39 protein-coding genes and 4 pseudogenes (2 of these 43 running past the window's edge) are annotated in these 57671 nt (G+C 64.5%); 28 read left to right on the top strand and 15 right to left on the bottom strand.

Annotated elements, in window-relative coordinates:
- From ACLBXP_RS06005 to ACLBXP_RS05995, 3 genes are all read right to left on the bottom strand, one after another.
- Positions 1-3533, bottom strand: partial view of a Calx-beta domain-containing protein gene (locus tag ACLBXP_RS06005; RefSeq protein ID WP_447666657.1) — the 5' portion only. Its footprint begins 2308 nt before the window's first position; only the first 3533 of its 5841 coding nucleotides appear in the window; its start codon is at positions 3531-3533; its stop codon lies beyond the left edge, outside the window.
- A 348-nt stretch (positions 3534-3881) separates the two neighbouring features.
- Positions 3882-4283 carry an HNH endonuclease gene (locus tag ACLBXP_RS06000; protein ID WP_447666656.1) on the bottom strand — a complete coding sequence of 134 codons (402 nt, stop codon included), beginning with the start codon at positions 4281-4283 and terminating at the stop codon, positions 3882-3884.
- A gap of 112 nt (positions 4284-4395) precedes the next feature.
- A complete protein-coding gene (locus ACLBXP_RS05995) occupies positions 4396-4908 on the bottom strand; it encodes a hypothetical protein (RefSeq protein WP_447666655.1) in 513 nt (170 codons plus the stop codon).
- Between the two features lie 232 nt (positions 4909-5140).
- Between ACLBXP_RS05995 and ACLBXP_RS05990 the strand changes: the two genes are divergently transcribed.
- The 4 genes from ACLBXP_RS05990 (at position 5141) to ACLBXP_RS05975 (ending at position 8891) form a co-directional block, all read left to right on the top strand.
- The gene (locus ACLBXP_RS05990; protein ID WP_447666654.1) at positions 5141-5851 is read left to right on the top strand and encodes a hypothetical protein; all 711 of its coding nucleotides are present in this window, start codon (positions 5141-5143) and stop codon (positions 5849-5851) included.
- Positions 5852-5919: 68 nt separating this feature from the next.
- A complete protein-coding gene (locus ACLBXP_RS05985) occupies positions 5920-6300 on the top strand; it encodes a DUF5681 domain-containing protein (protein ID WP_447666653.1) in 381 nt (126 codons plus the stop codon).
- Positions 6290-7390 carry a hypothetical protein gene (locus ACLBXP_RS05980; RefSeq protein ID WP_447666652.1) on the top strand — a complete coding sequence of 367 codons (1101 nt, stop codon included), beginning with the start codon at positions 6290-6292 and terminating at the stop codon, positions 7388-7390. The genes ACLBXP_RS05985 and ACLBXP_RS05980 overlap by 11 nt, the downstream gene beginning before the upstream one ends.
- Positions 7391-7469: 79 nt before the next feature.
- Complete coding sequence (locus ACLBXP_RS05975) at positions 7470-8891, top strand: site-specific DNA-methyltransferase (protein WP_447666651.1); 1422 nt, start codon at positions 7470-7472, stop codon at positions 8889-8891.
- Positions 8892-8940: 49 nt separating this feature from the next.
- Here ACLBXP_RS05975 and ACLBXP_RS05970 read toward each other — a convergent pair whose 3' ends face one another.
- The 3 genes from ACLBXP_RS05970 to ACLBXP_RS05960 form a co-directional block, all read right to left on the bottom strand.
- Entirely contained in the window at positions 8941-10188 is a 1248-nt protein-coding gene (locus ACLBXP_RS05970; RefSeq protein ID WP_447666650.1) for a glycosyltransferase family 4 protein, read from the bottom strand.
- A gap of 88 nt (positions 10189-10276) precedes the next feature.
- Positions 10277-11824 carry an HlyD family type I secretion periplasmic adaptor subunit gene (locus ACLBXP_RS05965; protein ID WP_447666649.1) on the bottom strand — a complete coding sequence of 516 codons (1548 nt, stop codon included), beginning with the start codon at positions 11822-11824 and terminating at the stop codon, positions 10277-10279.
- Positions 11821-14040 carry a type I secretion system permease/ATPase gene (locus tag ACLBXP_RS05960; protein ID WP_447666648.1) on the bottom strand — a complete coding sequence of 740 codons (2220 nt, stop codon included), beginning with the start codon at positions 14038-14040 and terminating at the stop codon, positions 11821-11823. The genes ACLBXP_RS05965 and ACLBXP_RS05960 overlap by 4 nt, the downstream gene beginning before the upstream one ends.
- Before the next feature lie 777 nt (positions 14041-14817).
- Between ACLBXP_RS05960 and ACLBXP_RS05955 the strand changes: the two genes are divergently transcribed.
- Positions 14818-16023, top strand: coding sequence for a beta strand repeat-containing protein (locus tag ACLBXP_RS05955; protein ID WP_447666647.1), 1206 nt, complete (start codon positions 14818-14820; stop codon positions 16021-16023).
- Positions 16024-16348: 325 nt separating this feature from the next.
- Here the strand turns inward: ACLBXP_RS05955 and ACLBXP_RS05950 are convergent.
- A pseudogene (locus ACLBXP_RS05950) lies at positions 16349-16639 on the bottom strand (integrase core domain-containing protein); the annotation flags it as partial.
- Positions 16640-16785: 146 nt separating this feature from the next.
- On the opposite strand from ACLBXP_RS05950, the pseudogene ACLBXP_RS05945 reads away from it, so the two are divergent.
- Positions 16786-17853: pseudogene (locus ACLBXP_RS05945) on the top strand (IS110 family transposase); the annotation flags it as partial.
- Between the two features lie 408 nt (positions 17854-18261).
- Here ACLBXP_RS05945 and ACLBXP_RS05940 read toward each other — a convergent pair.
- A complete protein-coding gene (locus ACLBXP_RS05940; RefSeq protein ID WP_447666646.1) occupies positions 18262-19125 on the bottom strand; it encodes a hypothetical protein in 864 nt (287 codons plus the stop codon).
- A gap of 205 nt (positions 19126-19330) precedes the next feature.
- On the opposite strand from ACLBXP_RS05940, the pseudogene ACLBXP_RS05935 reads away from it, so the two are divergent.
- Together ACLBXP_RS05935 and ACLBXP_RS05930 are read left to right on the top strand one after the other, a co-directional pair.
- Positions 19331-19645 (top strand): annotated as a pseudogene (locus tag ACLBXP_RS05935) (IS5/IS1182 family transposase); the annotation flags it as partial.
- A 352-nt stretch (positions 19646-19997) separates the two neighbouring features.
- The gene (locus ACLBXP_RS05930) at positions 19998-21155 is read left to right on the top strand and encodes a calcium-binding protein (RefSeq protein WP_447666645.1); all 1158 of its coding nucleotides are present in this window, start codon (positions 19998-20000) and stop codon (positions 21153-21155) included.
- 219 nt (positions 21156-21374) lie between these two features.
- On the opposite strand, the gene ACLBXP_RS05925 is transcribed toward ACLBXP_RS05930, so the two are convergent.
- On the bottom strand, positions 21375-22340 hold the full coding sequence (locus ACLBXP_RS05925) for a glycosyltransferase (protein WP_447666644.1): 966 nt from the start codon (positions 22338-22340) through the stop codon (positions 21375-21377).
- 159 nt (positions 22341-22499) lie between these two features.
- Positions 22500-24872: an Ig-like domain-containing protein gene (locus tag ACLBXP_RS05920; protein WP_447666643.1), complete on the bottom strand. Its 2373-nt coding sequence runs from the start codon at positions 24870-24872 to the stop codon at positions 22500-22502.
- A gap of 292 nt (positions 24873-25164) precedes the next feature.
- Between ACLBXP_RS05920 and ACLBXP_RS05915 the strand changes: the two genes are divergently transcribed.
- Positions 25165-26034, top strand: coding sequence for a hypothetical protein (locus tag ACLBXP_RS05915; RefSeq protein WP_447666642.1), 870 nt, complete (start codon positions 25165-25167; stop codon positions 26032-26034).
- Positions 26035-26100: 66 nt separating this feature from the next.
- Positions 26101-31557, top strand: coding sequence for a glycosyltransferase (locus ACLBXP_RS05910; RefSeq protein WP_447666641.1), 5457 nt, complete (start codon positions 26101-26103; stop codon positions 31555-31557).
- Between the two features lie 37 nt (positions 31558-31594).
- Here ACLBXP_RS05910 and ACLBXP_RS05905 read toward each other — a convergent pair whose 3' ends face one another.
- The 3 genes and pseudogenes from ACLBXP_RS05905 to ACLBXP_RS05895 form a co-directional block, all read right to left on the bottom strand.
- Positions 31595-33427: a hypothetical protein gene (locus tag ACLBXP_RS05905; protein WP_447666640.1), complete on the bottom strand. Its 1833-nt coding sequence runs from the start codon at positions 33425-33427 to the stop codon at positions 31595-31597.
- A 31-nt stretch (positions 33428-33458) separates the two neighbouring features.
- Positions 33459-34553 carry an aminoglycoside phosphotransferase family protein gene (locus tag ACLBXP_RS05900; protein WP_447666733.1) on the bottom strand — a complete coding sequence of 365 codons (1095 nt, stop codon included), beginning with the start codon at positions 34551-34553 and terminating at the stop codon, positions 33459-33461.
- 111 nt (positions 34554-34664) lie between these two features.
- Positions 34665-35018, bottom strand: a pseudogene (locus ACLBXP_RS05895) (NTP transferase domain-containing protein); the annotation flags it as partial.
- 520 nt (positions 35019-35538) lie between these two features.
- On the opposite strand from ACLBXP_RS05895, the gene ACLBXP_RS05890 reads away from it, so the two are divergent.
- Positions 35539-36984 (top strand): sensor histidine kinase, encoded by a 1446-nt coding sequence (locus tag ACLBXP_RS05890; protein ID WP_447666639.1) that lies wholly within the window; start codon positions 35539-35541, stop codon positions 36982-36984.
- Between the two features lie 286 nt (positions 36985-37270).
- Here the strand turns inward: ACLBXP_RS05890 and rfbH are convergent, their stop codons facing one another.
- Positions 37271-38578, bottom strand: coding sequence for a lipopolysaccharide biosynthesis protein RfbH (gene rfbH / locus ACLBXP_RS05885; RefSeq protein ID WP_447666638.1), 1308 nt, complete (start codon positions 38576-38578; stop codon positions 37271-37273).
- Positions 38579-38797: 219 nt separating this feature from the next.
- On the opposite strand from rfbH, the gene rfbF reads away from it, so the two are divergent.
- From rfbF to ACLBXP_RS05805, 16 genes are all read left to right on the top strand, one after another.
- Entirely contained in the window at positions 38798-39565 is a 768-nt protein-coding gene (rfbF, locus tag ACLBXP_RS05880; protein WP_447666637.1) for a glucose-1-phosphate cytidylyltransferase, read from the top strand.
- On the top strand, positions 39562-40695 hold the full coding sequence (gene rfbG, locus ACLBXP_RS05875) for a CDP-glucose 4,6-dehydratase (RefSeq protein ID WP_447666636.1): 1134 nt from the start codon (positions 39562-39564) through the stop codon (positions 40693-40695). The genes rfbF and rfbG overlap by 4 nt, the downstream gene beginning before the upstream one ends.
- A gap of 185 nt (positions 40696-40880) precedes the next feature.
- Positions 40881-42275 (top strand): GHMP family kinase ATP-binding protein, encoded by a 1395-nt coding sequence (locus tag ACLBXP_RS05870; RefSeq protein WP_447666635.1) that lies wholly within the window; start codon positions 40881-40883, stop codon positions 42273-42275.
- Positions 42272-44182, top strand: a complete 1911-nt coding sequence (locus tag ACLBXP_RS05865) for an N-acetylneuraminate synthase family protein (protein WP_447666634.1) — start codon at positions 42272-42274, stop codon at positions 44180-44182. Before ACLBXP_RS05870 ends, ACLBXP_RS05865 begins: the two co-directional genes overlap by 4 nt.
- Positions 44179-44928: an SDR family oxidoreductase gene (locus ACLBXP_RS05860; RefSeq protein WP_447666633.1), complete on the top strand. Its 750-nt coding sequence runs from the start codon at positions 44179-44181 to the stop codon at positions 44926-44928. Before ACLBXP_RS05865 ends, ACLBXP_RS05860 begins: the two co-directional genes overlap by 4 nt.
- Before the next feature lies 1 nt (position 44929).
- The gene (locus ACLBXP_RS05855) at positions 44930-45766 is read left to right on the top strand and encodes a sugar phosphate isomerase/epimerase family protein (RefSeq protein ID WP_447666632.1); all 837 of its coding nucleotides are present in this window, start codon (positions 44930-44932) and stop codon (positions 45764-45766) included.
- On the top strand, positions 45753-46517 hold the full coding sequence (locus tag ACLBXP_RS05850; protein WP_447666631.1) for an SDR family NAD(P)-dependent oxidoreductase: 765 nt from the start codon (positions 45753-45755) through the stop codon (positions 46515-46517). The genes ACLBXP_RS05855 and ACLBXP_RS05850 overlap by 14 nt, the downstream gene beginning before the upstream one ends.
- Before the next feature lie 3 nt (positions 46518-46520).
- Positions 46521-47345 carry an SDR family oxidoreductase gene (locus tag ACLBXP_RS05845; RefSeq protein WP_447666630.1) on the top strand — a complete coding sequence of 275 codons (825 nt, stop codon included), beginning with the start codon at positions 46521-46523 and terminating at the stop codon, positions 47343-47345.
- A gap of 10 nt (positions 47346-47355) precedes the next feature.
- Entirely contained in the window at positions 47356-49164 is a 1809-nt protein-coding gene (locus ACLBXP_RS05840) for a thiamine pyrophosphate-binding protein (protein WP_447666629.1), read from the top strand.
- Positions 49165-50232, top strand: coding sequence for an NAD-dependent epimerase/dehydratase family protein (locus tag ACLBXP_RS05835; RefSeq protein ID WP_447666628.1), 1068 nt, complete (start codon positions 49165-49167; stop codon positions 50230-50232).
- The gene (locus ACLBXP_RS05830; RefSeq protein ID WP_447666627.1) at positions 50233-50811 is read left to right on the top strand and encodes a D-sedoheptulose-7-phosphate isomerase; all 579 of its coding nucleotides are present in this window, start codon (positions 50233-50235) and stop codon (positions 50809-50811) included.
- Between the two features lie 17 nt (positions 50812-50828).
- Positions 50829-51500, top strand: a complete 672-nt coding sequence (locus tag ACLBXP_RS05825) for a sugar phosphate nucleotidyltransferase (protein WP_447666626.1) — start codon at positions 50829-50831, stop codon at positions 51498-51500.
- Positions 51501-51502: 2 nt separating this feature from the next.
- Complete coding sequence (locus tag ACLBXP_RS05820) at positions 51503-52030, top strand: D-glycero-alpha-D-manno-heptose-1,7-bisphosphate 7-phosphatase (RefSeq protein WP_447666625.1); 528 nt, start codon at positions 51503-51505, stop codon at positions 52028-52030.
- A 91-nt stretch (positions 52031-52121) separates the two neighbouring features.
- Positions 52122-53189, top strand: coding sequence for an FkbM family methyltransferase (locus ACLBXP_RS05815; protein WP_447666624.1), 1068 nt, complete (start codon positions 52122-52124; stop codon positions 53187-53189).
- Between the two features lie 133 nt (positions 53190-53322).
- A complete protein-coding gene (locus ACLBXP_RS05810; RefSeq protein ID WP_447666623.1) occupies positions 53323-54168 on the top strand; it encodes a class I SAM-dependent methyltransferase in 846 nt (281 codons plus the stop codon).
- Positions 54169-54292: 124 nt separating this feature from the next.
- Positions 54293-56041, top strand: coding sequence for an outer membrane protein assembly factor BamB family protein (locus ACLBXP_RS05805; protein WP_447666732.1), 1749 nt, complete (start codon positions 54293-54295; stop codon positions 56039-56041).
- A 5-nt stretch (positions 56042-56046) separates the two neighbouring features.
- Here ACLBXP_RS05805 and ACLBXP_RS05800 read toward each other — a convergent pair whose 3' ends face one another.
- The gene (locus ACLBXP_RS05800; RefSeq protein WP_447666622.1) at positions 56047-57360 is read right to left on the bottom strand and encodes an O-antigen ligase family protein; all 1314 of its coding nucleotides are present in this window, start codon (positions 57358-57360) and stop codon (positions 56047-56049) included.
- 128 nt (positions 57361-57488) lie between these two features.
- Between ACLBXP_RS05800 and ACLBXP_RS05795 the strand changes: the two genes are divergently transcribed.
- A protein-coding gene (locus ACLBXP_RS05795) for an endo-1,4-beta-xylanase (RefSeq protein ID WP_447666621.1) crosses the window boundary here: on the top strand, positions 57489-57671 show its 5' end (the start). It continues 957 nt past the right edge of the window; the window shows 183 of its 1140 coding nt (coding positions 1-183); the start codon lies at positions 57489-57491; its stop codon lies off the right edge, out of view.

Here is a 57671-nt window from a genome sequence, read left to right as displayed (position 1 = left end):
GCGACCACTGTTTCGTCAGCCTCAGCAACGATGTCAGGTTTGGTCGTAACCTTGAAGGTCGCGCTTGTGGCACCACCAGCAAAACTGATTGCGCCGTCCGTTAGGCCGGCCACCGCGTAGTCGTCGCTGTCCGCCGTGCCGGTGAAGCCAACTGCTACGCTGCCGGCCTCTGATACATCGCCGGTGCGGGTCACGGTATAGGTGATCGTGTTGCCGGAGCCTGTATCACCCTCGTAGACCGAGGCCGGAGCGACGGTGATAGAGTAGGTCGGCGCCTTATCATCATTGGTGATAATGGCGGTGGCCGTGCCGTTGCTGCCGACCTGGCCGCCGCCCGTGACATCCCCCAGCGTGGCGGTCACTGTTTCGTCGCCCTCCAGCACCGTGTCCGGTGTGGTCGTGACCGTGAAGCTCGCGCGCACAGCACCGGCCGTAAAGGCTACTATCCCGTTCTGCAGGCTGGTTGTGTAGTCGCTGTTCAGCGTGGCATTGCCCGATAAAGCTACAGCTACGGTACCTGCACCTGACACGTCGCCGGTTCGAGTCACCGTATAGGTGATGGTGTTGCCAGATCCCGCATCCCCCTCGGCCACGGACGTTGGTGCGACGGCGATGGTGTAGGACGGAGCGCTGTCGTCGTTGGTGATCGTGGCTGTCGTCGAAGCCGCAGTCGCAGCAAGGGTGCCGCCGCCGGTGATCGTGCCGAGCGTGGCGATTACCGTCTCGTCAGCCTCGACCACCGTGTCGGACTTGGTCGTCACCGTGAAGGTGGCGTTCGTGGCACCTGCCACGAAGCTGGCGATGCCGTCCGCCAGGCCGGCCACGGTGTAGTCGTCGCTGTCGGCCGTACCGCCGAGCGTGACCGCGACGCTACCGGCTTTCGACACGTCGCCGGCGCGCTCCACGGTGTATGTGATGGTGCTACCCGAGCCGATGTCGCCTTCCTGCACCGCGGCAGGTGCCACTACAATGGTGTAGGTCGGTGCGCTATCGTCGTTGGTGATTATGGCCGAGGCCACCGCGGTCGCACCGAGGGTTCCGCCGCCGGTGATCGTCCCGAGGGTGGCGATGACGGTTTCGTCGGCCTCGACGATCGTGTCAGGCTTCGTCGTGACCGTGAAGGTCGCGCTCGATGCACCCACCGCGAAGCTGACTGCGCCGTCTGTTAGGCCCGCCACGGCATAGTCGCTGCTATCCGCCGTGCCCGTGAAGCCAACCGCCACCGTGCCAGCCTTCGATACGTCCCCAGTGCGGCTCACCGTGTAGGTAATGGCGGTCCCCGCACCGGCATCGCCCTCCGCTACGGCACTCGGGTCGACGCTGATCTGGTAGGTGGGCGCCATATCATCATTGGTGATCGTCACAGTCGCCGCCTTGGCGCTGCCGACCTGGCCGCCACCCGTGACGGCGCCGAGCGTGGCGATGACCGTTTCGTCCGCCTCGAGCACGCTATCGGGTGTGGTTCTGATCGTGAAAGTGGCGGTCGTGGCGTTTGCCGCGAAGGTGACGGCTCCGTCCGTCAGACCCGTTACGGCGTAGTCGCTGCCGTTCGTTGCGCTGCCCGTAAAGGCGATTGCCACGGTTCCAGCTTGGCTGACGTCTCCGGTGCGCGACACCGTGTAAGTGATGGCATTACCCGCGCCGGTGCTTCCTTCGGCGACGAAGGCGGAATCAGCCGCAATGGTGTAGGTCGGCGGTGTCGGGGCCGCATCGTCGCTGATGATGGTGGCCGTGGCAGCCTTGCTGGCACCCAGGATACCACCGCCGGTGATCGCTCCCAGGGTAGCAACCACCGTCTCATCGGGCTCGACAACTACGTCCGGCTTGGTTGTGACCGTGAAGGTTGCGGACAACGCGCCAGCCGCGAAGCGAACAATACCGCCGTCCGCGAGGCCCGCCACGGCATAGTCGGTGCCATTCGTGGCCGTGCCCGTGAAGCCGATCGCCACGGTGCCGACCTTCGACACGTCCCCGGTGCGGCTCACCGTGTAGGTGATGGCGTTGCCCGCACCCGTGTTGCCCTCAACGACCGCAGCTGGGGACACGGCGATGGTATAGGTCGGCGGTGTTGGGGCCGCATCATCGTTGGTGATGGTAGCGGTGGCTGCCTTGTTGCTGCCGAGACCACCACCACCGGTGATCGCGCCGAGTGTGGCGATGACGGTTTCGTCAGCCTCGACCGTCGTGTCGGGCTTCGTGGTCACCGTGAAGGTAGCGCTTGACGCGCCCGCTGCGAAGCGCACCACCCCGCCATCGGCCAGACCCGTCACGCCGTAGTCGTTGCCGTTCGTCGCGGTACCGGTGAAACCAACCGCCACGGTGCCGACCTTCGATATGTCTCCGGTGCGACTCACCGTGTAGGTGATCGCGTTGCCCGCGCCCGTGTTGCCCTCGGCCATTGTGGCAGGGGCTACCGCGATGGTGTAGCTCGGCGGCGGCAGGGCAATGTCATCGTTGGCGATCGTTGCGGTCGCAGCTTTGGCTGCCCCGAGCGTGCCGCCGCCAGTGATCTGCCCAAGTGTAGCGATGATGGTCTCGTCGGCCTCGACCGTCGTGTCGGGCTTGGTGGTGACTGTGAACGTGGCGCTTGACGCCCCCGCTGCGAAGCGCACCACCCCGCCGTCGCCGAGCCCCGTCACGCCGTAGTCGCTGCCGTTCGTCGCGGTACCAGAAAAGCCAACCGCCACGGTGCCGGCCTTTGACACGTCGCCGGTGCGGCTCACCGTGTAGGTAATCGCGTTGCCCGCGCCCGTGTTGCCCTCAGCGACTGAGGCGGACCCCACCGTGATCGAGTAGGTCGGGGCCGCGGCGGGAGGGGTGAGTAACTCGGCGCTCGTCAGCGTCCCGTCGCTGAAGACGAAGCGCTCTGTGCTGCGCACCAGGCTCGAGCCTTGTGGTGAACCGGACCGGAGGTCAACGATCCGGATGTCGCCATTCGCTGCCTGAGCCACCGAGTAGTCGCGCCGGGTACCGGTTAGGACTAGGGTGTCCGCGCCCTCCCCACCGATGAAGGTATCGTTCCCGGAGCTCGCGATCAGCGTATCGTTGCCCTGGTCGCCTGAGAGCCAATCGTTACCCACGCCTCCGTCGAGAAGGTCACCATCGTCGCCACCATTCAGTGTGTCGGCGCCTTCGTCGCCTGAGAGAACGTCGTTGCCGTCGCCACCCGACAACAGGTCGCTGCCCGCTCCGCCAACGAGCGTGTCGCGTCCGACGTCGCCGCTCAGAACATCATCCCCCGCATCTCCGTTCAGCCGGTCGGCGCCGTCGCCTCCGAACAGGAGATCACCGGCATCACCGCCATTGAGCAGATCGTCGTCGATGCCTCCCATGAGGAGGTCAATGCCGTCATCACCCGACAGAGTATCGTTGCCAGCTTCGCCGTAGAGGAAGTCGCTCCCGTCACCCCCGAGCAACAGGTCGTTGCCTGCACCACCGTTGAGTATGTCATCGCCACCGAGCCCGCTGATGGTATCAGCGGCTCCCGTGCCCGCGAAAACATTGCTTCGACCATTGCCAGTGACGATCGCCATGAAAACGCCTCCCCAGCGACCGGTCAGTGCTTATGGGCACCGAAACCCTTGCATCCCTGTGACCAACTTCCACGAGTATAGTGGGTCAGAGATCATTCGCTTTATAAGACGGTTAACATGCAGAAATGATGTGTCAATCGACGGTTAAGGTCAGAGATTGATTAGAGATGTATCCAAAAGGAGTAGCCGCGGAGTTACGGTCGGACCCCTGTGATTGCTTATGCAACGAGCTGCCGAGTTTTGTCAGCAAAGCTGTTGGCTAGTCCTCGCTTAGCGGCTCACGCGAAGCATGGCTCTCGGTGCGGCCGAGAAAGTAGATCGCTGTTTCAGCACTTCGTGGAGGTACTTCTAACCTTCTACGGGCGGATCGAAAACCCCAGTTTCGAACCACCGCCGAAGCGGGCGTGTCGCAAGCCTCTGCGGTGCAGCTTTCGGAAAGCCGCGACCTCGGATCTTGCGCCGATGCGGATCGAGAATGCCGTGGTGACGATCCCAAGCGCGTTTGGCTTTACTGATTCGTGCAACATCGGCTCGGGTCTTCTCGGCATGGCACACCATGCAGAGGACCTGGCAGTTCGTAAGGGTTGGTTCGCCCCCGAGGGCATCGGGGACGATGTGGTCGTAGGCGAACTTCGCTGGGGTAAGGGGGCAGGGACAGCGGGTGCCGTTTGGGAGCTGACCCTCGCAGTGCCCTTCCGCCCGGTGGAAGGCCGCACGCTGTACGGCTTTGGAGAACTCGCGACGAGGCATCAGGGTGATGGCCTCGCGGTCTTCGGCCCAGGAAGCGAGCGTAGCCTCAGCGGGTATGCTCCTCCCTGATCGGGGATCTGAGGGAGTGCAGTATCGCCCTGGACAAGGAGGTTCACGGCGCTGCCTCCAAATCCGGCTGAATGAGATCGATGAGGATCGCTTGGCGCGCTGTATTGGTTGGAGCCAAGCGATGAATGTGGAACTCGTCGACGCCGAGGCGGGTAAGGCTCGTGACCCAGTTGATGGCGGCATTGCCAACCAAGCCCTCGCTAGCAGCGATAATCGAAGCAGCACCTCCTCGAGAGTGGTAGCGAACCGCAAGGATCACGGAACTGCTTAGGAGGTCCGGGGTAAGGTGAAGCTCGGCTCCGACCCGACCGGGCGCATAGATGATCACGACGTAGCGGCGTCCAGACCGCCCACGCCATGCACAAAGCGGATCCATAAGGTCGCCCGCTAGCATCGAGCGGAAACGTAAGGGTTCCTGGCGGACAGTTGCACGAATTTGCCGATCAGCCTTCAAACTACGAAGTGCTGTATGCCAAAATGGATGTGTCATCTGCTTGCTCCACCACACCATGCGGTGGTTGCACTGTGCTCCTTTCACCGCGCGCATCCAGAACAATCTGCCAACTGCTATGGAATACCAACCTCATGCAGGGGATATTTGGTCTTGCCTACGCTGCTGTGAGGCGGAGCTACATTCTCGGTAGTTTGACACCCTTGTCTCAGAGGTGATCCGTCGTAATTTCTCGACTTACTCAACGACAAGGGAACCCAACCGGGTGAGCCGTCTTGCCCGACACCATTTGCTCACAAATTGAAACCCTTATTGGGGTCAGATGAGGTTAGCGTGGATGTACAAGCGGCATCAAGTAATACAGGTCCTCAATGCGCTCTCGACTGGCGCAACGAGCACCGCTCGTCAACGCATCGAGCAGCCCGTACGATCCGAGTTGTTTACGGTCGTGAAGCGCCTCCTTGAGTTGGACCTTGGTTGGGCACGCTCCAACCCTGACTTACTTCCTCGTTTTGGAATGGCATTCTACGACGCATTGCCCTCTGGGACTGGTGCCGACGTCAGCTACTCATCCTTCAGGGTGTTCTGCCTCGCTGTAGCTCGCGAGCTTGTTAGTTTTGGAGGAAAGCAAAGCGAGATTGTCGACCTTATAGCTCAAATTCAAGGCCCCTTAAGAGCAGTGTTTGAGAATGAGAACCGAGTTCGGGAAACCTATGGGCGCACTCGTTTTACGCATAGCAATATTTCCACAGTATCCTCGGACAATCGTGAGAAATTTGAAGACGTTAAGGTGTTCCTCGCCCTAAGACGCTTCGAAGCTACGGTGCGGGAAGAAATGGAGTCCGGGTCTGCAATCCGTGTCGGTGAGATCCTCCATGAACACGAAATATTGCTCGGATCTGCTGCTGTGAACAATTATATTGTCAATATGGTCAGGAATGGTAAGTTTGCCGTGTTCCTAATTGAACTCTCGGAGATAGCTAATCGCGTTGTAGAGCTTCTTGAGTGTGCTCCAACGCGAAGGCGAGGGGCGGCTACCAAGCTTTAAATCATCCGTTGAACAACAGTCAGGTACGTAAGGTCTCCTAGGCCGGCTTAATCTGAGGGGAAAACAGGATGGCAGACGATGAGGAGTATAAGGTCGGTTACTGCAAACCGCCGCTCCATTCTCGCTTTAAGTCTGGCGTCTCTGGCAACCCGCGAGGACGTCCGACGGTCGCGAACGACTTCGACTCATTGATCGAGCGGGAGTTAAACCAAAAAGTTTCTATTCCTCGTGGAGCTCGCCAAATCCAGGGCAGTAAGCGCCAAGCTATCGCCTTTACCCTTGTCAATGATGCAGCTAAGGGAAAATCATGGGCTAGAGATTATGTTCTTAAGTACATCCGCGGGCGGGAGAATACGAATGAATTGCGGTTGAGCCCGATAGACGAGGATATTCTGACAGAGCTGGCTGAAATGTTGGTTATAAATACCGAGCGCTCTGATGAGTCATGATTCTATGGCCAAGATTTTAAGACGTCTATACTCCGCAGACTTGCCCTCTTTCTGCAAATTCGCTCTCGCCGAGACAACGGCAACGGGCGACGTTGCGGGCAACTTGCATATAGATGTGATGGCGAATGCCTTGCAAGAATGTCTTGATAGGGGGAAGACTCGGCTGATTCTCAATTTGCCACCGCGCAGCCACAAAACCCATTGTGCTTCCATTGCTATGCCTGTTTTTGCGCTCGGTCGTGACCCTACTCGTAGGCTCATGATCGTCGCTGGATCTCGTGCGCTTGCAAGTGATCTCAAACGCAGAGCTTTAGCCTTGATGCGCACCCCACGATGCCGCGCTCTGTTTCCCTATTTGAACCCTAAAGACCTTTCGCGTGAGATCGTCCTGCCCCATGGCGGCGGCATATTCTACGCCAGCGTCGGACAAAGCCTCATTGGGCGAGGTGCCGACATCATCGTCGTCGATGATCCAATCTCGCCAAGTCAAGCGACGGATGATGCCAGGCGTCGAGGGGTAAACGAATGGTATGACGCTGAGATCGTACCGCGTCTGAACAACAAAGCGGAAGGTATTACCATCATTGCTATGCAACGCCTTCATCAGGATGACCTGACGGGTCATGTTAGGCAACGCCAGACGTGGCATGAGATCGTTCTGCCAGCTGTCGCTTTACGAGACGAAACGTGGCCGCTGTGTCATCGGCGACCCGTGACCCGAAAGTTGGGCGAGGCGCTGCGTCCGCGTCACGAATCTCACGAACAATTAATAGAAATCTTGAAGGATATCGGCGCGTTTAATTTCTCTGCTCAATATTTGCAGAGCCCTTCGAGCAATTCTGCGGAAGTGAGAACGGTATTTTTGTGGTCTCCTCGGCCAACAAACTGGTCCCCAGAAATGGGACTAGGAGATGGTGGATTTTATACGCTTTCAGAGGTCGAAAATATCTTGCACTCTGTATTTGGCATAGGAGATCCGCCGTACAGAACTTCAGAAGAGCCATATTACACTGAGGAGGAGTGGTCACAATCAACAATGATTCAGCAAGCTCAACTCATCAAAGAAACGCGCTCAAGTTCTATCGAGTAGGTTGCGGCGTTCAAAGGCTCATTCGAACGCGCCTTCAGACCTGTGCACAATCCGCTGTCACCCGGGCAAGGAGTGGGACATGCCCCGACGCAACGAATTTCCTGTGACTGCCCGGTCGCTCAACGAGGGATTGCGGGAGAAATCACGTCAGCGTCGGTCCCATGTAAGTCAGCCGAACCTCGCGGCCGGACGCTTGCGCAATGACCTGGTTCCCAATCTCGTGCTCGTGGATCGCGCGCTCGCCACGCTCACAACGCCAACTCGCAACGTGCGTCGCCGGGAAGCCGCGCAGACTCAGCGGGTCGCTGCTTCCATTCGAGAGCTTGGATTCTGCCATCTTGTGCTGATCGATCAAGAGGGGCAGATTCTTGATGGCCTTACTCGCGTCGAAGCCGCCAAATTGTTGGGCTTGGCTGCTGTTCCCTGCATCGTCGTCGATCATCTCACACCCGACGAACTGCGCGTTTTGCGCCTTGCTCTCAACCGGCTTCAGGAGCACGGGACCTGGGATTTGGTTGAGCTGAAGCTCGAACTCGAGGATCTCGCGCTCGACGACGACATGCTCGAAATCACGGGGTTCACCGCGTGCGAAATCGATCAGATCCTATTGGACGCGGAACCTCGTAGCGTTGAGATTGGCCCCTTAGCACCAGCGTCGAGCACTCGCTCGGACGTTCGCCTCGGTGATGTTTTCACCTTGGGCCGGCATCGCCTTGTCTGCGGTGATGCTCGTGATCCCCAAACGCTCGTTTCCCTCATGGAGTCAGAACAGGCGCGGCTTATCCTCACGGATGAGCCCTACAACGTACCGATCCAAGGACACGTGACGCGCGGTCAGCACCGTGAGTTCGCGATGGCAAGTGGCGAGATGAGCGAGGCGGGTTTCCTCGATTTCAACACCGCTTGGATGAAGGGGGCGCTACGCTACCTCGTCGATGGCGGGGTGTTCGGAACGTTCATCGACTGGCGCGGATTGGGGATCGTCCAGGAAGCCGCGCGGCGACTCGCGCTCACGCAGATCAATTTGATCGTATGGGCCAAGACGAACCCAGGCATGGGCAGTTTGTATCGCTCCCAGCACGAGCTGCTGCCCTTGTTCAAGAAGGGGCAGGCTCCGCACACGAACAACGTACGTCTCGGACGGAACGGGCGATCCCGGTCGAATCTTTGGACCTATCCCGGGGCGTCATCCTTAGGCTCCAGCGCGCGAAGGGGATTGCAGGATCACCCAACGGTGAAGCCTGCCGCCATGCTTGCTGATGCGATCCTCGATCTCACCGCCCGCGACGAGGTTGTTCTCGACCCGTTCCTAGGGTCCGGTTCGACCTTGATCGCAGCAGACCAGGTTGGACGACGATGTTTCGGCGTGGAGATCGACCCAGCCTATGTCGCTGTCATACTGCAGCGCTATGTGGCGGCTGGAGGCAGCGCGCCCGTTAGGGAAGGCAATTTCCTCGACGATGCCGCGGATGTGCCGCAGCCGGCGTTAAACGCGATCTGAGGGGCACTCCCCGGCGCCCTTTCCGTCCACGAAGATGGCCGAACCCGCGTCACATCCGGGCGACGGTGGGAACCTCGCCTGCTGCTACCTGTTCGATCAGCTTCACGTGCTGGGGCAGGCAGACCTTGTTGAGATCGTAGGCCTCGGCCGAGCGGCGTGCGGCCGTGCGCAGGTCCTTGTGGGCATGAGGACGCGCCAGCGCGTCGACCGTCGCCTCGGCAATCGCTGCGGCATCGAAGAAGTCCACCAGCACCCCGTTCTCGCGATCGCGAATCACCTCCTGCACCGGCTGCGTCTTCGAGCCGATCACGACGCAGCCCGCGGCCATTGATTCGATGAGCGACCAGGAGAGCACGAACGGGTACGTAAGGTAGACGTGCGCGGCCGAGACCTGCAGCAGGTTGAGGTAGATCGGGTAGGGTATCTGACCAACGAAGTGGACCCGCGAGGCGTCGATTTGGTTTTTGACCTCATCGAAGTAGATTTCGCGATAGCTGCGCCCGTCCTTCGGGGCGCCGCCGTAGCTGACGCCATTGCCGCCGACGAGGACGATGCGCGCGCGAGGGCGCCGCCGCAGGATCTCAGGCAATGCCCGCATGAAGCTGTGGTAGCCGCGATAGGGCTCGAGGTTTCGGTTGACGAAGGTGACCACCTCGTCGCCGGGCTTCAAGCTGACGCCGTCGCGGTTGAGCGTGATGGAGGCTCGCGGGTTCGGCTTGACCACGCTGGTGTCGATGCCGTCGTGGATGACACTGAGCTTGTGGCGGTAGGTTTCGGGAACCTGCACTGCCTGCCAATGGGTCGGCGAGATCAGCCAGTCCGAGTGTTCGTAGGTCATGTAGTTGTGCGCGTTCTTCACGCGGATTTTGAAGTGCGCGTCCTCACCGACGAGCGGGAACTCGGGGTCGAACCCGACATCCGCTCCCGTGGCGCTGTAATTGAACTCGACGAAGCTGAGCTGTTTGGCAGATGGCCAGACATCTTTCAGCAGCAGCGTTTCACCCCAGCCTGGATGGCCAACGATGATGTCGGGCGTAAAGCCATCCGCCTTGAGTGACAGCGATGCGCGAGCGCATGCTTCGGCTCGGATGACTTTAGCCTCGAAGTCTTGTGCGAGTGGATGGACATCCTTGCCTGACAGACGCTTGAGCCCATAGCGGACATAGCGCACCCCGGGTATCGAAGGCAGTTCGGCCATGCCGAGAGCCACCACCTCGTTGCAAGGACGCTGGCCGAGCGCTGGCGCGATGTGTCGGTACTGGCCAGGAAAGTTCTGATGAACGAACAGGATGCGCATGGATTGGTGTCGGGTCCAGCCTGGCTAGGGGACACTGGCGCCAGCGTCCCCTAGTCGCGTCCTTAATGGGTATGTGTACGCAGGGCGCTCAGCGCTCGTGCCCGGCCGTGGAAGTGGTCTCGGTGATTGGCGAGAGCACGTAGTCGATCACCCGGCGGTTGCCGGTGTGAATCTCCACGGTCGCGGTCATCCCGGAGGTTAGCGCCACGGGCATCCCGTTGGCTACGATGTTATTTTTCTGCACCTCGATCGTCACCGGGAAGACGAGGTTCTGGGTCCGCGGGGTGCCCAACACCGTGTTGATGCCCTGGCCCTTAGCGAGCGAGACTGCATCGGTCTGGCCGCTCGCGTCCTTGTCGTCGATGGCGTCGCGGGAGACGCGGATCACGCGGCCTTCCACGGTGCCGTAGCGGGTGAATGGGAACGAATCGATCTTCACGATCACGTCCTGTCCCGGCACCACGAAGCCGATGTCCTTGTTGAGCACCAGCGCCTCGATCTCGATCGGCCCCTCGGCCGGCACGATCACGAGGAGCGGCTGGCCCGGGGTCACCACCTGGCCGATCGTCGTCACGGCGACCTGCTGCACGGTGCCGTCGAGGGGGGCCTTGAGCTGCAGGCGGTCTCGGCGCAGGCGCGCCTTCACGACGTCCTGGCGGGCGGTGTCGGCTTTCTGCGAGGCCTCCGCAAGCCCTTGAGCCTGCTTGGCGACAGTCTCGCTGGAGAGCTGCTCGATGCGCCGCTGGAGCGATTCAGCGCCCGCCCTGGCCTCGACCAGCTGGCCCTGGTCGTAGGCGAGGTCGGCGGCCACCTGCTCGACCTGCTGCAGGGCATCGATCACCGCGGCGCGAGTGCCGGCGGATTTCGCCACCAGCGTCTCGCGCATGTCAGCGCGCTCGCGCAACACAGCCTTCAGGCGCTCGCGGGCCGCGATGCTCTGCGTGTACCGGGCTTGCGTTGCAGCTTTCTCGGCGAGCTGCGCCTCAAGGGAGGCGCGAGTGGCGAAGTACTGGTTCAGCTCCGCCGCCATGGCGCCGGTCTCACGGGCCCGGATCGCCGGCGTGATGGTCTTCGGGAACTCGGGCGTCGCGATCTTCTCGCCCTTGTCGATGGCGACGATGGTCGCCTGGCGCCGGGCGATCTGCGCCTCAAGCGACTCGAGCTCGCCCTCGCGGGCCTGCAGCTCGGCCTTCGCTTCGGTGGGCTCGAGGTCGATCAGCGGGGCGCCCGCCTTCACTTGGTCGCCGTTGCGCACGTAGATGTTCTCGACCTTCGCGGTCTCGAAGGGCTGGATCACCTTGGAGCGGCCGGAGGGCTGGATGCGCGCGGAGGCCACCGCGTAGATGTCGAGGCTCGCCAGCACACTCCACAGGAGTGCCGAGCCGAACATCAGGCAGATCACCCAGGTGAACACCATTGCGTAGGGCGAGGGCGGCGTATCTAGGATCTCCAAGTGGGCCGGCAGGAACTCCTGGTTCTCGCGGCTCGTGGCGATGCTGCGCACGCGCTCGGTGAGCGCGCGGGCCGAGAGCGCCCGGGGCCGGGCCGCCGGCAGGTTGCCGGAGGGCGCAGCGGGTGCCGGGAGGTTCTGGGGCTGCAGGTTCTGGGGCTGGCCCGGCTGGGGAGTCGCGCTCATGCGGCGGCGTCCTGATCCGAATCGTGCTGGGATTGCAGGCGCCACAGGCGCCCGTACAGGCTGGTCGGCTTGGCGAGCAGCTCGCGGTGGTTGCCGTCCTCGATGATGCGCCCGTCCTGCATGGCGATGATGCGGTCGCAGGTGCGCACGGCCGCGAGGCGGTGGGCGATGATCACCACCGTGCGGCCCTGCACGATGTGCTTCATGTTGTCCTGGATGATGCGCTCGCTCTCGTAGTCGAGGGCCGAGGTCGCCTCGTCGAGGATAAGGATGCGGGGGTTCACGGCGAGCGCGCGGGCGATGGCGAGCCGCTGGCGCTGGCCGCCCGAGAGGTTAGAGCCGCGCTCCTCGATGGGGGTGTCGTAGCCCCGCGGCATCCGGTTGATGAACTCGTCGGCGCCGGCCAGGCGGGCCACCTGGATCACCTGGGCGCGGGACAGGCCCGGATTACCGAGCGCGATGTTCTCGTGGACCGTCTTGTTGAACAGCAGGTTCTCCTGCAGCACCACGCCGATCTGCCGGCGCAGCCAGGTCGGGTCCACCTGCGCGATGTCGATACCGTCCACGAGCACCTGGCCCTTCTCGGGCACGTAGAGGCGCTGCAGCAGCTTCGTGAAGGTCGACTTGCCCGAGCCCGAGGGCCCGACGATGCCGATGACCTGGCCGGCCGGGATCTCGATCGAGACGTCCTTCAGCACCTCCGGCGCGCCGGGTTGATAGCGGAACACCACGTTGCGCACCGCAAGGTTGCCCTTGGCGGGGGGCAGGTGGGCCTGCCCGAGCGCGCGCGATTCGGCCGGGTGGTTCAGCACGTCGCCGAGGCGCTCGATCGAGACCTTCACCTGCTGGAAGCTCTGCCAGAGCTGGCTAAGGCGCAAGATCGGCTGCGTCACCTGCCCCATGATCATGTTGAAGGCCACCAGCGCGCCGACCGTCATGTCGCCGTTCATCACCGCGTAAGCGCCGAAGAACAGCACCATCGCGGTCGTAAAGGTGTTGATGTATTGGATCAGGTTCTGAGCGAGCGTGCCGAGCATGCCGGTGGTGAAGGAGGTCTTCACGTAGGCCGCGAGCCGATCCTCCCACTGCGTGCGCAGCACCGGCTCCACCGCCATCGCCTTGATGGTGTGCACCCCCACGATCGACTCGATCAGGAACTGGCTCGACAGCGCGTTCCGGTTGAACATCTCCAGAACCTGCTCGCGGAAGATCGGCTGCATCAGCAGCACCACGAGCACGTAGCAGGGGATCGACAGCGTCACGATGATCCCGAGGGTCGTCGAGTACATGAACAGGATTACGAGGAAGAGCAGCGTGAACGGAATGTCGATCGCCGCCGTCAGCGCTTGGCCGGTGAGAAAGGCGCGGATTTGTTCGAGCTCGCGCACGCGCGCCACGGTCTGGCCGGCGGGGCGCGTCTCGAAGTAGCCGAGCGGCAGCCGCAGCAGGTGCTCGAACAGGCGAGCGCCGAGCTCCACGTCGATGCGGCTCGTCGTGTGGGTGAGGATGTACTGCCTGAGGTACTGCAGCACGCAGTTGAACAGGCCGATCGCCACGAGGCCGATAATCACCATCGTGAGGGTGGCGTAGCCCTTGTGGGCCAGCACCTTGTCGATGACGATCTGGAAGAACATCGGCGTGACGAGGGCGCAGAGCTGCACGAACAGCGAGGCCAGGAGCACCGTGCCGAGGGGCTTCCGGTAGCGCCAGATCGAGGGCACGAACCAGGTCAGCCCGAAATCGGCGATGAGCTTCTCTACAGACAACCGGCGCGCCACCAGGATGATGGTGCCGTTCCAGTGCTTCTCCACCTCGGCGCGGTCGATGTGGTCGGCCGCCCGCGAGGCGGCGTCGATCACGCGCAGCTTCCCGTCGTCGAAGCGGCGGCCGATCAGCCGGAAGCTGCCGTCCTGGTACTGGATGATGCAGGGGTAGGGCACCTTGTCGAGGCGCTCGGGCTTCTGCTTGCGCAGAAGCCGCCCCTTGAGGCCGAGCTTGCGCGCGCCGCGTACCACGTCGACGTCGCTGGACGGCGCGGTGCCGATGCCGAGCTCGTGGCGCACCTGTGCGGGCTCGCAGTTCACCTGATGGAACGATGCAACGAGCGCCAGCGCGGAGAGCCCCGAATCGGGCAGGGGCGGGGGCGGCGCTGCCTGCTGCGGCGTCGGCGCCGGCGTAGCCACGGCCTTTCCTGCCTCGTGAGTCCCTGCCGCCATCGCTCTCCCCCTGGGCGCGGATGCCCATCCGTCAAGTCCGGTCACCGCACTCTTATAGGACAAAGCACGCGCGCGGTGTTCACTTCCTTACGCGCCTGCCGCCCGGGAGCACAGGTCCGCCTCATCGTCGTGAATTGCGGCGGGAGGAAGAACGTTCGAGGCGGTTCTGTTCCTGGTCCCACCCGTTTCCTTCCTGCAGGCGCGCGTTTTCGATCGCCTCCGCGCCTTCGAGCGCACCCGCAACCCCCGTTAGGGCTTCCACACCCTCAGGCAGGCGCAGCAAACGACCGGTTTCTAAGAGTGTCAAAGCGGACTGCGAAAGCCATAATGCTGGCGCATCACTGTGCGTTTTTCGCCTCCGCTGCAGAAGTAAAGCAGCAGATTCTAGCATGATGTGAACCAATTATTAAGAAATCAGCATGTCGCCTCACGGCATTGCCCGAGACAGGAGGCAACTCGGGTTTGATACAGGGCGCTGCAAACGAGCAACACCCAACCACACAGTGAGAGGCGAACTCTGGGCAAAATTGCGAGATTGTCCTTAAGTCATTGAAATTTATGTATAATTCTACTCATGCCCAAAATTTCAATCGAGAGAAAAATGGATGGCAGAGCGGAGTCTTGTCGGTTAAGACTGCGCCAGGCTGGAGCGGCCCACTCGGGTGCCAGTCTCTCGCGGAACGCTCAAGAAGCTGCGCACATCGCAGGCTCCAGGGGGCTAACCTAGGTGACGGGCCCGGCCATGCCAGGTGCCCTCTTTCAGGGATTGAGAGTCAGATGGCTAACATTAACGTTTCGAACGTAAGCAACCAGACGGTTAGCGGCACCGCAACGGCCGACACGATCACGTTGAATGGCACTGGATCCGCGATCCTCGTCGACGCCCTCGCGGCGAACGATACCGTTGTCGTCAATCCGACGGGTGCCGGCTACACCACCTCGACGGTGCTTGGTGGCGACGGTGACGATGTGATCACCGGCTTCGGCGCGCAGTCTATGCTGTTCGGTAATGCCGGAGTCGATACCTTTAACCTGAACCAGGCGACCGGCCGCAACATCACTGTCTTTGGTGGTCAGGGCAATGACGTGTTCAACGTTACTGCCGGATCAGATTATCTGGTCTTCGGGAACATTGGTGATGAGGCTATCAACCTCAATGCTGTCGCCGGAGCAGTGACCGGCACAAACACGGTGTTCGGTGGACAGGGAAGCGATACTATCACCGGTTCTGCGTCGCAGGGTGGTTACTACTCTGGCGACCTGGGTAGTGATTTCATCAACTCCACTGGCGCTCTTGATCAACTCTATGGTGGTGCTGGCAACGACACGTTCACGGCTACTGGTGCTTCGGTTACGATCTTCGGTGGTCAGGGCAACGATACCGCTGGTACCCCCGCTGTTGCGGGCGGCGCGGCTGCCGCGCCGATCACCAGTGCCAACGCTTTGATTTTCGGTAATCTTGGTGTCGACACTATCGTCACCAACGGCGTATCGTCGACTGTCTTCGGCGGTCAGGACAACGATACTATCGTTTCGCTGGGCACTGGCGCTTACATCTCCGGTGATCTTGGCAACGACGTTCTGACTTCGAACGATGCTACCTCGACCGTTTCGGGCGGTGCCGGTCTTGATCGGTTCATCGTGGGAAGCGCTGCAACTCCGGTCGCTCCCGCGACTACCGTTACTGAGGTGACGGACTTCGTGAGTGGCACGGACAACATCACCCTCGGCGGTGCAGCGTCTGGGACCACCGCGAACTACGTCGAGTCTTCGGTGAGCGGCAGCGGCCTTGCGGCGGCTCGTACCGAGGCCAATCGCTTGTTTGGCCTTGCTGGTAACGCTGGGGTCACCTATGCCTTCGTGGCTGCCGGCGACGCAGGTTACCTGTTCGCAGGACCTGGTGGCGGCAACGCGACCACTGCTGTGAAGCTGGACGGTCTGACCAGCACTTCGCAGTTCGCTGCGAGCGACATTATCGTCTGATAATTAAGCGCGAGCATCAGCTCAGTTGAACTAAATAGGCCGAAGACTGCAAGAGTGCAGTCTTCGGCTTCACGTTATGCTCTTTTATCATAATCGGTGAGGTTAGCGCCGTCGTTGCCCATGATTGAGCGTTGTTTGAACACTATCGCTAAGCGCGTCTAGTCAGTTACCTAAACCGGCAAACTGCCGAACAGTGCGCAAGTTTCACGATCATCTTGATCCGGGAGAATGTTGGGCGCCATGCTTAACCGGCCCACACGAAGTGGTCCAAGAGCAAAGTTATTGCGGCATTCGATAGCAGTTAACCCGGATTGTGGTCCACGGCCTATGCAAGTTCTCGGGCTGTAGCAGCTTGGTTGGCGAAGGCTCCGGGCGTTAAGCCGCCAAGGGCCGTATGGGGTCGGTCTTCGTTGTAGTACCGCCTCCAGTCCCCAATGCGCTCACGGGCATCGGCTAGCGACAGGAACCACGAAGCGTTCAAGCACTCTGCCCGTAGGCGACCGTTGAACGACTCGATGTAGGCTTTGTCGGTCGGCTTACCCGGCCGTGAGAAGTCGATCTCCACCCCGTTCAGGTAGGCCCATTGGTCCAGCATGCGCGCGGCGAACTCCGGCCCATAGCACATCGGGAAGATGGCTCGACCGTTCTGGGGCGGCGCGCGAAGCCATGCTGAGCGCAGCGCGCCGCCCTGGGCGGTCATGAACGATCGGCAGGTCTCTAGAGTGAAGGTGTTCGAAGCCTCATTCCGGAGACGGATCGACCATGACCAGACCACAACTTACGCCGCAGGCCGGCGTTCTCGTAGCCATCGACGTCGCCAAGGCCCGCTACGAGGCCCTCATCGAGGTGCCCGGCTCCGGCCGACGACGCCGGTTGAGCGTCCTCAACACCCGCGCTGAGCACGACCGTCTGATCGCGCTGCTATCGGACCTCGGTCAGCCGGTGACCTGCGGCTTCGAGGCCACCGGCAACTATCACCGCCCGATCGCCTGGCGCCTGCTCCAGGCCGGCTTTGCCGTGCGCCTGATCTCCTCCGTGGGGCTCGCCCGCACCCGAGAGGCCCTGCACAACGGCTGGGACAAGAACGACCCGAAGGACGCCCAGGTCATGCTGCACATAATCCGCATCGATGCCTCGCAGGTGTATCACGACCCGCTCGCCGCCGGCATCAACGACGTGCAGGAACTGTCCAAGACGCACGACGCTGTCTCAAAAGCCAAGACCGAGGTGCTGCATCGGATCCTGACCCACTACCTGCCGCTGTACTTCCCGGAGGTCGACCGCTTCCGCCACGACAGCCGCTCGGACTAATTCTTCGCCTTCCTCGATCGCTTCCCCACGCCCGCCTGTATCACCGCGCTGAGCAAGGAGGCCTTCATCGCTGCCGCCTGGGATGTCGTCGGGCGCAAGGTCGCCAAGGCGCAACTGCTCGGCGACATCTACGAGACGGCCCGTAGCTCGATTGGCCTGCCGGTGCCGCCTGACGCTCCGGCGGTGAGCATGTTCCGGCTCGTCATCGGCAAGGCGCGCGGGCTGATCCAGTAGCGCGACGCCATCGAGGCCACGGCCGACGCTCTCCTGACGGACAGCTCCGACTACAAGCTGCTGCGCCGCATCCCTGGCATCGGCCCGATCAACGCCCTGACCATCCTGGCTGAAGCCGGCGACCTGCGCCGCTTCGGCCATCACCGGCAGTTCCTGAAGTTCTGCGGGCTCGATCTAGCCACCCAGCAATCCGGCACCTTCCGTGGCCAGACCAAGCTGTCGAAGTACGGCAATGCCCGGCTGAGCCCATTCAGAGCAAGATTGCGTCTTAACGCCGAAATCGCGTTCGGGACGGGCCCGACCGGAATGACGAGTGAGGGCTGAAGCATCGCCGCGAAGGAGACGAGATGGTTGCCGACGTTGGCACTCACATCGACGAGGACCGCGCGGCGTGGCACGAGCTGGCGGATGGCCGACAGTTCGGCCGTCTCGAAGAACTGGCCACCGGCGTGATGGATCTCCAGCCCGAGGTTTTCCGCGCCGAGGCTGAACCGAAAGCTCCTGTCCTCGTACCTGACCTCAGCCGTGTCATGACCATCATCATGAGCCGCGCATACTTCCGGACCATCGGCGCGAAGGACAGGCGCGGATCGGTCAGCGCATGGTCCAGCAGCGGCATCGCCTCAGCCGCTCGCCTTGGGCGAAGCAGATTGGCGGCTGCGATGAGGCTCTCGCGAGGGGATCGATCCGTCATCACGCGCGACCCTCCCGGCGACCCAGCGCCGAATACCGCTTGTCGAGGTGCTCGACCTCCAGAAAGTCCATGCTCGGGCCGTAGCTCTTGTAGACCGAAAAGGTCTTGAGGAGGGTCAGGGCCGCGGTGCTCTCTAGGGGGCTCACGAAGCTCACGTCCTCGTCACCCCAGTGGGGCAGGCTCATCCAGTGCTTCAGCTGCGCCTGCGTGAGGGTGTGGAAGCCCGAATGGGGGTTGCGGGTGCGCTCGAAGGCGTGGAGGCGGCCCAGGACGCGGGCCTGCAGGAAGGTTTCGTCCGGCAGGACCTCGAACCACGGATCGGTGAGGCGGGGCACGAGGTCGCCGTCGATGAAGGTCTTGGGCGCCGGCCCCTGGAGGTTCCACTCGTAGCGGTTCGGCAGCAGCACCCGGCGGGGGCCGAAGGTCTCGGTGAACCATAGCTGCTTGTCGAGGAAAGCGGGGTCCCGCGGCAGCAGGTCGTCCTCGCTGTAGACGAACAGGTCGAAGCGCCGCGCGTGCTCGGCGAAGAGCTTGTGGGCGTGGAAGCCCATCATCCGCGCATCGCTGAGCTCCACCTCGACGTGGTTGATGCCGCAGCCCCGGCAGAACTCCGCATCGAGGAGGTGGTGACCCCCCGTGGTGATGGCGAACAGGGCGAGTTCGGTGACCTTCGGCTCAATGCGCTCGTAGCGCCGGTCCCGGATGTTGAGGAGCGACTGGTGGGTCGCGTAGGCGAAGCGCCAGGCCGAGAACACGCTGCGGATGTTGTGCTTGCGCTGCTCGGGGAAGCGCCCGTCGCTGTAGGCGTGCGAGGAATCCGCCGTCGCCTGGTAGAAGTGCGGGATCGCGACCATGACGCGCATGGGGGCTTCGCTCCGTGCCATGAATTGGGCGGTGCTTAACACGGTGCGTCAGGGTGGGCGAGGTTGCGCCTGGTGTTGACACGCATCTGGGATTGCCACGCATCGTGAACGGCAAAAGCGCGTCAAGGCTTAATGCGCAGTGCGGTCGTCGCGCCCCTAGCCGGTTACGCATTCAGCTATGCCTTCACCGTTTTGAGTCGATCTGGGCCAGCGTGCTGTTCGTCACGGTCACCCACGGCGCAGACCGGACAAGCTGCACGCCGACAAGGGCTACGATCATCGCTGCTGCCTGCGCGAGTGCCGCGCCCACAGCATCACGCTCCGGATCGCGCGGCACGGCATCGAGAGCAGCGAGCGGCTCGACCGCTACCGCTGGATCGGCAAGCGCACGCTCGCTTGGATGGCCTGCTTCCGCCGCCTCACTATCCGCTACGAGAGCCGCGCCGACATCCATCTCGCCTTCACAACGCCCGCCTGTGCTCTCATCTGCCAAGCTCAGAAAGAACGGTTTCGTCCCTGACTCTAAGAGCAGTCGGCGATGTGTGCACGGGAAAGGCTTTTTGGTGCCTGATCACACATATTGGGAGGATTAGGCAATGAGCACAGGACATTTGAGCACTTTATTAGTCCGATTCATCCCTGGATCTACAGTGAAAAATTGCACGGGTTGTTAAATCGCGATTTTAACGGCGAATTACGCGTAATTTATGCCTGCGCGTGCTTGTAACGTTGCTTTTGTCTGATTATGGGTCGAACCGACTGGCGCTTAAGATCGGTAGCACCGATAGCCGTCTCGCTGCAACAGTGGCAGGTAACTTCTGCCCTCTGTTTCAGGCACATCTATATCCTCGGGCGTGGGAGGTTGCGTACTGATGGCTATCTTCAATTATACAAATTTCACTAATGACACTCTAACGGGCTCTGGCACCGCAGATACTATCACGCTGAACGGCACCGGCAACGCCGTCTATGTAGATGGGTTGGCTGGCAACGACATTGTTGTTGCGACGACCGCCTCACAGTTCGGCTATCTTGGCGCAACGATCTCCGGCGGCGAGGGCAACGATACCATCAGCGGTTTCAGCAATGACAGCCTGCTGTTGGGTGGCGCGGGCGCCGACATCATCAACCTAGATGCACGAAGCGACGACATTACGGTCTACGGTGGCCAGGGCAGCGACACCATCCGGGGTACCGCGGGGGAAGAAGCCCTGATCTTCGGTAACATGGGTGACGACAGCATCCGGCTGCGTGGCGGAGGCAATCTGTCCGACAGCACCGTGTTTGGAGGCCAAGGCAACGATACGATCGCGGGCAGCGAGGAGGGTAGCGACTACTTGTCAGGCGATCTTGGCAATGACCTGATCAACAGCGATGACGATAGCGACAGCTCAACGCTGGTTGGCGGACTCGGCGACGACACCCTGAACTCGGACGGCTCAGGCGATCTCTTGTTCGGTAACCTGGGCAATGACACGTTCCGGCTGCGCAATACCGACAGCACGGTATTTGGTGGACAGGGCGTTGATCAGGTCACGATGACGGCAGCGGCCGAGGGGAGCGTCGTCTTCGGTGATCTCGGCAATGACGTGCTTACCGCCGGTGCGACCGAGGGCGTGGCACTCGATGGCGGCGAGGGCAACGATCTGCTCGCAGCGTCGGCTTCCAGTGCGGTTCTCACGGGAGGCGATGAGGATGATCTAGACATCTTCGACGTAACTGGCTTCAGTGGCTCTGACGATGGTGCACTCACAATCACGGACTTCGTGTCGGGCGTCGACGTCATCCGCACGGGCTTCGGCAGTGCGTTTCCAGGTACGAACTATAGTGAGGCTACGACCGACCAAGAGGGCTACGCGAGCGCGCTCGTCGCAGCCCAGAATGGTGGCGCGATCGCGGCCGGTAGCTACGTCTTCGTGGCAGCAGCTGACGCGGGCTATTTGTTTTATCAGGATGGCGCCACGACGAGAGGTCTTGTGCTTGAGGATGCCACATCCTTGGATAGCTTTGCCGCACGCGATATCGCATGAGTGAAAATCGCGACGCTTAGCCCCCATGTGAATGTCGCCCAAGGTGCGTGAGCAAAACTCCAACTACCAAGCAGGGCCGTTTTAGCCATCCGGCCAGCTAAGTAAATTGGGGGGCGTTGCGCAGACACAGGCGCTTGTAGCTCCCGCTGCAAGCGCCTGTGAAATTCACGACGTTTAGTTCAGTACTTTGGTTGTACGGCAACCTTTAGGCGAAGCCGCTTACTCAGCTGGTCGACCCGCCAATGTGCAAGCCTCGGGCGCCAATCGCGTCCACACTTCGTCGAGTGCTGACTGGAACGCGCGATACGACCAAGCCTGCGCCGTGATGGCTGCTGCTTCCCTGTAGGCATGGAGAGGAGCACCTCCTGCAAGGAAGAGGTCCACCGCTCGCGCAAGCGCATCCGCTGCGCCTTCAAGATCATCCTCTTCCACCCAGAAGCCGTTTGCGGCCGTCGCGTACTCGCGGCCCCCGATGCCGGTGAATCCCGCAACCACGCAACCGCTAGCCATGGCCTCCAGCGCCGTCATGCCGACTGCTTCAATTCGTGCGAGGTTGAGAAACACGCCAGCGCCCGCGAACCCGTCCGCGACCACCTCCTCGCTGGCTTCCTGGTATAGGGCCCAGCCCCAATCGGAGTGTCGGGGATGATACCGCTGAAAGAACGATTGGATGATCCGCGCCTCATCCTGCCGCTTCCGCGGCGCGCTGGCGATGACGCGCCGCTTCGCTTCACATGGCTGGAATTTGCGCTCATCAGCAAAGCAAGGAATCACCTCAATCTGCGCTTGCGGGAACGCACGTGCGACGGAGGCTGAGCAGATTCGCCCGACAGTGATGATGGTCGGGAATGCGTGAGGCCGGAACGCCTGCATCGCCTCATAGCCGACTGAAGCGAAGCTGTAGTGGTTCTGGCAGAAGATCAAAGTGCGGTTCGGCAATCCGGCTAGGTGCCGGATCGCGTTCGGAGCATCGCCTGGCACGACCAAGACGTCATCTTTCTGGAACGCCGTAGCGACCTCGGCCGGGACATTGTGCTTGAACCATCGCGGAAGAACCCCGCTCTCGTTCATCCAGAACACGGCATTAAACCCAAGCTCGCGAAGCGCTTCGACATGGCGCAGGATCATCTTCTGACCGCCTGCGACGTGCGGAGTGGGAAACCCGAGGTAGACCAGCCGGCTCATCGTCTCCGCCCCCTTAACGTAGCGAATGACACGATGCTCCTGTGATCGCGGTTCCAGCGCGTGTCAGGACCGTCCCTACGATCATCGATCAGCGGCAACCATACAAAAAAGCCCCGCAGCCTCTCGGCCGCGGGGCTCCTCGGTCACAGTGCGTCAGACTTACCCGAAGTAGCCAGTGCCATCGCCAAAGGCCATTCGGGTAACGCCCGAGAGCTCCACCGTCCCGCCCCCTGACAGTGTCAGCAGAGTGTTGCCCGAAGCCGAGGTCTCAACCCGATAGGTCTGACCCTGCAGGTCGATCCGATCACCCTGACTCTGCGAGAAGCCAAGGATCAGATCACGGCCAGAGTCCGCTCCAAACACGTAGCGATCCGCTCCGAGGTCTCCGGACAGCACGTCGTCACCGAGATCGCCCGAGAGCACGTCGTCACCCTGACCGCCATACAATGTGTCCGCACCCTGCCCGCCGAACAAGGTGTCGGCTCCTTGATTGCCGAACAGGGTATCGTTCCCAAGATTGCCGAACTGCAGATCGGACCCGATGTCGCCCGTCAACCGGTCATTGTCCTGACCGCCGAACAGGGTGTCGTCCCCCTGACCACCGAACAGCGCGTCCCGGCCTCGGTTACCCATCAGCAGGTCGGCATCCTGGTTCCCGAGCAACAGATCGTCACCAAGGCCGCCTTGCAGCACGTCGTTGCCGGCGCCACCGAACAAGCTGTCGTCGGCAAGTCCGCCCACGATCGTCTGAGCCGCCCCATCACCGAAGGCCCGGAGCGGGTCCGGCGCTGCGGCGAGCGCCGCTTGTTCCGTACCGTCACCGGTCGCGGGGGCGGGGGCGTTTGATCCTGCCTGAACGCGGACTGCGCCGAGGATGGCAGCGAAATCAATGTCGTGCAGCTCGACCGTACTTCCGGGGGGTAGCCCATTCGCATCCAGCACGATGGATTGCTGTTCGCCGCCTTGCGAGGAGGGCAGGCCCTCGATTACCAGAGGCCCGGCTGGCGCTGTTCGAGTTCCGGGGGCGACGGTCGGCACGATGGTCTGGACGAGCAGGCTCGTGCTGGGTGGCAACACATTGAGGAAGGCCCGGCCGTTGCCGGTGAGGAATCCTTGACCGGCCGAGCCGGCGTCGGTGCGCGCCTGGATGGCCTGGATCAGGCCCTCCGGGCCGGCGCCGGCGGTGGTGCCGATGGCTTTCAAACCGAACCCAACGGGGACCCGCGCGGTCAGGTGGGCGCTGCCGTCCGGGCCGCTCACCAGCGGGATGTCGGCCGCCGTGGAACTCGGATCGGTGTTCGTGCGGCCGTCCGTTACCACCCACACGGTGATGACCCGCGCGGGTCGCCCGTCCGGCTGGGTCTGCGTACTCGTGCTGACAGACACGCCGTCGACGAGTGTCGAGCGCGGATCGGAGGGCTGCGAGTCGCTACCACCTGTGGTGACCGGGGCTGCGGTGGTCCGGAAGGCAAGATTCGGATCAAGGATAATGTCAGCGTATGGGTTGCCGGCGGCGTCGCGGATCGCGCCGGCATCGACGGTCAGATAATAGTTGGTGGCGTAGTCAAGATCGTGGCTCGGGTTGATCATCACCGTGCCGCTTTGTACCTGTACGGCACCTCCCGTGACGCTGAGCGCTTCCACGACGGTGTTGTCGGCCGCGCGATGCAGGACAATAGATCCGGTGCTGCCGAGACGGACGGCCTCATCGAACGCAAGGACAATGTCGGCGTCGCGTTTGGCGCGGCCGTCACTGCCAAGGCTGCTGAACGTCGTCTGATTGAGCGTCGGCGCAATGGCGTCACTGCTCGTTCTAAAGCTGAGCGTAGTATTGTCCTGGCTGATGTAGGCGTTGTTGTTGCTGTTACGGATCGCCTCGCCTTCGACGGTCAGGTAGTAATCCGTGGCGTAATCGAGGTCGTGACTTGGATTGATCGTGACGGAGCTGCCGCCCGCCGACACGCCGGCTCCTACACCTCCTAAGACGTTGAACGTCTCCACGACCGCTCTGGTATCGGCGCGCCGCAAGGTGAGCGACCCGCTGTTGAGATGCACGCTCGCTGAGAAGTCGAGCACGATGTCGGTGTCTAGAGCCACGTCGGTGCCGGCACCGGTACCCGGTTGGCTGAAACTGAGCTGACTTAGGATCGGTGCCGCGGGATCGTCGACGGTTCGGAAGGCTAGATGCGGATCATTCGCCACGCCCGCATAGGAGTTGCCGGCGGTGTCTCGAATCGCGCCCGGCGAGATCGTCAGATAGTAGCCTGTCGCGTAGTCTAGGTCGTGCTGCGGGTTAATGGAGACGGTGCTGCCGCCGGCCACCACACCAGCACTCGAGCCGGAGGCGATGGAGAACGTCTCGACAACTTGATCGGTGTCCGAGCGCCGTAGGGTAATGCTACCGCTGTTGCCAAGTGCAATGGCTTCAGAGAATCGAAGGACTAGGTCGGCGCCGAGCCCGGCGTACCCGTTGGTACCGGTCTGCGTCGCGGTGCTCGTCCGGAGCTCGGGCGGCGTGGTATCGGTTGGCATCTCTAATCGTCTCTGGCCGGCCGCAGGCATCGGGCCCGCTGGCTCTCAGGGTTTCGGCTAGACTCGATGGCGGAAGTTAACGTTTGCGAAACGAGGATGAACGTCGCGCATCTGAATTCAGAATCGCACTTCTGTGTTGCGTCACCGGCACACGCCGCTAACGCTCTGGCGGACGCCGAAGCGGCTCGGGTTCGCTGCCGCTCCGGCCTTCCTGCCTCTCGCGCGGTATGGGTCGCCTCGGCCTCGTCTCTCCGGTAAGCGAGGGTCCTGCAACGCTGCCGAGTGCCCTGCTATGGTGTGTGGCCATCCTCGAACCGGACTGCTACCGCAGGAATGCGCTCCGGCCGACAAGCGGCAGGCTGCGCTCACCGAAACCTATCTGCGGCCGGCCCTTGGGGGTGTCCAGCGCAGCTTAGCGGATTTGCGGCGAAGCCTCGATGCTGGGCTAGCGGCTAGCGTCGTGGTTCGGCGTGGTAAGGCCTACCCGCTGGGCTGCTGCCACGAGATCACGATCGCGGTCCTGGACGCGCTTCGCGCCGCGCTCGCAGGTTCGGCGGATCCGGGTCTGGCGGCGCTCGCGGACTTCCTGGCGGCGGGGGGCGAAATCCGCCATATCTGGGGCGTCCTGCGCGAGCGCTATTTTCAGAACGCCCTTCAGGTCGGCTCGCTCTATGTCGACGTGGCCAATGATACGGTCGATCCGTCGAAGCCCTCGGTCGAAATCCTGCCGTTCGGGGAGGCGGGCTTCACGGCTCTGCGCGGACCCGAGCACTTCGCCCGGATCGCTGCGGGCTACTGGGGCGCCGATACCTTCGCCAACCACGCGCTGCCCGAGCTCGCGCCCCTGCTGCCGATGATCACCTGTGTGCCCGGGCAGGTGCCGCGCCTGCAATCCGTCACCGACTACATGACGGACCTGTTTCGGCGCGACGGCTTCCTGAGCGCTGAGACCTGGCTCGCGTCCGCGCCGCCGCCACCGCCGGCCGTCGCCGCGGATCTCCGCGGCCGTTGGGCCGATGCCATCGGCCCGGCACGAGGGTACAGCCAAGGCCGTGACGAGGCTGTGGCGGCCTGTCAGGCCGCGCGGGCCATCGGCGCTCACCGCGATATGGCTTGGCGCAACGCGCGCATCGCGGCCTACGCTCGGGCCTTTGGCGCCTAAGACCCCGCTCGCGGACCGCGCTGACCGTGCTACGGGTTCGGGCAGTGAAGGTCTGTCCCGTCCGCGATGATACCCAAGCTCATCCACCAACTTTGGATCGACGCCACCATCCCCGAGCGCTTCGTCGCTTTCCGCGATGGCTGGCTCCGGCACCATCCGGGCTGGACCTACCGGCTTTGGACCGATGCGGACGTCGCGGCCTTCGTCCGTGCGGCCGAGCCCGGACTGGCCGACTTATTGGACGGCCATGACCGGGCGATCTGCCGGGCCGATATCGCGCGCTACCTCATCTTGAAACATCACGGCGGCCTCTACGTCGACCTCGACTTCGAGTGCCTGCGCCCGCTTGATCCCCTGCTCGATGGCGCGAGCCTCAGCATCGGTCTCGAGCCGGAGAGCCACCTTGCCACCAATGCAGCGCAGGCACGCAACTTTTCGCGGATCTTGTGCCCCTCACTCATCGCGTGCCGCCCTGGGCATCCCTTCTGGGACGCGGTGACGGCGGACTTGGCTGCCGCGCGCGCCAAGGCGGACGTCCTCGATGCGACTGGTCCCTTCCTGTTGACTCGCACCTACGAGCGGCTCGCGCGCCAGGGGCTGGCCGGCGACGTCCGGCTGCTGCCGGCGGCTGCCGTCTACCCCGTTGATAAGTTCGCCTGCTGGGATGGCGGCCTCCACGACCTCGCTTTCCGGGAGCTAGCGACCCGGAGAGCCTTCGCTGTGCACCATTGGGACGGCGGCTGGTTCCGCTCCCCAAAGCAGCGTGCCCAAGAGCTGAAGGTGGCTTTAACCGGCCCCGCAGAGCCGCAGGCCCCTGATCCGGGCGACCCGCTGCCCCTGGTGTCCTGCCTGATGGTCACGCGGGGTCGCGCCGCACAGGCCCGGCTCGCCGTCGCCTGCTTCCAGGCGCAAACCTATCCGAACCGCGAATTGGTCATCGTGGAGGATGGGGACGACGCTACCCTGGCGGAGGCGGTCGCGGGCGATCCTCGGATCCGCCACCACCGAACCGGCGATCCGGCACCCGTGCTCGGCCGTGCTCGCAACCGCGCCGTCGCCCTCGCCCGGGGCGCTTACGTCTGCCAATGGGACGACGACGACCTCTACGACGCGGAACGCCTCGCGATGCAGATGGCAGCCCTGCGCGGAAGCGGCGCGCGCGCCTGCCTGCTGGCGCGCTGGACGATCTGGTGGCCCGGTGCGCGGCGCCTCGCGACTTCGCGCCGCCGGGCTTGGGAAGGTTCGATTCTGTGCGAGCGAGAGATCCTACCAGCTTATCCGGAATTGGCCCGCGGGGAGGACACGCCCGTCGTTGAAGCGCTTCTCGCCCGCGTCCGGGTCGTCCACCTCGATGCGCCGCGCCTCTACCTCTACGTCGTGCACGGGCGCAATACCTTCACGGGACCGCATTTCGACGAGCACTGGGACGCCGCGGAGGCGCGCTTTGCGGGCGATCGCTACGCGGCGATCCTCGAGGAAGTCGCCAAGCGGCTGCCAGTCGCGGCCTACGCCGCCCTCGCGGCGCCAGAGCCGGACTGGGATGAGGCGGTCGCGGCAGCAGGCCGCTTTCTCATGAGCGACTGCCTCGACGAGGCGGGGGCGGCCTTCGAGCGCCTGCGCCGCCGCAACCCCAGCCATCCCGCCGGGCTTGACGGTCTCGCCCGCGTCGCGAGCCGGTCCTGGGAGTGGGTCGCAGCCCTCGAGCGCTGGGACGAACTCTGCGCGGTGTTCCCGGAACACGGACCGGGCTTGCTCGGTCGCGGACAAGCCTTGCTCGAACTCGGACGCACGGACGAGGCTCGCGCGGTCTTTCAAGCGGCTAGCCGCCAGCCCCGCCATCACGCGCAGGCCGAGGCCGGGTTGGCGGAGACCGCGGTCCTCGACCGCGATTGGCGGGGCTCCCTTGCTGCGTGGCGCGCGATCCTGCACAGCCAACCCGAATCGAGCCGGGCCGTATTTGGCGTGGTGCAGGCGCTGGCCGAACTCGGGGAACTCGCGGCAGCCGAGGCAGAACTGCGTTCCGCCGCCGGCCTGACCCCCCGAGATCGCCTCAGCGCGACCGCGCTGCTGCTGCAGAAGCGCCACCGCGACACCGAGCTGGTGGATCTCCTCGCCCGCCATCCCGACCTTGTCTCCGCCGATCCGAGTCTCAAGGCCCTCCGGTTCCAACTCGAGCAGGGGCGGGGCCGGGCGCGTGAAGCGCTGCGTGCCGCGAGCGGCGGGGCGAACGAGGCCGCCATCGAGGCGCTCGGAGCCATCTACGCACCCGATGCGGATCCGGAGCATACCCTCCCCGCTCTGTACGCCCTCTGGCGCCGGCACGGTCTCGCGGTGGCAACGCCGGATCTCCTTGCGCTGCTGGTTCGCGCCGCTGAGCAGGCGGCGGGGGCGCCCGGGGCCGGCGAGGTTCTGGGCGCGGTCGAGGCCCTCCCGCTGGACCGCGCCCTCCACGTCCGGCTGAACCTGATCGCCGTGTTCGAGCGGCTGCGCTTCGATCCGGCGGCGCGGGCGCCCGATGCCCTGCGTCGGCTTGCTGGGCGTCGCGATCCGCGAGCACCATTCGGCCGCTGGCGCGAGGCGCTGTTCCGGATCGCGCAAGCCTACGAGGCGGTTCATGCCGCCTATCCGAACAACAGCATCGACTCGGCCTGGCGAGAGGCCTCGGCCCGGCAGGTCGCCGAGCGGATCGCGGCCGCAGCACGACAGCGCCAGCCCTTCAGCCTAATCCGGCTCGGCGACGGCGAGGGCAACTTTCTCGCCTATCCGGAGGCTCAGGCCTGGCACGCACACGGGGATCGCGAGGCGACCCAGCGGATTTGGTGGGGCGAGCCACGGCTGGCGGCTTCCGAGGCCACTCGAATGAGCGAGGCGTTGCAGGAGGCCGTGCGGGATGCCGACATCGTCGGGATACCCGACCCTGCTCGCCTTGTTGCGGGGCTGCCTCTGCCCTGCCCAGAGGATCCCTATGCGACCGGGCACGACATGCGGGGTCTGCTCGTCATCCTCGATCATCTCGTTCGGGCGGCGCGGCAAAGCGCGGAGATTGGCTTGTTCCGGCCGGAGCAGCTCCTCACCTCCTGCCACATCCACGCCGATCTCGCAGCCTTCGGGCTCTACGAGGCCCTGTTTGCCGAGATCGGCTCGGTCGCGGTCCTAACCTGCCACACGAGTCTTGCCGAGCGCCTGCGCATTCGCTTCGGCCTTACCGTGACACGCACGATCCTGATTCCGCATGAGCGCAAGTACGGGTCGGTCTTCGGCTACGCGGCGGGGGAGCAGCATTACCCGGACGCGTTCGAGCGCTTACGAGAGACTTTAGCGCCGACCCATCCCGGTGAGGTCGTCCTGGTAGCAGCCGGCTTTCTCGGCAAATTGTACTGCCATTGGATCCGCTCACGCGGCGGTATCGCGCTCGATGTCGGCAGCATTGTCGACCATTGGTGCGGCTTCAATACGCGCAGCCTGCAATTCCGGCAGCGCTACGCTGGCCCGGCCAGACGGCCAATGCCGTCAGAGCCTGATCGTCCAACGGTTGTTCCAGCGCCTACCACCCCGCCCGCGGCGTCCGGAAGGCTCCGCATCGCGCGGGACCGTACGGCCCTCCAGGCTTGGGATGTAACGCGGTCCGGTCCCGTCGGGGTGAACCTCTTCGCAGAGGTCGGGAAGGCGACCGGCATCGGCCGGGCCGGTGCCGGATCGCTCGCGGCGCTCCGCGCGGCGGGCGTGCCGGTCCACCTCGTCGACCCCCACGCCTCGCCGGCCGCTGGGCGGTCACAGCTGCCTTATCCGGTCAACCTCTTCCACCTCAATCCCTGGTCACTCCTCGACAAAGGCACCTGGCAGACAGGCGTGTTCGACGCTGAGACGTTCTCGCATCGCGTCAACATCGGCTGCTGGGCCTGGGAAAGCGCAACTACCTTTCCAGAGACCTGGCGCCCCGCCCTCGGCTTGCTCGATGAGGTTTGGGTGCCGAGCCGCTTCACGGCCGAGGCACTCAGTTCTGTGGTACCGCTGCCGATCCGCGTCGTGCCGCATGCCCTCGATCTTTCTCGCGGTCCGACGTTCATTCTCCGATCAGGGCGCGAGGAAGCGTTCCGGTTTGGGTTCGTCTTCGATGAACTCAGCGGTTTCGAACGAAAAAACCCACTCGGCCTCATCGATGCCTTTCGTCGCGCGTTCCCGGCGGGCGAGGCCCGCCTCGTCCTAAAAGCCAGGACGCTATCAGCTCACCGCCGCGAGGCTGTCGCGCAGGCATGCTCCGGTCATCCCGGGATCAGTCTCGACGTCGGCGAGCTTTCGCGCGAGGATCTTCTCGCCTGGATTGTTGCCTGCGATGCCTACGTGTCCTTGCATCGCGCGGAAGGGTTCGGTCTTACCGTGGCCGAGGCCATGGCATTGGGCACGCCGGTCGTTGCGACCGGGTATTCCGGTGTGTCTGAGTTCCTCGATGACACGACCGGCTACCCAGTGCCGTTCACGATGAACGAGCTCGCCGAAGCGCGCGAAGCCTATTCGGCCGGGACTGTTTGGGCGGAACCGGATCTCGATGCCGCCGCCGCGGCGATGCGGCGGGTTCGGGATAGGCCCGGCGAGGCAGCCCAGCGGGCCGAACGCGCACGCGTTCGCGTAGCGGAACGCTACAGCGCCGAAACCATCGGGCGTCAGATGCGAGCCGAACTCAATCGCATCATCGGTACCACGCCGTCACGGCTTCGTCCGACGCCGGTCACGAGCTCGAATCGCGCCACCAAACCCTGCCCAAAGGTCTTGGTCCTGACACCCGTGCGGAACGCCGCCCACGCCCTCGGCGGCTACTTCACGGCCCTCAAAGCTCTCGACTTCCCGGCCGATCGGCTCGACGTCGCCTTTTTGGAGGGCGACAGCAGCGACGATAGCCTCCCATGCCTCGAAGCGCATGCACGAGACCTTGTTCGGCGAGGGCATCGAACGCAGGTGCTGCGCAAGAATTTCGACGTGCGCTTTGCAGGACCACGCTGGGCACCCGAGATCCAGCGGCTGCGCCGCGCTGGTATCGCGCGCGCGCGCAATTGGCTCCTTGGCGCAGCACTCGGCGATGCGGATTGGGTTTTGTGGATCGACGCAGACGTGATCGCCTACCCGCCAGACACTCTGACGCGCCTCCTCGCAGCGGAGCGTCAGATCGTGGTGCCTCATTGTGTCCTTACGCCGGGCGGGCCGACCTTCGACCTCAACAGCTTCCGCGCCGCTAAGCCCGCCCATCTTGCTCAAGAACTTGTCGGTTCGGACGGGTTGCTGCAGCCCCCTCGCGGCGAAGGCCGTCTCTACCTAGAGGATTTCCGCGATCACTCCCTCGTCGAGCTCGACGCGGTCGGCGCGAGCATGCTGCTCGTGCGCGCCGACATTCACCGGGAGGGCTTCGTGTTCCCGGTCGTCCCCGTCGGAGGATTGATCGAAACGGAGGGGTTCGCCGCTATGGCACGGGAAGCAGGCCATCGTTGTTGGGGCCTGCCGGGCCTCGAGATAGTGCACGCGTCGGCTTGACCGATACGAGATCCTGGATCGCAAAACGAGCGCTTCATCAAACAACCAGGGTCTTCGGGTGCAGATGGTTCTGCACGTAGACGCTCGATCCGACGTCGAAAGCCAAGCGCTTTTTCAAGTGCGCGTAATAATGGTAGACTTCGCTGCCGTTGACATCTTTCTGCAACACGGGTGGTCCATCGAAGATGAAACTCGCGAAGTCGCTGCTATAGCGCCCCGCGGCCAGTGAGCCATCAGATAGGCGGGAGAAGAGGTGGTCGAGATTGATGCGGAAGGCTGGGAGGTCGCATCCTGCCATGGAGGCCAACATTCGGCCAAGGCGCTGCGGGTTTGAGCGGCACAGGCAAATGCCGAAGGTCCAATGATAGCCGTGATCGAACAGGTAGTGGGCCGATGCCCAAAGATCGTAGGATATCGCCATGAGGTCGGCGTCGGCCGCAAAGTCTTCGACGGCGCGCAGTTTGGCTCGCACTTGATCGAGGGTCGTGCGCGGATCGAGCAGCGGCCGGATATCGTCGGCATCAATGTTCCAGAACCAGCGCGACCCGGTCAGCTCGAAGGGCGTGAGATTGGCGATGCTCTCCCAGCCCAGAAGGTTGAGCGGGCGCCGTCCATCCTTGAACAGCACCCGAGCCTCATTTGGACCATCGCGGAGGCTGCGGCTCTCCGCAATGGGATAGCGGTCGTAATGACCGGCAAGGTCGAGGCCACTGTCGTCGAGCAGCCGGATCCGGTACCTGGCTGGGTCGTTGAAGCATGCCATCCAGAACGACACGAAAGGATGGATGTCGAAGGGCCGTTTCACGCATTTCAGGAAGACATCGATCCGCTCATCAGATCGATAGGCAGGGTCGCTCGCCGGAAATAGATGGAGGGGCGCCAGCTCGATCTCTCGCGCGTTTCGTTGCGCCTCCTGCAGCTCGTTCAGAACGGCTGACCATGCCGGTTGCCGATGCGCGCGAACGCCGAGACGCGAGGATAGGCGGTAAAGGCTGGCTACAGGGCAAGCGGTGACCTGATCGAGCAAGCGGCCGTAGCGCAGTGCGGCTTCGACGGCACTGCGGTTTGTCGCCGATACAATCGCATGATCGAGAAATTCACTGGTCTGGCCCGCTGAGAGCCGATCTAACATCAGCTTGAGGAACGCCTCGCAACAGGCATCGCCACCGAGCACGAGCAGCAACCGCAGGGCGTTCAAGACGCTGGCCGCGTTGAGTACTCCGGTAACAGCGAGGCTCGCAGCAAGGGGCTGCGCGAAAGCGGCTGTCAGCCGGCCGCGCCGCGCTGCGGCCCCAATGACAGCCTGGGCGACGGCGCTGTGGTGCGGCGGCTCCCAGTCAACCTCTGCCGGCGGATGGACGATGACCGAATCAGGCTTGAACGTCAGGAGCGCAGTGATCCCCTGCCCGAGGCTGATCGCATCCGCGGCATCCCTATAGGCGCCCCCATTCCGGCTCTGCAGCTTACGCAGCGCGCAAGCTGCAGCATCAAAGTGGCCGTGGTTGCACGCTACGGTCACGAACGCTTCGAGGATTGCAGGCTCGTTCGACTCCAACGCTGCTGGCCGCAACATCTCGTAGCCGTCTGGTGCATTAAGCGCTCGTGCGAGGACACCATTGAGAAGGGCCCGCGCGGTCGGATCACCGGTCAGCGAAACAGCTCGCGCGTAGCCGCGGATACGCGCAGCGACTGCCTCCACCATCAGGCCCTGCATCTCGAGGAGGGATGCGGTGGCGAGGTGGACATCGGGATGATCCGGCTCCAGCGCGCGCAGGGCCTCGATGCCGCTGATGAGCGCGGCACGATCGCCCACTGCGAACTGCGCCCGCAGATGCTTCACGGCGCGTTCTGTTGCATCGAGGTCCGTCATGCAGCTTGCTCCGCAAGCCCTTCATCACCCGTCACGCTGTGGCCGCTTCGAAATGATAAAGCCCCAGCGCGTAGGCCGCGATGATCGAGTCATAATCGTCAAGGACGAATCCGCTGAGCGACAACCAGATGAGGGCGTGGATGACCCGGATCGCCTCACGGTCGCGTCCAAATCCGTCTTCAAGGTTGTCGCGCAAATGTTCCCATCCGTGGGGTTCGATGGCTACTTCTAGGCTGTCATCGTGCAGTCGTAGAACGAACCGCCGCGCGTTGAAACGATCGTAGCTCCCTGCTACCGAATAGTAGAGCTTAGCCCAGTCATAACGCGGATCCCCGTATAGCGATGGAACGCCGAATTGGCCGCGAGGATCGATGAACCAGGGCTTGCCGTCTGCATCGATCAGGGTGTTTGAAAAGGTCGGATCGCCATGGATCGGCGTGAACGATCCGTGAATCAGCGCGTCAACGCATGCATGAAACCATGCTGCGTGAGTTGGATGTAGGATGTTGCGGCATGAGACGCCGTTGATCCGCAGACGGTCATGGGCCGTGATGGCCGGGACCAACCGCCTGACTGCCTCCAGCCTTGCAAGCGGCTTCTCGCGATACATCTGGTCGGCAAGCGCAGGAGTGCCAGGACGCGTTCCGCTAGAGTGTAGTCGGCGGAGCGCCGTGACGATGGTGGCGAGAACACGCTCCTGCCCGAGCGGACCGCGGTCGAGGTCGAAGGGATGGCAGCCTCGTACACGGGCCAGGGTTAGCGGTTCCTCTGCGATCACGGCGGGAACGTGAGGGAAACCCAACGCGGCTACGGCACCATACCAACGCGTCTCAGCTTCGATTAGGGGAGCGAAGCGAGCGTCCCTTGCTCGTTTCTCGACGGTGTCCTCGCCGACTCGTACTGCATTGAAGTAGCGCGCGGGTGGTACGCCGCGCTCCTGCGCTGCGAGTGCGGCAACGGTGCCAACCTCAAGCGCGTCTTCGATCCAAAACGGGTCAAGCGGTGCGTCATTTTCGGCGAGCCAGGCGACGAATTCGCCGCTGCCCGGGCACCCAGCAAGGAAACGGCGTCCAGGCACGCCGAACACGCCCAACACCCCATTAGAATGTGAGGTGACCTCCTCCAAGCCAGCGTCCTCAGACCATGACCACCGACACGGGAAAGAAGACGTAAGCCCCAGGCGCAACGCGCCATCGATATGAACCTCAGGCAAAGCTCCGAGTCGGAGGTCGCTCCACACGAGCAGGAATGGCTCACTATCGGAGGGTAGTCGGGCTGCGGCAGCGGTTAGACCTGCTACGGTCCCTTTTCCCGTAGCCTGCACAATCTGCATCGGGACGGGCGGTGGAGAAAGCTCCGCATAACGCGCAAAGACATCGGAAAGATGATCAACAATAACAATGAAAGTTGATTTTGGGAACCGATCGAACAATCTGTAAATGAGAGGCTGACCATCAACTGAAACAAGGCACTTCGGCTTATTGCGCGTGTGATGCGCAAGCCGCGTGCCCATGCCGCCTGCCTGAACGATTACGTATGCTACATCGTTGATAAGAATTACCAGTGCTCCTATTGCCTCAGAAAACAGCATTAAGCATAAAGTCTTAGTACAGTTGTAATTTGAAGCCAAGTTCGTTGCGTTTTTTGCCGGATCGGAAGCCAGTTAAACTTTACTTGCTCTGTAGCACGCCGCGGACGGCGCGGGTTCCCGTCCTGCAAGTAGCCCAGCCCGTCGCGGATGCGCGCGAAAGCCCAGCATTCCTTCAAGCTAGCCTCTTTCGACCCTGATCGGAATGGAGGTCCGCGAGTCGGCCTCGCCTGATTGGATTTATGAGACTTTGCTGGAACGTGCGGAGCCAACCCAATGAGAGTTCAAGTTTATATTCCTCCACCAGCGCGTTCGATCCGCCGGCCATCCAGATTTTATTCGGTAAAACATGAGTCGGTTGCGTCAGCTCGGCTGAGCGTCGATGCGGGTGGGATCGATGAACGCGGGCTTGAGGGCGGCTAGGATCTCGGTATGAGCTTCATCGTTCAGGGCGCCAGCATTCTGGAAAAGTACGCACTTCCTGCGAGTGGCGCTGAGTTAAATAAACGAGCCCCACCTTCCGATGCACAAACTGCTAATCAGGCTCGGGTTACGGTTTGGAGATCCCGCCGACGAACACGATTTCGTCGAGCGCTTCACACTCGACGATCGCATCCGGACCCAGGCCGCGATGGTGCTTGGAGCCGTTATCTACTGCGCCTTCGCCGTCTGGGACTGGATCCTCGACCCCATGGCCTGGAGCACTACGCTGCCGATCCGCCTCGCGGTCGCCAGCCTCGTGTTGCTGCCGCTGACGGTAGCCCTGGGCCTGAAGATGGCTCGTCCCTGGGCGGAGCCGATCTATCTCATCTACTGCGTCGTCCCGGGCTGCGTGCTCAGCCTCATCTACCTTCAGCTCGAGCCTGGCTTCGACCACGCGGCCGCCGGCCTGATCATCGTGATCCTGTTCGTCTCGACCCTGCTCCCCCTTCGCCTGCTCTCGCTTGCCGCCTTCTGCGGCCTGACTTGGGTTTGCTTCGTCGCCTGCGAGGCCTTCGCAATCCATGAGCGTCCTGGCATGCGACTCGTGAATAATTTTGAGATCGGCATAGCGTACGTGCTCTCGCTCTACGCGGTCGGCGTCCGAGAGTACCGGGCCCGGCGGCAGTTCGAGACCGAGCGCGCGCTACGGCGCGAGAAGGAGCGCTCTGAGACGGCTCTGGCAGAGCTCCATGACGCGCAAGCCCATCTTGTGCAGGCCGAGAAGCTCGCCTCCCTCGGCGAACTCGTTGCCGGGGTAGCGCACGAAATCAACACGCCGGTCGGCCTCGCGCTCACAACCTCCACGGCGATCGAGGGTGATCTGAAGCAGCTCGTGCGAACCGTCGAATCCGGTCAGGTGCGCCGCTCGGAACTGGTGGCGAGCGTGGGGCGGCTCCAGGAGGGAACGCGTCTCCTGTTCCTGAACCTCAACCGTGCGGCCGACCTCGTTCACAGCTTCAAAAAGGTCGCCATCGACCAAGCCGTTGAGGAGCGTCGCACCTTCGAGGTTCGGAGCTGGTTGCTGGAGTTGCTCAGCACGCTCGGTCCCCTACTGCGGCGGAAGGGGCTTGAGGTCCGGCTCACGTGCGAACCCGGCATCCTGCTCGATTCCTATCCGGGGGCGCTGGCGCAAGTGATCAGCAACCTTGCCTTGAATGCGAGCATCCACGGTTTTCCTGATGGCCGACAAGGGCTCTTAACACTGAGTGTCACGCGTGACGGGCAAACCCTTCGCATCGACTTCGCCGACAACGGCGTGGGGATCCCGCCTGAGTACCTCCCGAAGATCTTCGATCCGTTCTTCACCACCCGGCGCGATCAGGGCAGCACGGGCCTCGGTCTGCATGTGGTGCACAACCTGATCGTTGCGACGCTCCAGGGGCGCATCGAGCTGGACAGTACGATCGGTGCGGGCACGCGGTTCCGGGTGGAGGTCCCCCTGACGAGCGAGCGGGGCCTCACCCCTGGAAGCCTAACAGCGGCGTGATCGACGCTTGAACAAAGAACTGCCGCCTGCGCAAGGCCAAGCAGGGATGAATTGTCCGAAACTAACCTTTCCGGGTGATTCTATCATCAACGCAGGTGCATTGAGATGGTGAGGATTGTACTTTGCTCTTGAGCAGGTCCCCCCGAGCGGGAGCAACCTTGAGCCCGCCCTGAGCAAAGCTGCGCTAGGTCGCGTTCTGCCACCTCGATGGACCTTTTTACCAGTCCGCACCGGGCGCGGTCTGGGGTCTGAGCCCGAGCACCCTCGCCTCGTAGTTCACCCTGCCTCAGTGCCCGTCGAAGAAGGCGCGAATGCAGCCAGCGGCGTGCTCGGCCATCTCTTCGGTGATGCCGGGGTAGACGCCGATCCAGAACGTGTCGCGCATCACCCGGTCGCTCGCGGCGAGGTCGCCGACCGTCCGGAAGCTCCGCTCCAGCATGTAGGGCTGGCGGGTCAGGTTGCCGCCGAACAGGAGGCGCGTGCCGATCCGCCGCTCGTTGAGGTAGCGGACGAGATCGTTGCGGCGCCCGGGCTCGCGCAGCGTCAGAGGGAAGCCGAACCAGGAGGGCTCCGAGCGGGGCGTGGCCTCAGGCAGGACCAGGCGGTCGGCCAGTGGCGCGAGGGCCGCCTTGAGCTGCGCGAAGGTCCGATTGCGCGCGGCGATGAAGCCCTCGAGCCGGTCGAGCTGCCCGAGCCCGACGGCCGCCTGCATGTCGGTGATCTTCAGGTTGTAACCCAGGTGGGAATAAATGTATTTGTGATCGTAACCGTGCGGCAGCGCGCCGAGCTGCCAGTCGAAGCGCTTCCGGCAGGTGTTGTCCTGGCCCGGCGCGCAGTAGCAGTCCCGCCCCCAGTCGCGCAGGGATTCGAGCGCGACCTTAAGGCGGCTCGACCCCGTGAACACCGCGCCGCCCTCGCCCATGGTGATGTGGTGGGCGGGGTAGAAGCTCAGGGTGCCGACGTCCCCGAAGGTGCCGACACCCCGCCCGTCGTAGCGGGCGCCCAGCGCATCGCAGCAATCCTCGACGAGGAGGAGTCCGTGGCGCTCGGCGAAGGCCGTGACGGTGCCGAGGTCGAATGGGTTGCCGAGGGTGTGGGCAACCGCAATGGCGCGCGTGCGCGGCGAGAGCGCCGCCTCAAGCCCCGCGACGTCGATGTTGTAGGTTGGGATGTCGACGTCGAGGAACACCGGCACGAGGTTGCTCTGCAGGATCGGGTTGACCGTCGTCGGGAAGCCGGTCGCGCAGGTGATGACCTCGTCGCCGGGGCGCAAGCGGCGCTCGCCGAGCCGGGGCGAGGTCAGCGCGCTCACGGCCAGCAGGTTCGCCGACGAGCCTGAGTTGCAGGTGAGCAGGTAGCGGGCGCCGACGATCCCGGCGAGGCGGCGCTCGAAGGCGTCGTTGAAGCGCCCCGTCGTCAGCCAGAAATCAAGGGCTGAGTCGACGAGGAGCCGCATCTCCTCGGCCCCGTAGACGCGGCCGGAGACCGGTACCGGCGAGACGTCCGGCGCGAAGGGCTGCGGCGGATTCGCGGCCTCGTGGTAGGCGCCGACGAGCCGGAGGATCTCGGCACGGATTGTCTCCGCGGAGTCCATCGAAGCACTCGCGCCCGTACCGTGTTCTGTTCCGCCCATGTTTCCTCTAGGTCCGCGTGCGGACGCCGCCGGGTCCAGGCTCACACACCATCGGGAGGGGCGAGCGTTCCTCAGTTGGTCAACAGCCGAACCACTGATAATCAGCCGGGAAACGCATTTCTCGCGCCTTTGTCAACGCGGACGGCCCGGCGCAGCCGAGGTTCAGGCGGAGCGGGAGCCATGAAGGTCGTCATCTTGGCCGGCGGTCGCGGGACGCGGCTCGGTGAGGAAACCTTGATCCGGCCGAAGCCAATGGTCGAGGTCGGTGGCAAGCCGATCCTGTGGCATATCATGAAGTACTACGCCACCTTCGGGCTCTCCGAGTTCGTTATCTGTCTCGGCTATAAAGGGTACATGATCAAGGAATTCTTCAACAACTACTACTTGCATATGTCGGACGTCACGATCGATTTGCGCGACAATTCGACGACCGTCCACAACAGCACGTCAGAACCCTGGCGAATCACCCTCGTCGAGACGGGTGAGGCGACGATGACCGGTGGGCGGCTGTCGCGGGTCCGCCGCTATCTCGGTGACGAGCCGTTCTGCATGACCTACGGCGACGGTGTCGCCAATGTCGACATTGCCGAACTGATCGCCTTCCATCACAGCCATGGCCGCGCTGCGACGGTGACGGTAGTGTCGCCCGCCGCCCGGTTCGGCGCGATGCGGCTCGACGGCGATCGCGTCGTGCGCTTCAAGGAGAAGCCGACCGAGCCGAGCGATGTCATCAACGGCGGCTTCTTCGTGCTGGAGCCGCGCGCGCTCGACCATATCGCGGGCGACGACACCATCTGGGAGCACGAGCCGATGGAAATGCTCGCGCGCGACGGCGAGATGCAGGCCTTCCGCCATGCCGGTTTCTGGCATCCCATGGATATGCTCCGTGACAAGCTGCATCTCGAAAACCTCTGGTCGCGGGGTGAGGCCCCCTGGAGGCGCTGGTGAGCACCCCGCGGACAGACCGCCTGCCGGACCCTGGGTTCTGGGACGGACGCTCGGTCCTTTTGACGGGACATACGGGCTTCAAGGGCATGTGGCTCGCCCTCTGGCTCCAGGCTCTCGGCGCCCGCGTCCACGGCTTCTCGGACGGGCCGCTCACCGGTCGCAGCCTCTACACGGATGCCGGCCCGATGCCGCTTGCGGACGATGGCCGCGGAAATGTCTTGGATGCCGTCGCGGTGCGGAACGCCGTCGCGCGCAGCCGGCCCGATCTGGTGCTGCACCTCGCCGCCCAATCGTTGGTGCGTGCCTCTTATGCGGAGCCGGTCGAGACCTTCGCGACGAACGTGATGGGCACGGTCAACGTGTTGGAAGCGGTGCGCGAGCGCCCGGGCCGTTGTCCCGTCGTCGTCGTGACGAGCGACAAGTGCTACGAGAACCGCGAGACCGGCCGTGCGTATGCCGAGGGTGATCCGCTCGGTGGCCACGATCCTTACAGCGCGAGCAAGGCTTGCGCGGAGATCGTGGCCTCGGCCTACGCCCGCTCCTACGGGCCGGGCGGTTGTCTGCGCGTGGCGACGGCCCGGGCGGGCAACGTGGTCGGCGGGGGAGACTATGCATTGGACCGCCTCGTGCCCGACCTGGTGCGCGGCCTCGCCGCCGGCAGGTCCGTCGAGATCCGCAACCCCGGCGCTATGCGGCCCTGGCAACACGTCCTCGAGCCTCTTTGCGGATACCTACTCCTCGCCGAAAGCTTGACCGACGCGGCGTGCGCATCCGGCGAGGCCTGGAATTTCGGGCCCGATCCGGAGTCCGAGGCGACGGTGGGTATGGTCGCCGATACGGTGTGCCACCTTTGGGGGCGGCCCGGCGGCTGGCGATCGGCGTCAGAACCGAATGCGCCCTACGAAGCCAAACTCCTCAACCTCGACGCGACCAAGGCCCGCGCAGGTCTCGGCTGGAAACCCCGTTGGCACCTGAAGGAGGCCTTGGCGAAGAGCGTCGAATTCTACCGCGCAAACCTCACCGGTTCGGATCTCCAGAGCTTCGCCCTGGGTCAGATCGAGGAATATACCGATCGGCGCGCAGCGGCGCGGCGGACGGCACAAAAATGTCCCAACGTCATGAAGATATGAAAATCTTCACTTCTGCTGAAATGTGAGAGACTTTCTGTCATGACCGAACGAAAACAGCAGATTGTCGGGGTATCGACAATCCTGCGCGCAGCGTTTTTCACAGAGATGCTGCGGACATGATGAGATAATGGGTTTCTTGATCTTAGCTGGGCACATTTTCAGATGAGCCACCGAGGAGCCGTCACGTGAGTAATGGCACGCCTGCCGTGATCGGCTCCGCCGCCGGCCTGGATGTGGTGCTGAAGTTCGATGCAACGGTCGCCGACGCCGTGCGCGCCATCGAGAGCAGCAGCCTCCATACGGCCTTCGTGATCGACGACGAGAAGAAGCTCGTCGGTCTCGTCACGAACGGGGACGTCCGTCGCTACATGCTCGCGCGCGGTGCCCTCGACCGTCCGGTCGTGGAGGCCCTGAATCGCCACTTCCGTGCCGTGCGCACGGACGCGCCGCGCGAAGAGGTTCTGCGTCTGTTCGACGTCGGCTATTCCGTCATCCCGCGCCTGGATGAGCATGGCCGTTTCGTCGATTTTCTCACCCCCGAGTACCACCACGATTACGAGACAGCGAGCAACCTCGTCGTGCGTGCACGCGCTCCGGCACGCATCAGCTTCGCCGGTGGCGGGACCGATCTCACCTATTACTTCTCGCGTCTCAAGGGGTTGGTGCTCAACGCGGCGATCGCCCGATACGCCGTCGCGACGCTGATCCCGCGCGATGTCCCGGAGATCGACATCTACGCGCAGGATATCGGCCGGCATCAGCATTTCGGCTCCCCGCTGGCCATGTTCAAGGCCGCCGATCACAGCCTCCTTTCGGCGACGGCGTCGCTCATCCGGCCTGATTTCGGCTTCGAGTTGCGCGTGGCCTCCGAATTCCCCGTGGGCTCGGGGCTCGGCGGATCCTCGGCGGTGACGACGAGCGTGCTCGCCGCCTTCAACGAACTTCGCATCGAGAGATGGTCCGCCTACGAGATGGCGGAGCTCGCCTTCCAGGCCGAGCGCCTGTGCTTCAAGGTCCCGGGCGGTTGGCAGGATCAGTATGCCGCAGCTTTCGGCGGCTTCAACCTGATCGAGTTCATGCCGACGGGCAACAACGTCAATGCCCTGCGCATGCCCGACGATGTGATCTGCGAGCTCGAGGAGTCGCTGATCCTATTCAACACTGGCGTGTCGCACGATTCCGGTGACCTGCACAGGGTCCAGAAGGCGGAGATGTCGAGCGAGCGCGGTGATGCGACCCTGATGCAGCTCGCCGAATTCTGCTTCGAGATGAACCGGGCCCTCGCCCGCCGGGACCTCGCCCGCTTCGGGAGGGGATTGCACGAGGCTTGGCTTTTGAAGAAGAAGACATCGTCGAAGGTGTCGTCCGATATCATCGATGAGATCTACGACACCGCCCTGCAGGCCGGCGCGATCGGGGGGAAGCTGCTGGGGGCCGGCGGCGGCGGCCACATCCTGTTCTACGCACCTCCGGCCGTGAAGAAGCGCGTCATCGATGCGCTGGCGTCCTTCGGCTGCACCGCAACGACAGTTCGCTTTGACCTCAAAGGCGCCTTGTCGTGGAGAACGCAATTTTCATGACGGTTCCCATCACGCCCGCATTCAGCATCCGCGGCATCAGCCCGGCGAAGGGACGCACGTTCGTCATCGCGGAGATCGGCAACAACCACAATGGCAGCCTCGTGCTCGCGAAGGCCCTGGTGGATGCTGCCCGAGGGGCCGGTGCCGACGCGGTGAAGTTCCAGATCCGGGATTTCGGAACGCTATACCGGAAGGCCCCGGGGGCTGCTTCCTCCGAGGATCTCGGTGTCGAATACATCAAGGACCTGCTCGCGAAGGTTGAGTTGACCGCCGAGGAGCACCGTGAGCTGCGCGGCTATGTGGCTGAGGCGGGCCTCATCTACATGTGCACGCCGTGGGATGAGACGAGCGTTGAAACGCTGCGCGGCTTCGCGGTCGATGCCGTGAAGATTGCCTCCGCAGACCTCTTCAACCCCTATCTCATCGAAGCCGCCGCGACGCTCGGTAAGCCGCTCATCCTCTCGACCGGCATGGCGTACGAGCATGAGATCGAACGCGCGATCGACCATGCGCGCACGCTCGGCGTCCCCTTTGCGATGCTTCACTGCAATAGCGCTTATCCGGCACCGGACCGGGACATCCAGCTCGACGTCATTCGACGTCTCGCGACCTTGCACCCGGTTGTCGGATATTCCGGCCACGAGCGCGGAATCGCAATCTCCATCGCCGCGGTCGCGCTCGGTGCGCTCGTCATCGAGCGCCACCTGACGCTCGACCGGATGATGGAAGGGCCGGACCATCCGGCGAGCCTGGAGCCTGACGAGTTCCGGCGCCTCGTCGACGGCATTCGCGAGGTCGACGAGGCTCTGCCCCTTCGCACGGCGCTGCGCGAGCCGACCCAGGGCGAACTGCTCAACCGCGAGAACCTCAGCAAGAGCGTGGTTGCCCGAATCCCGATCGCCAGGGGAGCGCCGATCGCAAGGAGCGACCTCACCATCGCGAGCCCCGGGCAGGGCCTTGCGCCCTACCGCCTGCCGGAGCTGCTCGGCCGTCCGGCCATCCGCGACGTCCCGGCCGGCGGGTTTCTGACTGCTGCGGATCTCGAAGGGTTCGTCGCGAGCTACGCGGGCCTAGGTTTCCCAATCCTGTGGGGCGTTCCGGTCCGCTATCACGACTTCCGCGACTACAATGAGCGAATCCGGCCGGATCTCTACGAGTTTCACTATTCCTATCGCGATCTCGAGCTCAATCCACGACAGTATGTCGACCGCGTGCAGTGCCGTCGTCTGGTCGTTCACGCGCCGGAACTGTTCGAAAACAGCGAGCTCCTCGATCTCGTCTCCGACGATCCCGGCTACCGCCGTCGCGCGATCGACAACATGAAGCGCGTCGTCGAGGCAACGGAGGCGCTGCGACCATTCTTCCCGGCTGCGGACAGCGCGCTCATTGTGGCCAACGTCGGTGGCTTCTCGATGGATGCGCCGGTGCCGCCCGCGCAGCGGCGCGTCTACTATGACCGCTTCGCGGAGGTGATCGCGGGGATCGATTTCGGCTCGACGGAGCTCACGCCTCAGAACATGGCTCCGCTGCCATGGCACTTCGGCGGCCAGCGCTATCAGAACATCTTCATGTATCCGGATGAAATCGTCGAGCAGGCGCGGGCAACGAAGCTACGGATTTGCCTGGATCTGTCTCACCTGAGCATGACCTGCACGTACTTTGGCTTCGACTATGTTTCAGAGTTGGCTAAGCTCCTGCCGATCACCGCGCACCTGCATGTCGCCGATGCGAAGGGTATGAACGGCGAGGGTGTCGACCTTGGAACGGGCGACATCGATTGGACGCGGGTTTGGCCACTTGTCGCGGCACGACCGGACTTGAGCTTCATCCCCGAGGTCTGGCAGGGCCACAAGAACTTCGGGGAGGGCTTCTGGAAGGCGCTCCGTTTCCTTGGGGCTCTCGCATGACGGCCGACCCGCTTAGGCTCTTCGAACTCGGCGGTAGAACGATCGTCGTCACCGGCGGCTCCCGCGGAATCGGAGCCGCCATCGCGAACGGTCTCGCCGTCGCCGGCGCCACGGTCTTCGCCATCGGGCGCTCGTCGCAGCCGGCGACCCCTTACGGCTCACCCGTGCAGTACCTGAGTGCCGATCTATGCAGTCACGCCGAGGAAGTTATGTGGGCGGCTGCTTCAACCAACGGTCGCATCAACGGTCTCGTCAATTGTGCTGGCGTGAGCCTCCCCCGGAACAAGCCGGAGGACGAGGGGCAGCGTTTCCGCGAGACCCTCGATGTCAACCTGAGTGCCGCCTACGATGCCTGTCGTGCCGCCCTGCCGTTCATGGGAGCCGGGTCCAGCATCGTCAACGTGACGAGCATCGGCAGCGTCATGGGGTTTCCGGACAATCCGGGTTACATCGCGTCGAAGGGGGCGCTGCGCATGATGACGCGGGCTCTCGCCGTCGATCTCGGAGCGCGCGGCATTCGCGTCAACGCGCTGGCGCCCGGCTACATCCACACCGCGATGACGGCGGGGAGCTACGCGGATACGGTCGAACACGCGCGACGCAGCGCCCACACCTGCCTGGGACGCTGGGGAACGGTGGACGATCTCGTCGGGGCGGCGATCTTCCTGCTTTCCGATGCCTCCGCATACGTCACTGGCACGGACCTGTTCGTGGATGGCGGATGGACCGCGAAGGGACTGGTGTGAGATGACCCCTCGCATCGGCTTCATGCAGGGCCGCCTCAGTCCGCCCGTGGACGGGAAGATCCAGGTCTTCCCGAAGGCCCACTGGCACGAGGAGTTCCCGGCCGCCGAACGCCTCGGGCTGTCGCTGATGGAGTGGACGCTTGATCAGGAGGACTTGCACGGCAATCCGCTGATGACGGGCCACGGGCGTTCGGAGATTGAGACACTCCGTTTAGCCCATGGCGTGCAGATTCCGTCGCTTACGGCGGACAACATGATGCAGATGCCGTTCTGGAAAGCCGGGTTGTCTGCGCGGCTGGCGCTGCTAGCGCAGTTGCGCGATCTGATCGAGGCTTGCGGCTGCCTGGGCGTCAGCGTGATCGTCGTGCCGCTCGTCGACAACGGGTCGATCACTTCATCCGAGCAGAGCGCGGCCCTGTCGGACGGCCTGCGCGATGTGCTGCCGCAGTTGCGGGAGCGCGGTGTCCGGATCGCGTTCGAGTCCGACTTCGAACCGGCGCGGCTCGCGACGTTCATGGATACGTTTCCGGTGCGCGATGTCGGCGTGAACTTCGACATGGGCAACAGCGCGGCGCTGGGCTGGCCGCCGGCGGACGAGATTCCGCTTCTCGGTTCGCGCATCGTCAACGTGCACGTGAAGGACAGGCCGCGGGGTGGATCGACGGTTCCGTTCGGGCAGGGCGATGTCGACTTTCCGCTCGTCTTCCGCCTGCTTCACGAGGCCGGATACCGCGGCAACTACATTATCCAGGGCGCGCGAGCCCAGGACGGCGACGACGCCGGCATCCTCCGCAGCTACGTGCAGACGGTGGAAGGTCATCTCCATGGCCGCGGATGAGTCGTCGATCGCGCGCCCCCTGGCCGTCGTCAGCGGCGGATCCCGTGGCATCGGACGAGTGATCGTCGGCGCGCTGATCGCGGACGGCATGGACGTGGCGATCGTGGCGCGGGGCGCCGCCGATCTACAGGCAGCGTTCGACGAATTCGGCCCCCGTTGCTCGGTTCACGCGGCGGATGTGACGCAAGCCGACGCCTGCAACCGCGTGATCGCCGAGGTCGAGGCGCGGTGGCTTCGGGTGGACTGCCTCGTGACCTGCGCGGGGTCCGGGCGATCGGTCCCGCCCGGGAGCGAGACAGCGGCCGAATGGGCCCGCATGATCGACGTCAACTATCTGTCCGCGGCGAACATGGTCGCGGCCGCGCTGCCTGGTCTGCGAGCGCGCAAGGGGCGGATCGTCTGCATCTCCTCGATCTGCGGCCATGAGGCGCTGGGTGCTCCCGTCGGCTACTCGGCAGCCAAGGCCGCGCTTAACGCGATGGCGAACGGGCTGGCGCGTCCGCTCGGCCGCGAGGGCGTGCGGATCAACGTTGTGTCACCGGGCAACATCTGGGTGGAGGGCGGGACCTGGGACCTGCGATCGCGCGCCGATCCCGAGGGTCTGGCCCGGATGCTCGACGCAGAGGTGCCCCTCGGACGCCTCGGCCGCCCGGCGGAGGTAGCGCAGGCCGTCTCCTTCCTCCTGTCCGATCGTGCCTCGTTCATCACCGGGACCTGTCTCGTCGTCGATGGCGGCCAGTTGCGGAGCTGAACGATGCCGACCTTCGGTCTGAAGGCCTACGACCTCTCCGGCAGGACTGCACTGATCACAGGGGCGGCTGGCCTCCTCGGTCGGGAGCATGCCGCGGCCCTGGCCGAAGCCGGCGCCCGCGTGATCATGACCGATCTCGATGCGGCAACCCTCGCGGGTGCGCACGCGGCGGTGGCCGAGAGCTACGGCGAGCGCGTGTCGATGGCCGGCATGGACGTGACGAGCGCCTCTTCGATCGCTGAGGCCGCGGCGTCGTGCGGCCGCGTCGACATCCTGATCAACAACGCTGCGATCGATCCGAAGGTCTCCAAGGACGAACACAGCTTGGAGCTGTCGCGATTGGAGCACTTCCCGGAGGACCAATGGCGTCGCCACCTGGATGTCGGGGTGACAGGCGCCTTCCTCACGATCCGCACGTTCGGCACGCTGATGGCGGAGCGCCGCTCGGGCGTCATCCTCAACATCGCCTCCGACCTGTCGGTCATCGCGCCGGACCAGCGCTTGTATCGGAAGAGCGACCGGACCGAGGCTGCTCAGCCCGTGAAGCCGATCGCCTACTCGGCCGTGAAGACGGCCCTTATCGGCATCACGCGCTATTGCGCGGCGTACTGGGCCGGGTACGGCGTGCGCGTGAACGCGATCTCTCCGGGCGGCGTGTTCAACGACCATCCCGATGAGTTCGTGGCCCGCCTCAGCGATCTCATCCCCATGGGGCGCATGGCGCATCTGCACGAGTACCGGTCCGCGGTGCAGTTCCTATGCTCGGACGCCTCCAGCTACATGACCGGGCAGAACATCGTCATCGACGGCGGCAGAAGCATTCTCTGAGGACGCACGCATGAAGGTCGCCGACTACATCTTCGCCTTCCTCCGGGATCAGGGAGCGCGCTCGGTCTTCTTCGTATCGGGTGGCGGCAACATGCATCTGGTCGATGCCCTGGCACGCTGCACCGGCGTGCAGGCCGTCCCCATGCACCACGAGCAGGCCTGCGCGATGGCCGCCGAGGCCTGCTCCCGGGTCTCCTCGTGTCCGGGCATCGCGCTCGTGACCTCCGGGCCGGGCAGCACCAACGCGATCACGGGCGTGGGCGAGGCCTACACGGAGTCCGTCCCCCTGATCGTCATCTCGGGGCAGGTGAAGCGCGCCGATCTGAAGACCGGCAGCGGCCTTCGTCAGAAGGGCGCTCAGGAGGTGGACATCGTCGCCATCGCTTCGAGCCTCACGAAATCCGTCGTCACCGTTCTGGATCCTGCCGAGATCCGCTTCCACCTCGAGAGAGCCTTCCGCATCGCGCGAGAGGGACGGCCGGGACCCGTCTGGCTCGACATCCCCCTCGACGTGCAGGCGAGCGAGATCGAGCCCGAACAGCTGAAGGGGGACGAGGCGGGACTTTCCCACCCCGCCGCCTTCGGAGCCGAAATGGAGCAACTGCGCGACCTCCTTCGCGCTGCCGAGCGCCCGGTCGTCATGGCAGGCCACGGCGTGAGACTGTCGGGCGCCGTCGCGGAGTTCCGCACATTCGCGGAGACCCTTCAGGCGCCCGTGGTGACCACCTGGAACGCGCTCGACCTCCTGCCCTACGACCATCCCCTGGTCGTAGGGCGGCCCGGTGCCGTCGCGTGGCGTGCGCCGAACTTCGCGGTCCAGAACGCCGATCTCCTCATCGTCCTCGGCTCCCGACTCGATCCATCGGTGACCGCGTTCAACCCGCAGCGCTTCGGACGCTCGGCCAAGCGGGTGATCGTCGACGTCGATCCGGTCGAACTCGGCAAGCTCGATCATCCGTTCGCGTTGAAGCTGGAGGTGGATGTCCAGCTGTTTCTCACCGCGGCCATCGCGGCGATCAGCGGCGGATCGTTGCCGCGCTGGGACGCTTGGCGTGCCCAGTGCGCGGACTGGAAGGCGCGCTACGGGATCGGCGAGCGCCTCGCGGCGTGGCAGTCGGACGCGCTCTCGCACTACGAGGTCGTCGACGCCTTCTCGGATCTGTTCCCCGAAGGCCGGACGATCGTCACCGGCGGGTCCGGCCTGTCGGTGGAAGCCTTCTACGTCGCCTTTCGCAACAAGGCCGGACAAAGGGTCTTCACGACGTCCGGCCTCGGTTCAATGGGCTACGGGTTGCCGGCGGGCCTCGGTGCGTCGCTGGCCCAGGGCGGCGCGGAGTGTCTCTGCATCGAGAGCGACGGCAGCCTCATGATGAACCTGCAGGAACTGGCGACGCTCAGAGCGCACCGTGCCCCCGTCAAGCTGTTCGTGATCAACAACGACGGCTACGCGTCGATCCGGAACACGCAGCGCAACTACTTCGATGGCCGCTTTCTCGGCACAGGCCCGGAGTCGGGACTCTACATGCCGTCCTTCAAGCGCCTCGCCGAAGCGATGGAACTGCCCGCCCTCTCGGCCTCGACGCGAGAAGACCTCCGCCCGGCGATCGCCGCCGCGCTCGCGCACGAGGGGCCGGTCGTCTGCGAGATCCACACCGCCCGCGACGAGGCGCTCCTGCCCAAGGCGATGGCCGTCCCGCAGCCGGACGGCTCCATGCTGTCGATGCCGCTCGAGGACATGACGCCGCTCCTGCCCCGCGCCGTCCTTCGGCGGGAGATGCTGGTGCCGTTGACGGCCGAGTCCGAGCGCTTGGAGGGGTGAGTGTCTGCGCCGGAATGGTCCCTCACGCAGTCCGGAGCCTTCGACGCGGATTTCGGCCGGCTGGGTAGCCGCCTCGACGCCGCCGAGCTTCACGGCAGCACGATCCTGCTCACCGGCGGCACGGGTTTCTTCGGCCTGTGGTTGATCGAGTACTTCGACTGGCTTCAGCGGGTGGCGGGCGTCCGCGTGACCGTCCACGCGCTCTCGCGGGATCCGGCGCGCGTGCTCGCTCAGCATCCCGCTTACAGGCATCGCCCCTGGCTGCGCGTGTTCGGAGGCGATGTGCGCGACTTCGAGAAGCCCGAAGGCCGGATCGACTACATCCTCCACGGGGCGGCCGACACCTCCGCCGAGGCCGGCCGTCACCCCCGGGAATTGTTCGACGTGCTCCATGGCGGAGCACGGCGCGTGCTCGACATCGCTGCCGCCGGTGCCTGCCGGCGCGTGCTCATCATCAGCTCCGGAGCCGTCTACGGCCAGGTGGCTGATCCGGGGCTCATCCGGGAGACGCGGACCACAGCGCCGGACCCGATGGACCCGGGAAGCGTCTACGGTGAGGGCAAGCGCGTCTGCGAAGCGCTGGGAACGTACATGGCCATGGCCGGGCGGTTCGAGGTCGTGACTGCGCGCTGCTTCGCATTCGTCGGTGCCGGGTTGCCGCTCGACGGCCACTTCGCGATCGGGAACTTCATCCGCAACGCCCTCGAAGGCAACGATATCCGCCTCGCGAGCACGGGCCAGTCGGTCCGCTCGTACCTGTATGCCGCCGATCTGGCGCTGTGGCTCGTCGCGCTGCTCATGCGGGGTCGTCCCGGCACCGCCTACAACGTCGGATCGGACCAGGCGCTGACCGTCCATGCCACTGCGTGCCGGGTGCGGGACGTCCTCGCACCGGGGCTCCGGGTCACCATCGCGGACAATCCCGCCACGGCCGTCACCCATTATGCGCCCGACATCGACCGCGCGCGGACGGAACTCGGACTGGACGTATGGACCGATCTCGACACCGCCATCCGGCGGACGGCGGCGGATGCCGCCCGCTTCGGGCCTCACCGGGGGAGCGCATAGATGAACGCCGTCGTCTCGAACGCCCTCGATGAAGCTGCCGCGTTGTTCGCGACGCTGGCCGGTGATCCCAAGTTGCAGGCCGCCGTCGCCGATGCAGCCGATCGCGCCCTGACGGTTGTCCGCGGCGGCGGCAAGCTGCTCTTTGCGGGCAACGGGGGCAGCGCCGCCGAGGCGCAGCATCTGGCCGCCGAGTACGTCGGCCGCTTCAAGTTCGATCGGCCCGGCCTGCCGGCCATCGCACTCACGACCGACACGTCCATTCTCACGGCCGTCGGAAACGATCATGGCTTCGAGAAAATTTTCGCCCGCCAGGTTCGAGCGTTGGGGCGTTCGGGGGACCTCCTGTTCCTGTCCTCAACATCCGGACGCTCGGCGAACGTGCTGCACGCGCTGGAGGCCGCGCGTGAGCTGGACATCGGGACGATCCTGCTAACGGGGGCCGATGGCCACCGGACGAGCCTCGCGCCGGACCTGGTCCTCGCCGTTCCCTCATCCGTGACGGCCCGGATCCAGGAGGCGCACCTCCTGATCGGACACACGATCTGCGAATGCGTCGAGCGGGGCATGTTCGGGACATGAGGTCGGTGACCGTCGTGATGCTCTGCGGCGGCCTCGGCACGCGCCTGCGCAGCGTCATCAACGACGTGCCGAAGCCCATGGCACCGGTGGCGGGGCGTCCGTTCCTCGAAATCCTGCTCGCGCAGTTCGAGGCCTTCGGCGTCACCCGCGTGGTCCTTAGCACGGGTCATCTCGCGCACGTCATCGAGAACCATTTCGGCGCTCGCTTCCGGGGGGTCGATCTCGCCTACTCCGTCGAGACGGACCCCCTGGGCACCGGCGCAGCAGCCCGGAAAGGCGCCGAGCTCGGCGACGGCGAGATCCTGCTCGTCTGCAACGGCGATACGTTCGTCGATTTCGACTTGATGGCGGCGATCGATCTCGCTCAGACCTCGGATCAATCCGTCGTGATCACGATGGCGGTCCAGGATACCGCGCGGTATGGCCGCCTCGATGTCGCGGCCGACGGCTCCGTGACGCTCGTCGGTCGCGGCGTGACAGGCCCGGGTTCCATCAGCGCGGGCGTCTACCTGACCCAGCAGGCGAAGCTGCTTGGCTACGCGCGCGCCGCCCCCTTCTCGATGGAAGAGTTCATCTTCGACCCGACGCAGGGACGGTCGGTGCGCTCCGTGCCGACGCAGGGACGCTTCATCGACATCGGTCTCCCGGAAGATTACCGCCTGGCGCAATCGATCTTCGCGGCCGACTGACCATGCGCGCGCTGTTCCTTGATCGTGATGGTGTCGTCAACGTCGATTTTGGCCATGTCGGCACGCGAGACCGCTTTGAATTCATGCCCGGCATTTTCGACCTCGCCCGCGCGGCGCGCACAGCGGGGTTCGAGATCTTCATCGTCACCAACCAGGCAGGCATCGCCCGGGGCCTGTACACGGAGCAGGATTTCCAAGCTCTGATGGATTGGGTCGGCGAGGCGTTCGACCGGGCGGGCGCGCCGCTGCGCGGTGTCTACCATTGCCCTCACCACCCGACCGAAGGCCTGGGCGACCTGCGCGTCGCGTGCTCCTGCCGCAAGCCGATGCCGGGTCTGCTGCTCGCCGCTGCGCAAACGTTCTGCATCGATATGCCGGCTTCGATCATGATCGGAGACCGGGAATCGGATATGCAGGCCGGCTGTCGGGCCGGCGTCGGCACGTTGTTTCTGCTCGGCCAGGGCCCTCAGGACCCGCGATGGCGCCAGGTGGAATCACTGCGGGACGTCATTGACTACCTCGTAGCCTGATGCCTGCTGGAGACAGATTCTGCCCGGATCTTGGACCACGGTACCAGCTCGGAAGTGACAACCTATGAAGGCTGCAGTCGAGCGGTCCCAATTGTCCGATATCTTGCGCGGCGCGAAGCGGAAGCGCGACGCGCGCATGGCTGAAACCGTCGACCTCCTCGATCGGCGGATCACGATCTGGGGCTATGGCTGGAAGGGGCGCGGTCTTGCACATCACGCGCGCGACGTCGGGTGGGACGTCACCGTCTTCGATATCGCCGCCGACAGGAGAGCGGCGGCAGCGCGGGAGGATTTCCGCGTCCGTTCCGACCTTCCGGAGCGGGAGCCGATCGTGTTGGCGGCCACCCAGGCTCAGTCGGAGCTCGCCGGACGGGTCGGTGAGCGCGGCGTGTTCTTTCAGGAACTAGCATTTCTGCTCAACATGCCGTGCCTTGAGAATTTCGCACGTGAGTACGCCGAGTATGTCGAGCACAATGCTGATGCATGCTACGAGGTTCTGACCTCCCTTGATCCGGTCGGCGCGCAGCGATACCTTCGTCTGGTGACCTTCCGGGTGTCCTGCAACCCGCTCGATCTCGCCGACAGCAATGAACACGTCTCGAAGATGTGGTTCGATGATGCGCTGATTGCCCGCAAGTCCGAGATCAGGACGTTCCTAGACGTCGGCGCTTTCGATGGCGATACGATCCGAGCCGCGCGCCGTCACCTCGACATCGAGGAGGCGATCGGGCTGGAGATGAGTGCGGATCTGGTGCGCCGCATCCATGAGCAGCACGATGGCACCTACGCGCTGCACACGCACAACGTAGCGGCGTGGTCCGACAAGGGACATCTCGGCCAAGCCCTCGTCGGCGACGGCATGCTGCGGGTCGAGTCCGATGCGAGCGGCGGCGTTCCGTGCGACACGCTCGATAACCTCGCGACCTCCAGGATCGACCTCATCAAGATGGACATCGAAGGCGCGGAGCGTCCGGCATTGGCCGGTGCGCAGCGGATCATCAGGGAAGACAAGCCCTTCCTGGCGATTGCCGCCTACCATCGTCCGGAGGATATTGTCGAAATATTCCGCATCGGCGCGTCGTTCGGCTACAGCGATATCCGCTTCGCGCACTACTCGCAGTGCCTCGATGATTCGATCTTCTACTTCATGAGAGGCTGAGCAGTATCGTCACGACGCTTCACGGGGCCGGCGCGTCGATTTGGCCGCCCCGAGGTTCGGTGTAGAACCCCCTGATGGTGCCGGCGGCGCTTGGGGCGCACGCACGATCTCCGTGAGAACAGGTTGGATCGAGATGACCGAGCAGGAGATCCGCGCCGGGCTCGCGGCGGTGAAGGCGGAGCACGGGCCGTGGGGATCGGCGAACGTCGCGCTGCCGCACGGGCTGTCGACGCTCGGGCCGGGGCCGCGAGGGGACAATCACCGCACGCTGAAGTTCCTCCAGATCGTGGCCGACTGGCTCGGGCGGCCCATTGCCGGGCTTCGTGTCGTGGACCTCGCCTGCGGGGAAGGGCTCTACGCCATCGAGTTCGCCCAGCACGGCGCGGAGGTGCTCGGCATTGAGGGGCGGCGGGCGAACCTCGCCAAGGCTGAGTTCGTCAAGCGGGCCTGGGGCCTCGACAACCTGCGCCTCGTCGAGGACGACGTGCGCCGCTTCACCGTGAGCGCCTACGGCAGCTTCGACGTCGTGCTGTGCTCGGGTATCCTCTACCACCTCGATGCACCGGACGTGTTCCACTTCCTCGACAATATCCGGGGCGCCTGCACGGGGCTCACCATCATCGACAGCCGGGTTTCGCTGGAGCGGTCGGTCTCGGCCGACTTCGCGGCGCGGACCTACTGGGGCTGTGCCTATGCGGAGCACGCGGAGGATTCGGCGCCCGCCGAGCGGCTCGCCAACCTCGGCGCCTCGCTCGACAACCCGAAGAGCTTCTGGTTCACCCGCGCGAGCCTCGCCAACTGCCTGCTAGACCTCGGCTACACTTCGGTGATGGAGTGTCTCGGGCCTGTACCGCTCAACACGCGGGCGGACCGGGCCACCCTCGTTGCGCGACCTGGCCGGCGGGTCCAGCCCTACAGCGCGATCGGCGCGCGGCTCGATGCCCACCGCTGGCCGGAGGACGGCCCCGGCGCCGCCTGAGTGCCCCTGGCCCCGGTGGGCTCCGCGCCTACCTGACGGGCGCGGCCCGGCGGCCGGCGAGGGAGAAGCGATGCGACGCGCGGCACGAAACAGGGTGGTGTGCTGGGCATCGCTTCGGGCGCCCATTCGGGCCTGCCTCCGACTGGCGCTCCTCGCGGCGCCCGGTCTCGCCCGCGCGGAGGATTTCCCGGCTTTCGGCAACGGTCCGGACAACCGCAACTGGTCGGCGCTCGCGCAGATCGACCGCGAGACTGTGACGCGCCTGCGGCCGGCCTGGCTGTTCCAGAGCGGCGTTACCGGCTACTTCCAGGCGCAACCCGTGGTGGTCGCAGGCGTCCTCTACCTCTCCACCACGCAGAACCACGTCGCCGCGCTCGACGCGCGCACGGGCCGCGTCCTCTGGACCTACACGCACAAGCCCCGCACGGAAAAGATCTTCGGGCCGCCCTCGAATCGGGGCGTGGCGGTCTCGGGCGGCCTCGTCTACGAGGCGACCATGGATGGGCGCCTGATCGCCCTCGATGCCCGGACCGGCCGCATCGTGTTCGACCGCGAGGCGGTGCGCCCCGAGGAGGGCGAGACCGAGACCGCCTCGGGGCTCGCACAGGCTCTCGGTGGCAAGCCGGTGCAGGGTTCGAGCCGCCTCGGCTTCAAGATGCCGCCGCTCGTGGTGGGCGACCGCGTCATCGTCGGCGTGACCGGGGCAGGCTACGGGCTCCATGTCGAGGACGCGGCGGGCGGCCTCGACGGGGGGGCGGTGGTCGGCATCGAGGGCGGCTACGGCCGCCGCGGCTGGCTCGCAGCCTACGATGCGCGGTCCGGCGAGGAGGTCTGGCGCTGGTACGTCACCAAGGCGGATGGCTGGGAGGGGGATTTCGTGTCCGCCACTGCGGACGGCCTGCCCCTCCACCGGGACATCTCCGCCGAGAAGGCGGCCGCGCCCACCAACCGCGAGGCTTGGCGGGTCGGCGGCGGCTCCCTCTGGATGACGCCGGCCTACGATCCGGACCTCGGCCTGATCTATCTCGGTACCGGCAACCCGGCGCCGCAGAACTTCGGCCTCACACGCCCGGGCGACAACCTCTACACGATGAGCCTCGTTGCCCTCGACGTGCGGACCGGCCGCCTCCGCTGGCACTACCAGCAGGTACCGCACGAGGAGTGGGGCTACGACGTTGCCAGCCCGCCCTTCCTCCTCGACCTGCCGACGCCGGAGGGGTCGGTCAAGGCCGTGGCCTCGGCGAGCAAGACCGGGTTCGTCTACGTGCACGACCGCGCGACGGGCAGGCTCCTGCTGCGCTCCGAGCCGCTGATCCGGCACAAGAACCTGTTCGCGCCGCCGACGCCCGATGGCACGGTGGTGAGCCCCGGTCCTCTCGGCGCCGTCTCCTGGCCGCCCGTCGCCTACGATGCGGGCGCGGGCCTCGCCTTCGCGCAGGTGCGGCACGGGGCGGCGACCTACACGGTGAAGACCCTCCCGGCGGGGGGTGGGCGCCCGGAGGTGCGCTACACCGAGACCGGCGAGGCGAAGGGGGAGCCGAGCTTCAGCACGCTCACCGCGGTGGACCTCGCGCGGGGCGGGCGCATCGCCTGGTCGGTCAAGGCGGAGAGCCGGCTCTCGGGGGGCACCCTGGCCACCGCCGGGGGCCTCGTCTTCTCGGGCGAGGAGGACGGCTACCTCGATGCGCACGACGCCCGCGACGGGCGCGTGCTCTGGCGCTTCCAGTGCGGGGCCGGCATCAGCGGGCCGCCGATCACCTACGCGGTGGACGGCCGCCAGTACGTGGCAGTGGCCGCAGGCGGCGCCTCCTTCACCAAGGGCTCAGGCTTCGGCACTGGCGACGCGCTCGTGGTCTTCGCCCTGCCGGATTAGGGCGCTCAAGGCCCGGCGAGGCGGTGGCAGCAGCGCAGGCGCAGGCCGAACACCGCCAGCATGAACATGCAGCAGGTGGCGTTGTTGCCGTTGTAGAGCACTGATTCGAACGAGGCCGAGACCACCCCGAGGAGCCAGAGACGCAGGAACAACAGGGTCGGGGCGTCGAGGTCGCGCCCGCGGGCGATCCGCTGCAGGTCCGCCACCGGCATGATCACGAAAGCGATGAGGGTCAGCGCGAGGCCCGGCAGGCCCATCACGAGGGCGGCGTCGAGGTAGGCGTTGTGGGCGTGGTTCGCGGTGGTGACCCAGGTCTCGCTCTCGGAGCCCGCGAACATGGTGCGCTCGGTGCGCCAGAAGGCGCCGTAGCCCCAGCCGAGGATCGGCCGCTGCAGGACGTGGTCGGCGGCGAACTCCCAGATCTCGCTGCGCCCCGTGAAGGTCGCGTCCTTCAGGACGAGGCCGAGGGCCTCGCGTACTTCCGGCAGGAAGACGGAACCCACCGTGGCGAGGCTGAACAACAGGATCGGCCCGACGAGGAGCAGGCTGCGCGCCGCCGTCCCGGTGAAGACCCGCGCGAGCCCCGAGAGCGCGAGGACGAGCGGCAGCGTCGCGAGCGCGGTCTTCGAGTTCGTGCCGACGAGGAACGTTGCGGCAGCCGCGACGATGGTCCAGCCCCAGAACCGGCTCGCCGTCGCCGCCACGTAGAGGCCGACGATCACGAGGATCACCATGGCGGCGCCGGCCTCGTTCTTGTGCGGGAAGATGCCGCGCCATAGCCCGACGTGGTCGGGCTCGATCATCACGTCGAAGGCCGAGTGCACCGCGAGGCCCGGCACCAGGGCCACGGCGAGGTAGGACGAGACCAGGATGACGCCGGCCGCTCCCGCGAAGGCCAGGGCGAGCTGGCGCGGCGAGCGGGCGACCACCAGCATGCCCGCGGCGAGAAGCGCCGCGATGGCGAGCAGGATCACGCGGCGGACCGAGAGCAGCGGCTCGACGGAGGTGAGCACGGTGAGGCCCAGCCAGCCGGCGCAGAGCAGGAGCGGCACGGTCGCGATCGGGCGCAGCCGGGCAAAGCCGAGGCGGTGAAGGGCCGCCAGCATGGCGACAGCGAGTGACAGGAACACCGCCTGCGTGATCAGGCTGCCGCTCTCGGCAGCCTCGAGCAAGGTGCGGTCGCCGAGGTCCTGGAACCAGAGATGGTTCCAGAACGCGACGAGCACGGCGCCGTTGAGGGCGATCCGGAGGGCGTCGGGCAGGTCACGGACGGCTGCGGGCCCGGCGGCGGAGGAGGCGAGGGGGGCGGCCGACGACACGGGGACCTCGGTTGCGACGCGACGGACTTGGGGCGCGAGGATATCCTCTCGGACCCGGCAGGCCCGTAAGGGAATCGACGCCGCCCCCGATTATCCTCGCGTAAGGTTGACGCGAAGGAGGGCTGCACTTGAGCGGTGCGAACAATGGGTCTGCGCTGACGCGGCGCGCGCTGCTGGCCGGCGCAGCGGGTGCGCTCGGAGGCGATGCGCTCGCCGCCGAGGACGGGCTCGATGCTGCCGCCCGCGCGAAGGGCCTCACCTTCGGCAGCGCCGCGGTGATCACCCCGCTTCGCAACGACCCTGCCTACGGC

The organism is Methylobacterium sp. A54F, from assembly GCF_053346035.1.
The sequence above is the reverse complement of the archived record's forward strand: the minus strand, read 5'-3'. Positions and strand labels throughout refer to the sequence as shown.

Bases quoted from the DNA above. Each gene is read 5' to 3' on its own strand.
- ACLBXP_RS05930 (WP_447666645.1), top strand. From the start codon at position 19,998: ATGGCTATCTTCAATTATACAAATTTCACTAATGACACTCTAACGGGC.
- ACLBXP_RS05905 (WP_447666640.1), bottom strand. From the start codon at position 33,427: ATGACGGACCTCGATGCAACAGAACGCGCCGTGAAGCATCTGCGGGCG.
- ACLBXP_RS05860 (WP_447666633.1), top strand. From the start codon at position 44,179: ATGACGGCCGACCCGCTTAGGCTCTTCGAACTCGGCGGTAGAACGATC.
- ACLBXP_RS05850 (WP_447666631.1), top strand. From the start codon at position 45,753: ATGGCCGCGGATGAGTCGTCGATCGCGCGCCCCCTGGCCGTCGTCAGC.
- ACLBXP_RS05830 (WP_447666627.1), top strand. From the start codon at position 50,233: ATGAACGCCGTCGTCTCGAACGCCCTCGATGAAGCTGCCGCGTTGTTC.
- ACLBXP_RS05990 (WP_447666654.1), top strand. From the start codon at position 5,141: ATGTACAAGCGGCATCAAGTAATACAGGTCCTCAATGCGCTCTCGACT.
- ACLBXP_RS05965 (WP_447666649.1), bottom strand. From the start codon at position 11,824: ATGAGCGCGACTCCCCAGCCGGGCCAGCCCCAGAACCTGCAGCCCCAG.
- ACLBXP_RS05960 (WP_447666648.1), bottom strand. From the start codon at position 14,040: ATGGCGGCAGGGACTCACGAGGCAGGAAAGGCCGTGGCTACGCCGGCG.
- ACLBXP_RS05920 (WP_447666643.1), bottom strand. From the start codon at position 24,872: ATGCCAACCGATACCACGCCGCCCGAGCTCCGGACGAGCACCGCGACG.
- ACLBXP_RS05970 (WP_447666650.1), bottom strand. From the start codon at position 10,188: ATGCGCATCCTGTTCGTTCATCAGAACTTTCCTGGCCAGTACCGACAC.
- ACLBXP_RS05980 (WP_447666652.1), top strand. From the start codon at position 6,290: ATGAGTCATGATTCTATGGCCAAGATTTTAAGACGTCTATACTCCGCA.
- ACLBXP_RS05975 (WP_447666651.1), top strand. From the start codon at position 7,470: ATGCCCCGACGCAACGAATTTCCTGTGACTGCCCGGTCGCTCAACGAG.
- rfbF (WP_447666637.1), top strand. From the start codon at position 38,798: ATGAAGGTCGTCATCTTGGCCGGCGGTCGCGGGACGCGGCTCGGTGAG.
- ACLBXP_RS06000 (WP_447666656.1), bottom strand. From the start codon at position 4,283: ATGCCTCGTCGCGAGTTCTCCAAAGCCGTACAGCGTGCGGCCTTCCAC.
- ACLBXP_RS05820 (WP_447666625.1), top strand. From the start codon at position 51,503: ATGCGCGCGCTGTTCCTTGATCGTGATGGTGTCGTCAACGTCGATTTT.
- rfbH (WP_447666638.1), bottom strand. From the start codon at position 38,578: ATGGACTCCGCGGAGACAATCCGTGCCGAGATCCTCCGGCTCGTCGGC.
- ACLBXP_RS05810 (WP_447666623.1), top strand. From the start codon at position 53,323: ATGACCGAGCAGGAGATCCGCGCCGGGCTCGCGGCGGTGAAGGCGGAG.
- ACLBXP_RS05940 (WP_447666646.1), bottom strand. From the start codon at position 19,125: ATGCGCGTCATGGTCGCGATCCCGCACTTCTACCAGGCGACGGCGGAT.
- ACLBXP_RS05845 (WP_447666630.1), top strand. From the start codon at position 46,521: ATGCCGACCTTCGGTCTGAAGGCCTACGACCTCTCCGGCAGGACTGCA.
- ACLBXP_RS05985 (WP_447666653.1), top strand. From the start codon at position 5,920: ATGGCAGACGATGAGGAGTATAAGGTCGGTTACTGCAAACCGCCGCTC.
- ACLBXP_RS05890 (WP_447666639.1), top strand. From the start codon at position 35,539: ATGCACAAACTGCTAATCAGGCTCGGGTTACGGTTTGGAGATCCCGCC.
- ACLBXP_RS05915 (WP_447666642.1), top strand. From the start codon at position 25,165: ATGGTGTGTGGCCATCCTCGAACCGGACTGCTACCGCAGGAATGCGCT.
- ACLBXP_RS05840 (WP_447666629.1), top strand. From the start codon at position 47,356: ATGAAGGTCGCCGACTACATCTTCGCCTTCCTCCGGGATCAGGGAGCG.
- ACLBXP_RS05910 (WP_447666641.1), top strand. From the start codon at position 26,101: ATGATACCCAAGCTCATCCACCAACTTTGGATCGACGCCACCATCCCC.
- ACLBXP_RS05825 (WP_447666626.1), top strand. From the start codon at position 50,829: ATGCTCTGCGGCGGCCTCGGCACGCGCCTGCGCAGCGTCATCAACGAC.
- ACLBXP_RS05855 (WP_447666632.1), top strand. From the start codon at position 44,930: ATGACCCCTCGCATCGGCTTCATGCAGGGCCGCCTCAGTCCGCCCGTG.
- ACLBXP_RS05955 (WP_447666647.1), top strand. From the start codon at position 14,818: ATGGCTAACATTAACGTTTCGAACGTAAGCAACCAGACGGTTAGCGGC.
- ACLBXP_RS05925 (WP_447666644.1), bottom strand. From the start codon at position 22,340: ATGAGCCGGCTGGTCTACCTCGGGTTTCCCACTCCGCACGTCGCAGGC.
- ACLBXP_RS05865 (WP_447666634.1), top strand. From the start codon at position 42,272: ATGACGGTTCCCATCACGCCCGCATTCAGCATCCGCGGCATCAGCCCG.